We start from the raw sequence: 57,671 nt of genomic DNA, 5'->3' as shown, positions 1-57,671 counted from the left end.
GACGGCGGTGCCGATGCGGCATACCCGCCGAGCATCAACGTCGCATTCCAGGTCACGTTCGCCATGATCACCGTCGCGCTGATCACCGGTGCCCTCGCCGAGCGCATCAAGTTCAGCACGTGGATGATCTTCGTGGCCCTGTGGATCACGTTCGTATACGCTCCTATGGCCCACATGGTGTGGAACCACGGTCTGCTGTCTCCCGACGGCGCCATCTCCCAGGCCATCGGCGCCGCGGCGCATGATTTCGCAGGTGGTACGGTCGTTCACATCAACGCCGCAACCGCCGCTCTTGTCACCGTGCTGATCATCGGCAAGCGCAAGGGCTTCGCCAAGGAGCCGTTCCGTCCGCACAACGTTCCGTTCGTGATGCTCGGTGCCTTCCTGCTGTGGTTCGGCTGGTTCGGCTTCAACGCCGGTTCCGCCTTCGCCGCCAACGGCGTTGCCGGCTACACGTGGGTTTCCACCACCGCCGCCACCTCCGCCGCAACGCTCGGCTGGCTGTTCACCGAGAAGATCCGCTCCGGCCACTACACCGCCATGGGCGCCGCTTCGGGTATGGTCGCCGGTCTGGTCGCCATCACCCCGGCCGCCGATGTGGTCTCCCCGCTGTGGGCCATGGTCCTCGGCTTCATCGCCGGTATCCTCTGCTGTTTCGCTGTCGGTCTGAAGTTCAAGCTCGGCTACGATGACTCGCTCGACGTGGTCGGCGTGCACGGCGTCGGTGGTCTCACCGGTACCATCCTCATCGGCTTCTTCGGCGAAGGCACCGGCCTGTTCGCCGGTGGCGACTACAAGCAGCTGCTCGTGCAGATCGTCATCGCACTGGTCGCCATCCTCTACTCCGGCGTGCTCACCGCGATCATCTCCTTCGCCCTTGAGAAGACCGTCGGCTGGCGCGTCACCGAGGCCCAGGAAGTCGGCGGTGTCGACTTGGCCGATCAGGGTGAGCGTGCTTACGATTTCGCTGGTACCGCCAGCTCCATCCTGAAGGGAGTGAAGTGAAATGAAGCTCATTACCGCAATCATCCAGCCTCATAAGCTCGACGAGGTCAAGGAAGCGCTCGCCGCCGCAGGCGTGCACGGTCTGACCGTCTCCGAGGCCAACGGCTACGGCCGTCAGCGCGGCCACACCGAGATCTACCGTGGTGCCGAATACACCGTCGACCTGATCCCGAAGATCCGCGTCGAGGTGCTGTCCGACGACGCCGACGCCGAGACCCTGGTCGACGTGATCTCCAAGGCCGCAGGCACCGGCACCATCGGCGACGGCAAGATCTGGGTCGCCCCGCTCGACTCGGTCACCCGAGTCCGTACCGGCGAAACGGGTTCCGCCGCGATCTGATCCAGGATTTCAGGACGGTTCCCACACCGCTCTGATTGATGAAAACAGTCCCCGTGACGGCTCGTCCGCCACGGGGATTTTCCATATCCATTCCATATTTTCCATATCCATTCCATCCGTTTTCGTTTGTTGTGATTGTCATCGTGATTTCCCTCACGATTTTCTCAGTTCTTACGTTCTAAGGAGAGCAATTGGCTTCTGCGGTTGATGGGCTCAAAACACGACTGGTGGCCGCCAGCCAGCCCGACGACGACGGCGTCTACCGCAACGGCGCGGCAAAACGTGCCGCCCGCGTGGAGATCGTCCTCGAATCATTACGGCAACTCTGGTCGGACGCCATCGCATCCATGGGTGCCGACGCCCCGGATCACGGCGTGGGACTCGCCGCGGTCGGCTCGCTCGCCCGACGACAGATCGGCCCCTGCTCCGACCTCGATCTGGTCATCATCTACGATCCGCATGCGATCAACGACCACAATGTGACCACGCTCGCCGACAAACTCTGGTATCCGCTGTGGGATTCCGGACTCGACCTCGACCATTCCGTACGCACACGTCAGCAATGCGAAGCCGTCACCGACAGCGATCTGCCCGCCGCCATGGGCTGGCTCGACGTGATGCCCGTGGCCGGCGACACCGAACTGATCCGCAAAACCTCCGACTCGATCCTCGAACGCTGGCGCAAGGCCGCACGCAAACGCCTGCCCGAACTCACCGACTCCGCCAAGCAGCGATTCGACCGGTTCGGCCAGCTGCCGTACCTCAATCAGCCAGACATCAAGGAGGCACGCGGCGGTCTGCGCGACACTGTCCTCGTTTCCGCGCTTGCCACGTCATGGCTGGCCGACCGCCCGCACGGCAGCTACGACGACGCCGTGGAACACCTGCTCGACGTGCGCGACTGCATCCACCTGGCCGCAAACAAGGATACGAATATGCTGCTGCCCGCCTATCAGGTGGACGTGGCACGCATGATGGGCCTGAGCGATCCGACCATTCCCGACGAGGACCAGCGGGCCGCCGAATCCATCGAAAACATGCAGACCATGCTGGCGCGATACGGTCGTCGCATCGCGTTCGCTCTGGACTCCACGGCGTCGCGTGCCGCGCATTCGCTCACGCACGAACAGCCGCGATTCTCGTTCTTCCAGATCTTCCAGCCGCGCGGTGGCGGACGTCGTGAAGCGCCGACGTTCGACATCATCGCGCCCGGCGTGGCCCGGCATGAGGGCGAGGCCGTACTCGCGCCCGGCGTCGACCCCAGCGCGGATAGCACGCTCGCGTTGCGCGTGGCCGTGGCCGCCGCCGAAAACGATCTGCCCATCGCGCCGGGTACGCTGACCAATCTCAAACGCTGCCCGATCCACGACCGCGACTGGAACGACGACAGCCGGTCGGCATTCGTACGGCTGCTCGCCACCGGACCGGCGCTGCTGCGCACGTGGGAGGAGCTTGATTTCGTTGATATTCCGGGCCGCTGGATCCCCGAATGGCTGGGCATCCGCAACCGTCCGTCCGTGTCCGCCGTGCACCGGTACACGATCGACCGGCACATGCTCGAGGTGACGTCACGACTCGACCGCACGTCGCCCACCGGCGAGCGCTACGACGACGAGCATTACACGGTGCTGCTCATGGCCGGCGTTCTGCACGACATCGGCAAGCGCCCGCGTATCGTCGATCATGCGGCGGAGGGCGCGCGTCACGTGCCGGTGATTATGAAACGTATGGGGTTCCCGCAGGATCAGATCGACATGACGACCACGCTGGTGCGTGAGCATTTGACGCTGTCCGACTTCGCGTCCGGCAGGAGTCCGGATGACGATGCGGCTGTGGATGAGCTGGCCGCGCGGCTGGGGAACGATCCGCTCATGCTTGACATGCTGTTCGACCTGACGCGTGCCGACGGGTCGTCGCTGGGTGCCACGGCGGGGGAGACCATCACCAAGAAGTACGGCTGGTCCAAGTGGCGTGCCGCGCTGGTGGGTGCCATGTATTCCGCCGCGCGCGCCCGTGCCGCCGCCGCGGCGCGTGCCGCTGCTGGTGCGTGAGTGGCAGGGGCGTGAGTGCATGTGGTGCGCAGAGCATGCAAGCGCCACATGGGGTCTCCGGTGCTTGTTTGTTGCATGCGTACGGCAAAACAAGCACCGGCGCTGTTCCCCGATGCTTGTTCTACGTACATGTGCGTCGTTCGAGTACTGTGCCGCTTCCCCGATGCCTGTATGACGTATACGTACGTCCGATGAGCATCGAGGATGATCTCCGGTGTTTGATTGCCGCGTGTGTACGTCAAACAAGCACTGGAGCTGGCGTTGGGTGCTTGTTTTACGCATCGATGCGTCGTGCGAGCCAGTTAGTGCGAGCCAATTCCTTAGTGTGATCACACTAAAAATGGGGGGTGTTGGAATTTCAACGTTTTGAAGCCATGTGCCGTTAGTGTGAGCTCACACTAACGGGTTGGAGGCTCACACTACCGTGGGTGTGTGGGTGTGGGCATGAGTGGGTATGGGTGTGGGTGTTAGCCCGCGGCGGCTACCGCATCCAGATGTCCGATCGGGCGCGCAGGCCGTTGGCCACGCCACGACCGCCCATGAGCACCACGTTGAAGGCGAGCCACAGCACGGCAGTGCGTGCCACATCGCCGGGAATCAGCGGAATGCCGAACGCGACCAGCAGTCCGAGCGCCACGATGTAGGCCACGGCGGTGATGGTGCACGTGGCGGCCAGATACCGGAAGTCGCGCGCGCCGATCAGGATGCCATCGAGCGCCATCATCCATCCCTGCAGCGGGAAGAACACGCCCATGGTGACCATGCCCACGGCGGTGAGGAGCTGGATCTGCGGATTCGGCGAGAAGAAGTGTCCCGCCGCCAGCCCCACCACGGCGAACGCGATTCCCACGCCAAGCCCCACCACGGCTCCGGCATGCCCGGTGCTGCGAGTCAGGGCCCGGGCACGCTTCCAGTCGCGGGCGCCAAGTGCCGCGCCCACCAGCGTCTGCCCGGCGATGCCCACGGAATCCAGCATGTTCATGGCGAAGTTCCACGACGAGTTCACGGCCTGGAATCCTGCCAGTACGTGCGTTCCCATGCGTGCGGCGCTCGCCACGGTCATCACCATGGCCGCGCGGATGGCGAGCGTGCGGATGAACAACGGCAGTCCGTCCCCGCCGGCCGCCATGATTCCGGCGAGTTGTGGCCGCAGTGTGACGCCGTCGGCCTTGGCCCACAGCACCGCCGGTACGACCAGGAACAGTCCCATGAACCATTGCGCGATCAGCGTGGCCGATCCGGATCCGGCGATGCCCCAGCCGAATACGAGCACGAACAGGACTTCGAGCAGTGTGTTCACCACGGCTCCGCTGACCGCCGCGATCAGAGTGATCCGTACTTTTTGCAGGCCGCGGAAGATGCCGTTGGCCGCGTAGACGAGCAGCATGCCGGGGGCGCCGAGCACCACGGCCCGGGTGTAGGTGACTGCTTGGTCGAGCACGTCGCCGCGCCCTCCGAGCGCATGGCAAAGAGGTTCGGCGAACGCGAACAGCGCTACTCCGAGCGCTACTCCGATCAACAGGGCGAGCCAGAGACCGTCGATTCCGGCCTGCAGTCCCTCGCGCCTTCGGCCTGCGCCGAGCAGATGCGCCACCTGCGCCGTAGTGGAGTAGGCGAGGAATATGCACAGGCCCACGGCGGTGAGAATGATGGTCGACCCGATGGACAGTCCTGCCAGCGACGCGTCGCCAATATGTCCCACGATGGCCGTGTCGATGAGGATGAACGTGGGTTCGGCGATCAACTGTCCGAACGTGGGGATGGCCAGCGCCGCCAGTTTTCGTGCGGTTCCCGTTTCCGGTTCGACTTTCGATGTCGGGTCCTGGTCCGTCGTTCGCCCGGCGTTGTTTCCGGTTTCTGCCCGTGCTTCCGTTTCCGGTTCGTCAGGTTTCCCTTCCCGCATCATGTCTCCCCTCCCGCTAGGCCGTATTTCTTCGTGATCGTCGCTCCGCCCATGGTATTACCGGACTGCGTACCGGACTGGATCGTGTCCCGGACTGGACCGGTCCTCGCATCAGACTGGACCGTGTAACAATGAGTGAACAATTGCCGCTGGAACCGACCGTGAGGATCATGTCATAGCGGAGAGCATGCCGCAGAGGAGATCATGTCACGCTGATCCGTTCATCGCACTGACCCAATGCATCGGCATATTGCCATATGGTCGCGCGCCCTGCCGTCCTGCTACCTGCTGTCCCCCTGCCGGACGCCTTGCTGAGCGCTCCTGCAGAGCGACCCGCCGTCACGCTGCGCCATTCTCGCATACCGCGATCGTCGTCCGCATATATTCCGTCTTATATCCCGCACGCATCCACAGCGAGTCCCATATAGGCATCGGTTCAGCCGTCATCGACAACCGCAACAGCGTACAAATCAAACAGGAAAAACCGAACATAAGAAATGTTAGATTTTATCCCGAAGCGCCCAATACCATATATTTGGATGTTGGCAACTTCGATAGGTGACGTCGGTGAATTATCCCCAGGTTTTCCACACAGTTATCCCCATGATGTGGAAAAGTGGGTGAATTATCCACGGGGACACGCCCAAAATGTGGATAACTTACGATTTTTATCCACAACCGGTGGATAAGTCGGTGTACGACTGGGGATATCCTCCGCTCAAGGTTACGCACCGGTAAACGCAACATGCCATCCCCGTTCAGTCCCATACCAATACCTGCTGCGATACCTCGGTGCCCGCTGCCTTACTCCACACTGGATCCGTGCACGCTTACCATGTTCACAACCAAGCTCCGGTCCGGTCGTTGTCAGATCTGCGGATACGAAAACGCCCGCACGGCCTCTATTCGCCAAGAATCGAGGCCTCACGGGTGTCTAATACGTTGCGGATTTATGACTGTAAGTGCTGGAACGTTGTGAATATTGCTAACGCTGTGAGTGCTGTGATTGCCGCGAGTGCTGGTGACGGAGACCGTCGCAATAAACTGATGCGCAGTTTCCCCTGCAATGTGCGGGCGCGCGAAATCGCGGTCGCACATAACCGCGGTTCGCACGCGTCTGGCTTGCGGCAACCTCACACTTGCAGCGGCCTCACGGTCTCGCAAGACCTCACATGACCGCAGACCTTACAGGATCTCCGGGTCGATGGTGGTGGGGGAGGGCTCCTGCGGGGCGGCCGGCTGGGGGTTCTCCGCCTCATTGACTGCGGTCTCCGGGTCCACGCCGGCCAGGCCCACCTTGAGGTAGCCGTCGCCGTAGCGCTCCCACATCATGATTCCCACGAACACCACGCGACCGATCGTGTGGATCGACGGCAGGTTGTTGTCATCGGTGAGCATGGCGCTCCAGTAACGGAGCTCTCCATCACGGAAGTCGATCTGGAAGTTGCCCTGCACCAGACCGTAGTTGGCGCGGGCGGTGTACTCGGCCAGAGCGTGCATGTTCTCCGGATCCTGCGGATCGCCGCCGAACTGCGGGAATGAGACCACGCTGAAGTTGTCCTCATCCACGAAGATACGTACAGTCACGTTACGCACCTTGGAATGAATGTTGATGCCGAACTGGAAACGACCCTCGTCCGGGAACTCGTCGTAGTGCAGTCCGTCAGAATCGAGGTATTCCTTGACTCGTGCGTACAGTGCGGATGAAAATGCCATGTTGGCTCCTTCCCCCTGCAGTCGCGCCGGCCGTGTGCCGGCAACGGAACGACGGGCATCTTCGCCGTCGTCCGCATGACCGCTGTTGTTAATTCCCATAGTAATGGCCCGCACAAACCGCGGTACTTTTCTGCCACCGATGGGTATCGGATCCGCATCTCAAGGGGACAGGCACAAAAAAGAGATATCTCGGCGTGCAGATCATGTCCCATAGTGGTCATCATGTTCCATGAAAACGAACGGGGGCATCTTTGATGCCTATCTGTGATATCGTCGAAATCATCATATCGACCTATTCCCTATTGCTCCGAAGTCAAATGATGGTGTAACGACTTTTCTGCATGAGGCTGGTATGAAACGGATGTCCGGACGCACGGGAGGGCGTGATCATGGCATGGTTCGGTATGTTACGGGGAGTCAAAGAGGACAAGGCCGCCCCGGAAGGAAGCATGCGGATCTATGAGGATGCCCGAAAGGTCTACGCCAACCAGCCATTGGACAGGTCCGCCAATGGCGATCGGATCGCTCGCCTCCGATCTGTGATCGAGGCAATGGATCGCGAGACGCATGCATGGCATGAGGGCCGGAATGTGAATGAGTTCAGCTTCAGCATTCTCAAGAGCGCGTATCTGCTTATGCGGAATGAATCGGTGCCGACGCAATGGCAGCCGACCGCGTTTGACCTGTACTATCTGCTCAACGGCCTGTACCAGAAGTGGAACGGGGCGGACCCCTCCGCGATTCTCAACACCGGCAGCCACGCTAACGATATCGTGTATCTGTTCACCGGGGCGGTCACCTCCGATGAATGGACGCGCTGCTTCGTCGACATGTTCCAACAGCTATCTCGGCACAACCGAGCTCAGACCCGAGACGGTATGTCGTTGATGGCCGCATTGCGGAAACTGTGTGAAAGCCAAGGACTGACGAGCCGTGACCACCATGCCGACGGTGTGACGACTCGTGTGTCCCGCGCCGGTCATGATGACGAGTCCACTGTGCGACTGATGGACGATCGGATGGGTACATGTACGCCCGGCGATGCCCCGACGGTGAGGGTGGCTGAGGAACCGGAGTCGGTGCCTCTTCGCAAGCCGCGCCGTCGCGATGCTTCGGCGCAGCCTACCGTCGAACCGCAGAATGCGCGGACTCTCGTCGAACAGTGGAATGTCACGCAAACCGAATGGCAGACCACCATGCGGCAGATGCAGGGCAGCGCCCGCGACCTTGTCAAGAGCATGCGTGATTTTCAGGACCATTACATCGTTGAGGAGTCCATTGCGCACGCACGGCAACTTATCGAAATCTACACCCTTCTCGACGGACAGTACGAATACCAACGCAAAGCGCTCGCAGGCAAAAACGAGAATGGGGTCCCATCTCCAGACGGAGACTATCTCAAGGCCGTGGAAGCCCTTCGTGTGATTCGGAACACAGTGCAGCGCCAGCTGAATGTGTGTGGCGTCACTGTGGTTCGTTCTCAGCCGGGAACGTCGTATGATCCAGAGCTACACGAGATCAACGGTGTCGTCGGCGGGACCGTTGAGACTATGAATCCCGATACCGCGACGGTCTCCATGAGCGTGGCACCGGGATTTCATTCCGATCAGTTCGCACAATTGAATCGCAAGGAATTCGTCGTGCTTGCCGTAGGACGCTGAACGACGACCGAGGACCGTAAGTCCGGACGAGGCAGCGACGTTGCTATGCCGCCAGAGACACGATGCGAAGTAAGAGAAGGACAGGGAACAAGACATGAAGATCGGCATTGATTTCGGTACGAGTTTCTCCGAAGCCGCAGCCGTTGACGAGGAACTGGGCACCGGCACGACGGTATTCAAGCGGCAAAACGACTATGCCGTGCCTTCAGTGTTCTACTACGGGCGAGAGCGCGGCGTGCTCACCGGCAAGGAGGCCGAGAAACGAGCCTACGGCAAAGAGTCAGAACAGGTGGTGCGTGCGATTAAACTCCAGCTCCTCGACGAGCAAGGCGGCATTGCCGCGCGCATGATCGATGGACGACAGTTCAGTTCGGTGCAGATCACAGCCGCGATCCTCAAGGAGGTGGCCAAGCTTGCCATCAGCGTAGGGGCGCAAAACGGTTTCGACGATAGGATCGAGGGCGTAGTGCTGTCGGTGCCGGCCAAGTTCACGGATATGGAGAAGGAGATCATCCGTCAGGCGGCGCGTCTGCCACTGGAGGAAGGCGGCCCGGGACTGAACGTGATCGGACTGATCAAGGAGCCGGTGGCGGCGGCGCTCGACCATTTCCGCCAAAGCCTGAACGACGATACTCGTGTGCTGGTCTACGATCTCGGAGGTGGTACGTGTGACGTTGCCATGGTCGCAGCCGACGGTAGTAAGGACACCAGATTCGATGTGCTGGCTTCCGAGATGGAACGTTGCGGAGGCCTGGACTGGGACAATCGTTTGGAACGATATCTCATCAAGGAATGCGAACGCGAATATGGGCCGTTGGAACTATCTCCGATGGACCGGAACCGCATTCGGAACGCCGCCGAACAGGTGAAATGGGAGTTGTCGGATAAAGATACGGCGACATCCGTGCTGTGCCTGTCGAACGGGGAAACGTATGAGATCGATGTGACCCGCGCCAAATTCGAGGGAATCACCCGCGATCTTCTGGAGAGGACGATGGCCAAAGTGGACGAGGTGATTGCCAAGGTGGACGGCGGTCAGGTGCAGCGCATCGTCTGCGTTGGCGGATCGTCGAACATGCCACAGGTGAAGGAAGCCATGCAACGACGGTTTCCGAATCTGCCGGTCATTGTGGAGCATCCCGAATATGCGGTGGTGTCCGGTGCCGCGTATTATGCGCAACATTGCAACCCGAACGCGCGTGACAATTCGTTCCTGCGTGACCGGGCTCCTCTGTCGTACGGCGTTCGCGCCCATGAACACATGGGTTCCGACAGATGGATCATCTCCAATCAGATTCGCAAGGGCATGGTACTGCCGGCGACCGGCGTCGACACATACGTCACGCACGCCGACGGTACGAAGATGAGGATTCTCGTATTCGAAACCGATGAGGATGCCGAGACCAGCGAGGTATATAACTCGCTCAGCGATAAGGCCATACTCGAGGTGAAGTTTGACTTCGGCGTGAAAATGCCCAGAGGAACAAGGGTCAACGTGACGATGACATTGAACACCGATGGGCTGCTGGAGCTTGAGGCCAGGGACGAACATGGTCATGTCACGCAGGGGAAGACCCGGATCTCCGGCGATGGATTCGAATTTCAGGTATAGGAACGGACGGACAGCCATGATGCTGCACAGGATCCTGCGGCGTCACGACAATATGAGGAAGTGGGGAACATGATGAAGAGTGTGAGTGCGGAGACACGTGTGCGCAGGAATCCGGATCGGTATCTTCAGGCCGTGTCGTACGTGCGGCACGGGCTGAATCGCGATACGGCGGAGGTCGAATGGAGCTTGGGCGATTGCCTGTACGTGCAATCGAATCCGAGTCGCGCCATTTTCGAGGTCAGCGCCGGATACGGTAATAGTCTGAAGGGTGCCATCAAAATCATCGAAATGTTCTCTGAGGACCTGTCTCATCCGCTGACGGACGAACAGAAGACCAAGTGTGTGCGCAAGGCTAGCTTGGAATGGCGGCTCATGCAGAACCTGCGAGGGCAATCGCACATCGTGCAGATCTGGGCCCACGCCACCGTGCCATGGCGGAATGGCGATTGTTCCGGACAGGATCTGGTGATCCTGATGGAATACCTGCCGCAGACGTTGGCGGATACCATCGAAGATGGTCATGGTCCGTACGATGAAAACAGGATCATCGCAGTGGGACTTGATCTGTGTGAGGGACTGCTGCAGTGCGCCACCGCGTCGATGAGGACTGACGACGAGATGAAACATATTCTGCATCGTGACGTGAAGCCGGCCAATATCTTCTACGATAAGAACGGTAAGTGCTACAAACTTGGTGATTTCGGTATCTCGCGTCTGCTTGCCGATGGCGAGAATGCTCCTACAGCCGTGGCCACCATGCCGTATGCGGCACCGGAACGGCTACGGCATCAGCCGTATGATTCACGCGCCGATATCTACAGCGTGGGCATCATCCTGTTCCGCATGTGCAATGATGGGGCCTTGCCGTATGCCGGTCTGTCTCAGGAAAAGGCGATGATTCGTCGGTGTACCGGCCCATTGCCCGAACCTGCCCATGGGAGCGCGGCATTATGTGAGGTGATCGCCCGAGCCACTGCGGTGCGGCCGGAGGACCGGTATCAGAACGTCGCCGATCTGCGGCAGGCGTTGCAATACGCGCAGCACAATCCGCAGGGTCATGTGGAGAAGCATCCTGTGCAGGAGCGTCCGGAGTCCAGCGAGGACGTGTTCGGCGAGAAGCGTGTTCGACTGCGTCAGGATGGCGGCGCGACTGTTCCGCGGAATGACGCGGCGGGCGAGACCGAAAAGATCGTCACGGAAGAGAACTCGAATGCGGTCCTCGACGGATCCACGCGAACCCGTTTGATGGATACGGTGCCAATGCCTGAGGAAAAGCCTACAAGGAAGATGCCGAATCCGCGATACCCTCAGGCGAAAAGCGAGCAGGACGACATCGCCACGTTGGATGTCGAGGAGTTCCTTCATCGCCAGCGGGAAGACGGCGGGCCTCGTGGCGTGCGCAGTACGAATCGTGCAGCCGATGACGGTCCCAGTCCGGTGGAGCGGTCGAAACGAGAGCGTCGCAGGCAACGCAGGAACAGGATCCTCGCCATCATTCTGGCGGTGCTGGTGATCGGAGCCGTGTGGAAGATAGGCGGCGGGTATCCGTTCTCTGCGGCTTCTGTGCTGAACGCAGACGCGGGCGTCGACACGATGGATGCCATTATGGCTTCCCTGTGATCGTGATCTCCCTACAATCGTGAGTATGGCAGAACAGACGTTTGAGAGGAACGAGCGCGGGGATAACGCCGCGCGCTCCGAGCGCACGGATCGTGACCCGATCTTCGACCGCGTCCCCCCGCACGACGACAACGCGGAAATGGCCGTGCTCGGAGGCATGCTCATGAGCAAGGATGCGATCGGCGAGGTCAGCCAGATGATCGACGTCACCGACTTCTATCAGCCGAAGCATCAGACCGTATACGAGGCGATCATCACGCTGTTCTCCGCGTCGCAACCGGTGGACGCGGTGATCGTGGCGAACGAACTCCTCAAGGAGGGCAACCTCGAGAAGGTGGGCGGCGCCGACTATCTGCACAGTCTGGTCGCCTCCGTGCCCACCGCCGCGAACGCCACGTATTACGCGGACATCGTGCACCAGCGCGCGATCCTGCGCAATGTGATCGCCGCAGGCACCAAAATCGCCCAGATGGGCTATTCGGCCGAAGGATCGCAGGCCGAAGACATCGTGAACCTCGCCCAGGCCGAGGTGTACGAGATGAGCGTGGGCAAGGTCCGCCAGGACTACGAGGCCATCGGTCCCGTGGTGGAGGAGACGCTCAACCAGCTCGACGCCCTGCAGAACGGCCTGATCCAGAAGGGCGTGCCCACGGGCTTCCGCGACATCGACGACGTGACGCAGGGCCTGCAGCCCGGCCAGATGATCGTGGTCGCCGGCCGCCCGGCCATGGGCAAGTCCACGCTCGGCATCGACTTCGCCCGTCACGCGGCCCTGCACGCGAACATGACCACCGTGGTGTTCTCCCTCGAGATGAGCAAGAACGAGCTCGCGCAGCGTATCATCGCCGCCGAAACGAACATCCCGCTGGGTGCGCTGCGCCGCGCCGACGAAATCACGCCGGAACGCTGGAACACGCTCAACAACTTCTGGGGCAAGCTCTCCAACGCGCCGCTGTTCATCGACGATTCGCCGAACATGAGCCTGATGGAGATCCGCGCGAAATGCCGCCGACTCAAGCAGACCAACGATCTCAAACTCGTGGTGATCGACTACCTGCAGCTCATGAGCTCCGGCAAGGCAGTGGAATCCCGCCAGCAGGAGGTGTCCGAGTTCTCGCGAGCGCTCAAGCTGCTCGCCAAGGAGCTCGAGGTGCCTGTGGTGGCGCTGTCGCAGCTGAACCGTGGTCCGGAAATGCGTAACGACAAGAAGCCGCAGCTGTCCGATCTGCGTGAGTCCGGTTCGATCGAGCAGGACGCCGACGTGGTGTTCCTGGTGCATCGTCCCGACTTCTACGACAAGGAGGATCGTCCCGGCGAGGCGGACATCATCATGGCGAAGCATCGTAATGGTCCGACGGAGACGTTCGGGCTGGCGTTCCTTGGCGCCAACTCCCGATTCCAGGACATGCCGCAGGACTTCCAGCAGGGCGTGTGATCGGTCGGTCGTGATACGACGATCGGCGTCGCAACGTGACGTGGAATTGGTATGGTTGTGGGCGATCGGGCACGTCGTCGGCGCAGTCGGACGGATAGTACGACTCGACGGACGGCGTAATCGAACCCGGATCAATACAGTCGAACAGCCAGCACAGTCGAACAGAACAGAAGGCAGTGAACAGTGAAGAGTAATGGTCAGGCCGGTCTTTCGGCGAACGACAATGCGACCGTAACGGGCACTCCGCGCACGCCGTGGAACGCCTTCGCCACCCCGCTGATCGGCAAGTGCGTGCGTCTGGCCGCCCGCCTGACGCATCACGGCGGCAGCGCGTTCCCCGGCAAGGTGATCGAGGGCATCGACCCCGGTTTTCTCGCCCGCACGCTCAGCCGACTGCCGTACGGCGTGGTGCTCGTGTCCGGCACGAACGGCAAGACCACCACCACGCGCATGGTCGCGTCCATGTTCGCGCAGCTCGGACTCAAGGTGTTCACCAACCCCACCGGATCGAACTTCACACGCGGCGTGGTGTCCGCGCTGCTGCAGCAGGTGTCGATCGCCGGTCATCTCAACGCCGACATCGCCGTGCTTGAGCTCGACGAGGCGTACGCCGTGCACTTCGTGAAGCAGGTCCGCCCGCGGTATGCGCTGCTGCTCAACGTGATGCGTGACCAGCTCGACCGGTTCGGCGAGATCGACAACACCGCCCGACTGCTCGGCCATGTGGCTGCGGCCACCGACGGCACGGTGGTGCTCAATCGTGAGGATCCGCGCATCGCCAAGCTCGCCGAACTCGTGCCCGCTGGCACCAAGGTGCAGTATTTCGGACTGTCTGACGATCTGCGATCGTTCTTCCCGACCGACGACGACATGCATGCCGCCGATATGCGTGATACGAACGATGCGGATACGACTGCGGCTGAGTCCGTTGCGTCGGCCGATTCTGCGACGGTGTCTGCTGTGTCTGCCGCCCCCTCCGCGACCGCGACTGACGGTTCCGCCGCGGCCGCCACGCCCACTCCGATCTCCACCAATCCGCTTCCCGCCGACGTCACGCTCACCGCGGTCGGCGATCACACCGCCGAATTCCTCATCGACGGCACCGTCCGGTCTACCGGCGTGAAACTCGAAGGCGTCTACAACCTCTACAATGCCGCCGCCGCACTCGCCGTGGTGCGCGCGGCCATGATCGACGCCACCGCCATGGAATCGTCGAAGCTCGCCAAACCGGCCGCCCGTCGTCGTATCGAACGGTTCGCGAACGCGGGCACCGACGATCTGATCAACGCCGTGGCGCAGGTCACCCCTGCGTTCGGCCGCGGCGAATCCATCGACGTGAACGGCACTCGCGTGGAACTGCTGCTCGTCAAGAATCCGATGGGCTTCCGTATGTCACTCAAGTCGTTTGATCCGGCCGGTCACGACACGATGATCGTGATCAATGACCAGTACGCCGACGGCCGCGATATGAGCTGGCTGTGGGACGTGGATTTCACCGGTCTGCGCGGTACGGGCGTGCGCATGGTTTCGGGCGTGCGCGCGTGGGATATGGCGTTGCGTCTTGAATACGATCAGGTGCCGGTCGGCAAGGTCGAGCAGGATATCGACACGGCCGTGGACGCGTTCGTCAAGGCGAATCCGGGTACGCCGAAGCGCATCTACTGCACGTACACGTCGATGCTCAAGGTGCGCGCGCATCTGGGCCATCTGACCAAGGTATCGGACGCCGGCGTGGGCCGCTGATCCGGCGAGCACGCGACAGAACGAACGAATCGAGGACTGACGATGACCAACGAAAACGCGGCGAACGAAAACGCGAACGACGAACCCCGAGAGGATCGCCGTCTCGACATCATGAGCCTGTATCCGAAGGACATGAACATCTACGGCGACTCGGGCAACGTGCTCACCATACAGCGTCGCATGGCGCTGTACGGCTACGAGCCGGTCACGCACTACTACAATCAGGGCGATCAGTGGCCGATCGGCGTGGATCTGATTCTTGGCGGCGGTGGTCAGGACACCGGTCAGAAGAAGATCATCAAGGATTTCTTCGCCCGTGCCGACCTGATTCGCGAGCTTGCCGCCGACGGTGTGCCCATGCTCATGATCTGCGGCATGTACCAGCTGTTCGGCGAGTATTTCGAGACCAGCGAGGGGGAGAAGCTGCCCGGCATCGGCATTCTCGACGCGCACACGGTGGGCGAGTCCGTGCGACTGATCGGCAATCTGGTGGAGGAGTCAGACGATTTCGGCACGGTGATCGGCTACGAAAACCATTCCGGGCAGACGTTCCTCGGCGAGGGCGCGAAGCCGCTTGGGCGCGTGCGCGGCGAGGGCGCTGGCAACAACGGCAAGGACGGATTTGAAGGTGCGCGCATGAACAACGTGATCGGCACGTACATGCACGGTTCGCTGCTGCCGAAGAACCCGCGCATCGCTGACTTTCTGATCGCCAAGGCCGCCGAGCACCGGTACGGCGTATTCGATCCGCAGGTGACGGCGTCCGCGCGCGAGGAGCTGGACCGTCTCGACCAGTTCGCGTCCGAGGCCCGACGCGTGGCCGAATCCCGCCCGAGGTAACTACGCCGTCCGTCTTCCGTGCCGACACTGCGCACATTGCGTTACGTGGGCCGTCTCCATAACGTGGGCCGTGACATGGGCCGCGCGCGGCCCACGTAACGCGCGTTGAAAACCGTTGATTTTTCAACGTTTTCGCGGTTTCTCCCGAAATGCTGCAACGGCCCACGTAACGGCCCACGTAACACAGCGCGGCCCACGTAACGGACGACAGGACACCCGGTTGTGTTCAGGGGCGAACGGGGGTGGCTGCGGTAAAGTTGGAGTCGATACGAGATGGGTTGCGATCATGACAACGCGTGTGTGCCAGGCGGTTTCGTCGCGTGACACGCGACATGCGATGCACAACGCACGACGTACGACGCATGGCATACGACGCACGTTGTGATCGCCCCGACGGACTCGTACGCTACAGCCGATACAGCCGGATCCGCCGGCGGATATGAAGGAGTGTCATCATGGCTGATTTCAACTTCAACGGTCTGGGTGAAGGCCTGCGCACCATTTTCCTCGCGGGCGTGGGCGCGGTGGCGACCAGTGCCGAAAAAAGCCAGCAGATCATCGACGAGCTTGTGAAGAAGGGCGAGCTGACCGTCGATCAGGGCAAGGTGCTGAATTCCGAGCTGACGCGCAAGGCACAGGGTGCCGCCAAGGGTGCGTTCGCCGGTGCCACCGACGCCGCTGCCAAGGCCCGCGATGCCGTGGACGACGTGAAGGACGCCGCGCTCAAGGCCCGCCTGTCCGTGATGAGCGATGAGGAGCGTGCCGAATACGTTGCGCGTGTGGCCAAGATTGCCGAGACCGTGAACGCCGAGAAGGCGGCCGCCGCCGAGGCTGAGGCCAAGGAAGCCGAGACCGACGCGCCCGACACTGCTGATGCCGCCGACGTTCCTGCCGCAGCACAGTCTCCGGCCGATCAGCCCGCCGCTGATTCCGCCGCCGACCCCAAGGCCGAGTAACGACAAGTCCGCAGGTCACCAGTACCCGGCAATACGTCCGACTGCATGACCGCCACGACTGCGGCTGGGCCTCGCTAACATCAGCAACGTTCGAGGCCCAGCCGATAGTCATAACTTTGCGAGCCGTAGCAGTCGGGACACTTACGATCGAGACCGTACGACTGCGACCGAGGCAGTGGGACATCGTGATCGGATATGGTTGATCGTGACGTCTGCGATACGATCCCGCGATACGTTCCCCACAATCGAATCCCCTCGTCACGAATACCGAATGTCGAACCGGCGCGAATGCCATCACGAATCGTGCCACGACTACGACACGAATACGATCGCAAACATGCGTGAATATAACCGCAAACATAACCGCGCACTATCATTGGTGAACTATGGCACAGGCACACAAGGCGCAGTCCCAGCATCGGAAGAAGCACAATCAGTACCGTCGACGTCGGTCGCGTATCTCTTCCGTCGACCAGCCTGATACGTCGGCATCCGCTGTCGGCACGACCGCCGGCACGACCGAGGATGCGGCTGACTCCACCGTCGGTGAAGCCACCACCACTCCGGCAGCTACGGCAACCGCCGCCAAGCCCAGCTTCGCCACTTCGACAGCCGATACCTCGTCCGCTGCACCCGCTGCGTCCGCCGTATCCGACACGCCCGTCACCCCTGTCACCCCTGTCACCGATGCCCCCAACGATCCGCTGCTCACCGACGAGCAGGTGCTCGATGCGATCTCCGGCACCCCGGTCACCGAGGAGGAGGACGGTCTCACCGATCACGCCGGCGCCCGCGCTCGTGCCAACGCCGCCGAACGCACGATCGGCCTGTTCGGTAGCAACGAGCCCACGTTCGCCCAGCAGTACCATCTCACGCGCAAGGGGCGCATCCGTCGAATCCGCGAGATCTTCGGCATCGCCCGTCAATTCGATATCTTCCACGGGCTCACACCGGTCAAGATGCGTCTCATGTTCGAGGCGCTCGGCCCCACATTCGTCAAGGTCGGTCAGAACCTGTCGATGCGAAGCGAGATCCTGCCGCAGGAATTCTGCGACGAACTCGCCAAACTGCGCGCCGACGCCGACCCCATGCCCTACGAGATCGTGCTCGACACGCTGTCGCACGAATACGGCCAGCCGGTCGACCAGATCTTCGAATCCATCGACCGTACGCCGCTCGGATCGGCGTCCCTCGCCCAGGTGCATCGCGCCAGACTCGTCACCGGCGAGGATGTGGCCGTCAAAGTGCAGCGTCCGGGTGTGCGCGAAACCATGGCGCAGGACATCGACATCATGCGTTCGGTGTCGAAATACATGACGAAATTCGTCAAATCCGCGCAGATCGTCGATCTCAACGGCGTGATCGAGGAGCTGTGGGACAGCTTCCAGTCCGAGACAAACTTCCTTATCGAGGCGCGCAACCTCGTTGATTTCCGCGAGTTCGCCAAGGACTACAAGTACATGGACTGCCCCAAGCCGTACATTCACCTGTGCACCGAGCACGTGGTGGTGATGGACTACGTGGAGGGCATTTCCGTCTCGCATCCGGACCGTCTGATCGAGGCCGGCTACTCGCTGGAGGAGATCGGCAACAAACTCGTCGACAACTACGCGGCTCAGGTGCTCGACGAGGGCTTCTTCCATGCCGACCCGCATCCGGGCAACATCATCATCCACGACGGGCAGATCGTAATGATCGACCTTGGCATGACCGGCCGTCTGTCCGCACGCACGCGGTCGATCCTGCAGGACATCATCTTCGCCGTGGGCAAGCAGGATTCGCCGGCGCTGGCCGAGGCGTTCCTGCGATTCGCCGGCCCCACCGACACCGCGGAGGTGAACTATCCCGGACTGCTGTCCGACCTCGACGCGATCGTGCAGGACTTCGGCACGGTCAGTCTGCAGGATCTTGACATCGGCGCGTTCGTGAATGCGCTGATCCAGCTGTCCCGCAAGCATCACGTCGAACTGCCGGGCATCGTGACCACGGTGGCGCGCGGACTCGTCACACTGGAGGGCGTGCTCGACGAATTCCTGCCCGACACCGATATGATCGCGATCATCACCGCGCATATCGCGAATACGAGGGGCCTGCGTTCCGCCGCCAAGGAGGAGGCGAAGACGATCGGCATCGAGGGGCAGAAGGCGCTGCATGGCGCGTTGGGTGCGCTGTCCGAGTCACGTACGGCGATGCGCATGCTCACGCGCGGGCAGATCAAGGCGAACGTGGAGATGGTCGGTTCGGAGGAGCCGATTCGCCAGATGAGCTATATGGTGGACCGCCTGACCATGGCGTTGATCGTGGTCGGCCTGTTCATCGGCTCGTCGATCGTGTACTACGCGGGTATGAAACCGGTGGTGTTCGGCATCCCCGTCATCGGGTTCATGGGATACGTGGTGGCGTTCATGCTGTCGTTGTGGATCGTGATCGACATTTTCCGCAAGAACCGGCCGAAACGACGGATGTAAGTGGATGTAGGCGGATGCGGCCGGATTGTGGTCCACGCTACTCCGGCTCCACACGGCTACTCCAGCTTCAGATCCCAGCTCATCGTGTCCTCATCCGAAGCGGGGCCCTCTATCGTTGCGGTCAGCGCACTGGTATCGTCGCGCAAAACATACGCCATGGTGGTGGTCATCGGTCGGTACCCTAGGCATCACGGGCGCGTCACGCGTGGTCACCGAGTAGCTGTCGGTCGGTTCGGCGAACACCGTCCGCTCAAGTTCCACGCCATTCTGATACACGGTTTCCCGTACGGCGTCGTTGAACGTGTACGGCACTTTGGTGTGATTGATCCAGTGGTAGGTCACGATCACCGTGTGCTTGCCGTTGTAGGTGTTCGGACCGCGCCGTGCGCTTATGGCTTCGGCTTCGATCCTCTCGTGGACTGACAGACTGTCGTCGTACGTGTACGAGTATCCGGTGAACAGACGGAGTCCGTCCTTGAAATCGACGGTTGCGGATGGTGCATCGAACGTGCGTGGTTTGGCCACGTCGGTGGGATTAAGATCGTTGACGTCCTGCGGTAGCGTGACCGTCGCGCCGATCGACGTGGGCAGGTTACGCGCATGGTTGCTGATTCTCACATCGTAGGTGAGATCCTGTTCGATCGCTGTGACATCCTGACCGGTATTGGCCGCTTGGAACGAACGGACCGCCTGATCAGGCAGCTGATAGGCGACCTTGAACTCGTGTGACGCCTTGGGCTTTACGTCACTGGATACGTCGAACATGCTGTATCCGTCCGGGTCGCCGTCGGCGAAGCAGCCGATCTGCCGTAGTCCCACGCCCTGGTGATACACGCTGTAGGAGAGGTAATTCTGCGCGTTGGCGCTGGTCTTGGACAGGTTCGTGAATCGATACGTCACAAGCATGGTCGGCTGACCGTTGCAGTCCTCGGGGCCGCGTCGCGCTTCGAGAATCGCGAATTTGCCGGACAGCGTCTTGCCGTTGCTGCCCGCGCTTTCGTGATACGTGATTTCGCCGGTGCGATCCAGCGTGGTGTATTTGGTGGTGTCGATTTCCTCGTTGCCGGTTGACGATGAGGAGGTGTTTGATGAATTCGAATTGCCCTTGAACAGGTTGCGTGCGAACAGCACCAGCACGATCGCCACTGTCATGATGATGACCCTTGTGAAGAATTTTCCACCGTGGCGCATGGTACGGTCATTGGCCATTTTCGCGATGCGTATGGGAGCGTGGTCACTGCGATCGGTGTTGGCGTGGCTTGTGTTGTCCGGTTTGTGATCGTTGTCTCGATCGTTGGGGGTGCCGGGATCGTACGGTGCGTACGGATTGTTGAGAGTGCTGTCGTCGGATTCGGACGCGTCGATGCCGTGACTCACATAGTTGTCGTCGGCGAACGGCGACACGTAGCCGTCACCGGACCCGAAACCGCTGAAATCAGCATTGTCGGACTGGCCGTTATACCGGTCGTTGTCATATGGACCACCGTCGTTGTGATCGTCGTTGTGGGCACCCTGTCCGCTCATCACGAACCCCTTTGCTCGCGGTATTCCCCGATATGTATGTCCAGTGTATCGTCGAATCGTTGAATTCCATGGGTTTGCAGGCCTGTTCGACGTTGCCGTATGTCATATCGTCGCTGTCATAACGATCGCAATACTGTCGTGAAAACCGGCGTAACGGTATCCTGATGCGCAAACGCAAGACGTTGTGCGGACCACAGGCCTACGTAAAGTTGGAGGCATGGCGAATACGACTGCACCGAAGACGACCGCGAACGCAACCGACGCGGATATGAAGCTGCCGCGCGCCGCGTTCTGGGATATGGACGGCACGCTCATCAATTCCGAACCGATCTGGCATGAGGCCGAACTCTGGTTCGCCCGGCAGTACGGCGGCGACTGGAGTGAGGAGATGGGCTGGAAGGTCACCGGCACGCCCGTGCCCCAGGTGGCGCAGATGATGATCGATCGCGGTACGAAGCTCGGCGTGGAGGAGCTCACCGCCGGTATCATCGACTTCGTTGCCAAGCGCGAGATGGAGCAGATGCCGTGGATGCCGGGCGTGCTCGACGTGCTTGTGGCGACGCGCGACGCCGGCATTCCCAACGTATTGGTCACCGCCTCGCCGCGTGCGATGGCCGAATCTGCCGTGGCGCAGGCTCCGGAAGGCGTGTTCGCGGCGTACGTGTGCCACGACGATGTGACGGAGAAGAAGCCTCACCCCGCTCCGTTCCTTGCGGCGGCGGCCAAGCTTGGCATCAAGGGCGATGAGATCCGCGAGTGCATCGCGTTGGAAGATTCCGCAGTGGGCCTGGAGTCGGCGGCTCGTTCCGGTGCCACCACGATCGCGTTGACCGGGTACATTCGTTCCGACAATCCGCCGTCGAAGAACGGACCGCAGTTCGCGTGCATCGAAACGTGGGACGGCGTGACCCCGCAGATGTTCCACGATCTGGTCGAGTTGCGCCTCAAGTCCGGCAGGTAACGTCAACGCTTCCCGTGTCCCCGTTACGTGGGCCGTGTCTTGTTACGTGGGCCGCTGACGGCCCGCGTAACGTAGCGCCGCGGCCCGCGTAACGGCCCACGTAATGCATACGGTCACGTCTGTGTAACGTGGGGCGAATGCGGGGCGGCTGCACAAGAAGGGGACAAGGGCGTCAGTCGCGCGTGAGCACCTCGGTCAGCGCCTGGATTACGCTCTGCGGCATGTGCGATTCGCCGAATCGACGATCGTCGGCGCCGCGCATGTCCTCGAGCGTGGCGAGACCGGGCAGTGCCGCCACACCGAGATCGTCGATCAGCGCCTTGGCCTTCTCCTTGGTCAGGTAACGCATCTGGGCATCCCGCAGCACGGCGAACACGTCGTCAGCCGTCGGATTGTCGGCGATCGTCAGACCGTCGGTCAGGGTGATCGTGATCGATTCCGCCGTCGACGTGGACGGGACGGACACGGTCAGGCTCAACGTCTGCGGATCGTATTCGGTACGGGCCTCAACGGCTGCCGATCCGTCGACCGACACCGCCACCGCGGAATCCTTCACGCCGCGGAACACCACGGTCCATGCGCGCTCGCCGGGCACCGCGTCCGCAGCGCCGTCGACCGCGTCGATCGTGAACGTGGACGTCTGCCCGGCACCGCTGCCGTTGTGCAGCGTGAACCGTGTGGTCGCCTTGCGCACCGCGCTCGCCGCAGCACCGTCGTCCTCGATCATCGTGAACCCGCCGTTCGCGCCGGGGAAGACGAGCACACGCAGCGCCGCGGGATTGGCGACATCGTTCAGTGGGGTCACGTCGGCGTTATCGCCGTTCTCCGGCACCTCCTGCAACGGTACGATCGCGCCGGCCTTGGCGAACACAGGCATGCCGTCGAGACCGCGCCACGCTTCGAGACGACGTCCGTTCGCCGGACGGGACACGTAATGGCGACCGGTGAAGAAGTCGAACCACGTGCCCTGCGGCAGCCATACGTCGGCCTTGGCCATCTGCACATCGCGGTCGGCGGGGGAGACGATCGGCGCAACCAGCAGTTCGGTGCCGAACGTGAACTCTTCGACCAGCTTGTAGGCGTCGTTGATCTCCGGGTAATCCCAGTACAGCGGCTGTACGATCGGTTCGCCCTCCTCGGCCGCGCGCCAGTTCATCGTGTACAGGTACGGGATCAATGCGTGACGCAGCCGCAGCGTGGCGGTCATGGCGTTGCGCACTTCGGTGTGGAAGTTCCACGGTTCCTTGCCGTTGAACGGCGAGTCGGTGGAGTGCAGGCGGTTGATCGGGCTGAACGTGCCGAGCTGGTACCAGCGTGCCTCAAGCTCCTCGTCACGGTAGCCGAACATGTGGCCGCCGATGTCGTGGCTCCACCAGCCGTAGCCGATGTTGCTGGCCGTGGCGGTGAACTCGGGCTGGAACTGCAGCGATTCCCAGGTCACGATCGTGTCGCCGGAGAAGCCGATCGGGTAGCGGTGCGAGCCGGGGCCGGCGTAGCGCGAGAACGTGAGCGGACGCGGGTCGGCCTTCTGTGCCGGATCGGCATCCTCGTCCTCGCGTACGGCGTCGGTGCGCGCGGAGTCAAGATAGTGCAGGTGATTGAGCATCCACAGTGGGTCGAGTCCGCGCTGGCGGGTCACGCCGCCCTGCTGCCAGTCGATCCACCAGAAGTCGACGCCCTCGTCCTCCATCGGGTGGTGCAGCCTGTCGAAGTACGCGTTCATGAACGTCGGGTCGGTCAGATCGAACTGCACGGCCTCGCCGGTCTTCGGATCGATGCCCACCGCTTCGGCAACCTCGGGGTACAGCTCCTCGAACGCGCGTACGCCGTCACGCGGATGCACGTTCAGCGTGGTCTTCATGCCGTGATCGTGCAGCCAGTGCAGGAAGCGCTGCGGGTCGGGGAAGAAATCCTTGTTCCACGTGTAGCCGGTCCATCCGGAACCGTACTTCGGGTCGACGGCGTCCACGAGATGCCAGTCCATGTCGATCACGGCGGTGGTGAACGGAATGCCTTCCTTCTCGAACCGCGTGACGAGCTCCTGATATTCGGTCTCGGTGTAGCGGTGGTAGCGGCTCCACCAGTTGCCCAGCACGTAGCGCGGCAGCAGCGGCGTGGGGCCGGTGAGCTTGTAGAAGTCGTGCACGGCCTCGCGGTAGCGGTGGCCGTAGCCGAACAGGTAGAAGTCCTCGGTGGGTTCCGGCTTGGGCGTGACCCAGGTGCCGAACGGGTTGTTGTGACCGTTGACCGTGTCGGTTTCGATGATGATGTTGGACTGCGAATCGTCGATCACCGCCCAGCCGTCGGTGTTGATCACGCCGGGACCCACTGGCGTGCGGCCGTCGACCGTGTCGAGCGTGCGGGCTGTGCCGCCGAGATTGCGCGTTTGCTCGTCGCCGTAATGCCAGGTGTTGTCGGTGGACTTCACGCCCTTGACCGTGACGTACAGGCCTTCCTTGGTGAATGGCTGCTGGTTGTAGGAGATGTGCAGGTGCGGGGTGTCGATCTCCAGCCATCCGTCGCGCTCGATCGCCGTGAACTGCGGCAGGGTGTCGCCATATGCGGACTGGAAGTCGCGCACGAACGCGGTCTGGGTGGGGACGTCGATGAACTTGCCGGAGTCGGACCATTCAAAACGGATCAGTGATTCGGTGATGATGCCGATGCGCCAGCGCTTGCCGTCGGCCTCGCCGCCGAGCGTGACGGACGGGTTCATGCCGGGCACTGTGCCGAGTGTGTCGAACGAAAAGAGGGATTTGTCGACCATATGAAACTCCTTTGTCGCATGTGTGATGCATGTCAGCAACTGATTGACGAATGCATTGCGTTATTATGTTAGCGCTTGCGCATATGATATGCAAGATATTTGACGTGTTGTCATGATTACGTGTGCAAACGTTAATATTTGTGACATCGTATATGACGTCAGACGTTGTGCGGGAACGCGGACGGTGGCTTGCGTGTCAGGTTGATATGCTGCCGTGCTTTGTCGTCAACTTGCGCAAATCGCTTGCGCAAGCCTATGCTTGGTGACGGTCCGCTCACATATTTCGAGCGGTACAAGCGTTTGAATTTCGGATAAGCGGTCATGTGGCACGCGATTGCAGTGGAAGCAAAGGAGTGGGGGCGTGGCAAGTCTCAAGGAAGTGGCGGAACAGGCCGGAGTCTCCGAATCCACGGTTTCGCGTGCGCTGCGTGGCACCGGTCGTGTGAGCGCCAAGACGCGTGCCCACGTGCAGGAGGTCGCCAACCGCTTGCATTTCACGCTGTCGCGCAGTGCGTCGTCGCTCGCCAGCGGCAAGACCATGCGCGTGACCATGGTGTTCACCGATACGCTCAACACATGGTTCAACGCCGCTGCGCTCGAAGGTGCCTACGAGGTGCTCAGCGAAGCCGGCTACGATCTGGTGCCGATGATCGTGCGTACGCAGGCCAACATGCAGCGCTTCTTCGAACGACTGCCCGGCAATCGTAATCTTGACGGCATGATCGTCGTGTCTATCATGCTCGACAACACGCAGGTGGGCATCCTCGAGGATCTCACCATTCCGTCCGTCGGTCTCGACGCACGTGCGATCGGCGGATACAGCGCCACCGTGCGTGTGGACGACGCCGACTCCATGCATCAGGCCGTGCAACTGTTGCATTCACTTGGCCACGAACGCATCGGATTCGTGGAGATGCCCGACAATCCCGACTTCCTGTTCAGTGCCAAACTGCGTTCCGGTGCCTTTATGGACGCGGCGCGGCAGATGGGATATGACGAGAACGATCTTGCATTGTTCGAAGGCCGTGATTCCAGTAAGTTCCGGAGTTTCCAGGACGCCGTTTCGGAGACCGCGAACCGTATCATTTCACGACCGAACCGGCCGACGGCCATCTGTGTGGAGACCGATGACTTCGCGATCGCGCTGATCTACGCCATGCGTCGTGTGGGCATTCGCGTGCCCGAGGATCTGGCGATCATCGGCTTCGACGACAACGATCGTTCCTCCATGGCCGAACTGACCACGCTGCATCAGGATCCGGTGATGATGGGCCGTATGGCGGCGGAAAAGGTCGTCGCGCTCATGCACGGCGAGACCTTGCACGAGCCCCACAGCATGCTGCGTACCTCCCTGATCATGCGCGCCACCACTCGCCGTCTCGGCCAGTGAGTGTCCGCGCGCCCGCTCCGGGTTCTGGTCTGGCATCCATTGACTTATAGGCCGAACACGATCGTTGGAATTCCAACGCGCATACTTTGCATATCCGCTTCGGGGACTTCAGAACATGGAGATTGATGTCCGCAAGGGGTCCGAATCACTGCAGAACTTGGAGATAGGTGTTCGACATAACGTAAATGCGACGGAACGGGCGCACGGAAAATGAAAAAGGCCGTCCGAGGTGGAATTCGGACGGCCTTCGTGGAGCTAGGGGGAGTCGAACCCCCGACCTCTTCGATGCGAACGAAGCGCTCTACCAACTGAGCTATAGCCCCAAAGGTTGCGTCGCCATATCTAGCAACTCGCCCTAATATAGTACGACGCGCGGAAATGCGCAATTCATTATCGTGTCACGTTCACAAACCGTTCGCATAGTGGATGCGCGCTGACGGGGCCGGCAACGCAATGCCGTAACGCAATGCCGTAACGCAAAGGACCGGTCCGGGGAAACTCGATTTCCCGGACCGGTCCCAATGATTCGATCCGCGCGCGCTACGCGAAAACTCAACGCAATCGTACGGATCAGCCGTATATCACGCCGCGTGATGCGGAGTGGAATCGCTGAACTCGGCGGTTTCGATCGTTTTGGCAGCGTTGCCGGTCGTGGCGGTGCCGGCCGGTTCGGCCTTCTTCTTGCCGAACTTGGCCTTGAGCAGACCGATCACGGTCGGCAGCAGCGACACCAGCAGGATCAGCACGATCACCAGTTCGAAGTGCTTCTGCACGGCCGGAATATTGCCGAAGAAGTAGCCGAGGAAGGTGAACAGCGACGACCAGGTCAGGCCGCCCAGCACCGAGAACGGGGTGAAACGGCTCCAGCGCATGCCGGAGATGCCGGAGATGAACGGCATGAACGTACGGATGAAGGGGAAGAAACGACCGAGGAACACGGCGAGCGGGCCCCACTTGTCGATCATGGCCTCGGTCTTGGCGATGCGCTCGGGCGTCATGGCCTTCACCTTGCCGGACTTGATGATGCGACGGCCGAAGAAATGACCGATGAAGTAGTTGCACTGATCGCCGATGATCGGGGCGCACCACACCACAGGCAGCAACATGCCAAGCGGCAGGGCGGACTGGCCGGTGACGGCGTCGGGGGCGGCGAACACGCCTGCGGCGAACAGCAGGGAATCACCGGGCAGGAACGGGAAGAACACCACACCGGTCTCGATGAAGACGATGAGGAAGATGAATCCGCAGGCCACTCCCGGGCCCATGGCGATCCACGCGGCGATCGCCGCACGGGGATCCTTCAGAAGTTCAAGAATGAAATTGACGAAAGCCATACTGTTGCTGTTTCCTGCCGCTCTACTCGCTATGACGCCATGACTGCCGTCACGGCTCGTGTCTCTATTGGTGGTGTATCGGTGGTTGTGGGGTATCCCCACGATTCCCCGGGCGGAATGCCGACGGCGTATTTCCGCGGCTCCGCAAAACCACTACCACACCCTAGCAGCAGCGGTACGACGGGGGTTTGCGGCGTTTCCTATGCGCACAAGTCCCGCAAAACTGTTGTTGTGTTACGTGGGCCGGGCTGTTGCGTCACACAGGCCGTGACATGCGTTACGTGGGCCGGGTTCCGTTACGTGGGCCGGGTTGCTCTTGTGACGCAGTTTAAAAAACGTTGCAATTTCAAGGTTTTGGCGTGTGCGTTACATAGGCCGGGCGGCCCACGTAACGACAGACGGCCCACGTTACGTACAATCCGGCCCGCGTAACGCACGGCGGTTGTCTCATTTCGTTGCGACATGTGGGTGACCGCGACAATACGAAGCGATTCTCTGAGTTATCGCCGCGATGGGATAAGCGCGGCAAGCGGGTCCTCCGCGGCGGGCCGTTGGCTCACCGGTTGTGTGTCCGTTCCCGGATCAGTGCCGTCGGAGTGCGTGGCTCTGTTATCGGTCTCGTTGCCCATGCCGGTGCCGTCGGGCCCATTGCCATGAACGCCTTCGCTCCCATTCCGGATGGGATCATGACTATTGGGATCATTCCCGCGGTCCCGTTGCCCATGCCGGTCGCCGCCATCCTCCTCCGGCACATACCGGTACGTAGCCGCCGGCCGGTGACGTCCTTCACGCCGCTTCCGACCAGTGCCCTCAAGCTGTCCGGATGCGAGCATCTTCCGCCGGAAATTCGCCAGATCGATCGTTTCCCCGGTAATCGCCTCGTACACGCCATGCAATTGCGCAAGCGTGAACTCCTCGCCCACAAGCCTCGTGGCCACCAACGGGTATTCGATCTTGGTACGTAGCCTCTGCAGCGCGTAGTCGATGATCTCCCGATGATCGAATGCCAACCCGGGCAGCCCGTCTTCCGGGAACCATTGCACATTGACATCCCCGGTTTTGAACGCGCGCGCCTCGGCCTGCCCCACCAGCGCCCAGTACACGATCGAAACCATCGGCAATCCGCCACGTGATCGTGCCGGTCCCCCGAAGGTGTACAGCTGCTCAAGATACCGCGGATGCAGATCGGTGGTGGACTCCAATGCCGCGTACGCCGCCTGCTCAAGTGTGCGGTCGGCGCGCAGATTGCCGCCGGGCAGCGCCCACATGCCCTGAAACGGCTGACGGACACGCCTGACCAGCGGCAACCAGAGACGGTTGCGGTTCGCATCCTCATTCGTGCCATCCGTGCCAAGCGCCAAGATCACGACGGATACGCCCACCTGCGGCGGCTGACTGCGCCGCTCCGAAACATTGCCGAGTCCCATGCTGCGTTACTTCCTTTGTGGGGATAGGCACCGATCATATGGCACCGATCATATCCAACTGTCGAACCACATATGCGACAGCCAGAACGAATATGGAACGGGAATGGCCGTCCAGATCGGGTAGAAGAACAGTGATACGACGGCGATGATCACCAGAACGCCGCCCATCACCCACCAGAATGTGAACGCGTCGAACAGTTCGTGCAGCCAGTCGGCCACGTAGATGAATCCAAGAATGATCCACGGCAGGATCACGATGGCGTAGAACGTGAACGTGGTGCGATTCAGATACTGCGCCCACGGCAGCCATCCGCCAAGGAATCCGGCGAGCACGGCCCAGATCCGCCAGTCGCCGCCCTTGGCCACCACCGCCACGATCACGCCGAGCACCACGCACACCGTGCCGAGCCACCAGATGAGCGGATTGCCGAGCGAGGTGACCGCCGCCACGCAGGTTTCCTGCGGTCGCAGCGCGCAGAGTCCGGGATGGTCGGCGAGCTCCCGCCAGTAGAAGCTGGTGGGACGCTGCTGGATGGGCCAGGTGAGCGGGTTCGCCTTGTAGTCGTGCGGCGCGTCAAGCGTGGTGTGGAACTGCCACATCTGAACGTGGTACTGGACGAACGATCGCAGATCCTCCGGCAGCCATGTGATGCCCTTGCCGGGGTTCGTGCGAGCCCAGTCATGCATGTACGAATCAGGGTGGATGAACCAGCCGATCCATGTGGACAGATACGCGGCGATGTACACGGGAATCATGTAGAGCGCGGCGAGGATGCCGTCCTTCCACAATCCGGTGACGAACCATGCGCGGAAACCGTGCTGATGCCGCAGCCACGCATCCCAGAACACGCTGATCAGGCAGAAGACAGCGAAGAAGTAGGCGCCGGACCATTTGACTCCGGTGGCGAGACCGAGCAGAATCGCGGCGGCGAGACGCCACCAGGAGAATGCGATGACCGGTCCGGTGGAGTCGAGGACGAATCGGATGGGTGCCATGGCCTGCGTGGCGTCGGGATCGAAATCGGATTCGGCTGATGTGCCGGTGTTGGTGCTGGCATTTCCGTTGCCGCCGCGTCCTGATCCGTTGTCGTTCTGCATCCGCGTCCGCCAGGGGACGACGGGTATCCACTTGGCATGACGTTGGCGTGATTGCCGCCGGTAGGCTGCCGCGAGACGCTGATCCGCCCAGTCGCGGTGGGCGAGCAGACAGCAGAATGCGCCGAGCGCCAGCACCATGATGAAGTTGTCGAGCAGTCCGGTGCGGCTGAGCGTGATGCCCATGCCATCGATGGCCATGAGGAATCCGGCGATGAGCGCCATGGGCAGGGAACGAAAGATCCGCAGGACCACGCGGCAGAGGATCAGGATGGCGAGCGTGCCGACCGCCGCAGTGGATACGCGCCATGCGAACGGATTGCCCGCGCCGCCGAACAGCTGCAGTCCCAGAGCGATGCACCACTTGCCGAACGGCGGATGCACTACGTACTCGGCGACGGGCAGCCAGTCGGTGAGATTCCGACCGCTGGCGAAGAGCTCGTCGATCTTGATGCCGCCGATGGTGACGGGCCAGTCGCGTGGCTCACCCGTCTTGAGCATGGCCCACGCGTCCTTGACGTAGTAGGTTTCGTCGAAGACCACGGCCTGCGGTTGCCCGAGTCGGATGAATCGCAGCAGTCCACCGAACAATGCCATGAGGATGGGCCAGACCCAGCCGGCGATCCGCTCGGACGTGGTACGCGGGTCGATTACGCCGGCAAGCGTTCGCACACGCTCGGACATGCGCGGCGGTACCGCGTCACGTCGTATGTGTGCGCCATGACTTCCCCTGATGCGTCGTGTGCGAAGCTTCGAACCCATGATTCCAAGGGTAGCCCAGTGCCGTACTGGGCGTCGAACGGCGAACGGTGTTCGATGAAGGTTGCCGATGATCGGCGAATGACGGAATCGACAATGATATTCAAGGATATTCAGGCAAACAAAAACCGGCCCCCATGCGGGGACCGGTTCTATGTACAAGCTCCACAGTTGCGGAATCTCTACACAACATCATCGTCGTAGCGGTAAGTCTTAATAATCCGCCCAACTTCATTGACCATACGCGGCCTTTCAATTTGTGGGCTCCGCTGTTCTGTTTTGCTTGTACATCTATTATGCCCCATGGTTCCGCGTACACAAGCCAAAATCAGGAAAAAAGTCCGATTTTTTTGTGGTGGTCTGCGGGGGCTCCATTCGACCACAATGCCTGATGATCCTTGCGGCGGACCACGATCGGCTGGTTGGGTCGAATCATGACTATGACCAATGACATGACCAGCGTAAGACCTCCCGCAAATTTCAGTCCACCCGCACGCGAACCGTCGTCCGCGGTCGTGTATCCGGCCCCTCGCGTGGCCTATGAGGAATCGGGATCGGTGCCGCTGCCCGACGACGCACGGTATATTCCCATGCCGCAGCCCGAACGGTTCTACACCATGCCACACACTACGCCGCATACTGTGTCACAACGTGGTTCCGTTGCTTCGCCATCGTCGGCGAATCAACTCGTCGCACCCGACCAAGCCATGCAGGTACAGCAGTCGGCACCTCGTCCATATCAACAGGCTGCGCCGGCGTATCACATGCCGCAGCTGATGCAGCCGCAGTTGCAGTCCCAGTCTTACCAGCCGCAGTCCCAGCAACAATCACTGGCACAGGTACAACTCCAGCCCCAGCCTTACGCGCAGTCCCAGCCACAATCTCAGCCACAATCCCAATCCCCGCCCGCATCCACGTCGCAGGAACTCGTCCGGTCCGGTTCGCGCGCCCGTTCCCGTCATCGCGATCCCACCGTCAGACCCGGGCGCGGTGCACTGTCGTCGTTCGCCGCCGCCGGTGGTGGTGCGGGCAACGGCGTCATCATGTTTCTTTCCTCCAGCGGCGGTGTGGGATCAACCGTACTCACCGCACTCTGCGCATGGCACCTCACCATGCGCAATCGCACCTGCGCACTGGTCGACGCCGACTTCACCGCCGGCGGCATGGACGTCACGCTCGGCATCGAAACGGAACCGGGCATGCGGTGGAGCTCCGTCAGCGCCCCGCTGGGGAGGATCGAACCGCGCTCGCTGATGCATGAACTGCCCGAATGGGAGGAGACCGTCGTGCTCGCCGCAGACCCCTGGAACGACGGCGCGCCGGACTGGTGGGAGGTGGATGCCGCCATGCGGGCGCTGTCGGAGGCGTGCGAACTCGTGCTGGTTGATGGCGGCCACGCGGATTCGGAGCATACGCTACGCATGCAAGCCCGCGTGCGCGTGGTGGTGGTCGAACTTAGCGTGCTGGGGTTGGCCCGCGCTCGCGGACTGCTGATGCGGTTGAAGGAAAGCCAGGGTGGCGGCGGGCGACATGGTGGTGGCCGCCACGGCGGGGGTGGGGGCGGAGGCGCGCGCGGCGGCTCAGCAGGCGCCCGGGCCCGGTCCGGTGGCCGTCATGGCGGTCCCGGCGGAATCGTCAGCCTTGCCAGCACCACCACGCTGCTCGTCGGGATCAAACCAGCCGCTGCACCACGGTCCGGAGTGGTGACCCTCGATGAGGCCGAAGGATATCTCGGCTCACCACTGGTCGCCATCTTCACGCATGACCGGTCGATCAGCCGATCGGTGCTGTCCGGCACCGGCATTCCCGCGGTTCCCCGACGGTATCGGCGGTCGTTGAATACGCTCTGCGATCGGTTGGAGATGGAGTGCCGCAATGAATGACGAATACGGGAACAGCGAATACGGGAACGACATGTCCTCCATGTCCGCCTACGCGGTCACGTCCTCCGGCGAGCGCCTGATGTTCGGCCCGTTGGGTGAGCTCGCCGAGGAGGAGGGTGTCACTGATGTGGCGGTGACCTGCGACGGTCGTGTGTGGGCGGATTGCGGTGCGGGTATGGAGGAGCGTGTGCTGTCGGTGGGGTTTCGTTCCCCTCGCATCGTACGGGAGTATGCGGTTCAGCTGTGCGCGCAGTTGGGGCATCGGCTTGATGATTCGCATCCGATCGCGGACGCGGCCACGGTGGATGGCGTCCGTATTCATGCGGTGATCGAGCCGTTGGTGGCGCAGGGGGCCGCGTTGTCGATCCGTTTCCCCGATCGTACGTTGGCGTGTCTGGATTCGTTGGCCCAGTCCGGTTTGTTTCCTATGCAGTGGCTGCCGTTGCTGCAGGCGTTGGTGGCCGGTCGGGCCACGGTGTTGATCTCCGGTGGCACGGGTACGGGCAAGACCACGCTGCTCAAGGCGTTGCTGGCCGAGTGCGATGAGCGTGAACGCATCGTGAGCGTGGAGGAGATTCGTGAGCTTGGCGGGCTGCGTCACGGCAACCATGTGTCGCTGGTGGCGCGTGAGGCGAATGTGGAGGGGCAGGGGGCGATCGGGCTGCCTGATCTGGTGAAGGCGACGTTGCGTATGCGTCCGGATCGTGTGGTGCTGGGGGAGTGCCGTGGCGAGGAGATCGCCGATCTGCTGCGGGCGTTGAATTCCGGACATCATGGCGGCATGGCCACGGTGCATGCGGATGGGGTGAGTCGTGTGCCGGCTCGACTGTCCACGTTGGGATTGCTGGCGGGGCTGAGTCCTGTGGCGTTGGCGATGCTTGCCGAAGGGGCGTTCGACGTGGTGATTCATCTGGAACGTGAGCATGGCGTGCGCAGAATCGCGCAGATCGGCTGTCTGCGGGCGGCGGATGACGGCAGCCTAGTCGGACGCCCGATCTGCGAGTGGGACGGCAGGGATCCGCCGATCTGTCATCGGCCGCTGTGGGACGAGTTCGTTGCACGATGGCAGGTGCCCGGTGCACGGTCGGAACCCATCCTGTCGCGTTCCGGGCGATCGAACCGTGGGCGTTCGGAACCCGTACGGTCGGGGCGTGCACGACTGGCCCCCGCATTGCCTCCCCGCAGGGAGGGGTGATCATCATGATGCCCGTGATCGCCGGCGTGATGATCGGCGTTGTGACATGGATGGCATGCGCTGCGGGAGCGGATCGGGCGGAACGGCTCTCCGGGCTGAGTCCGTCGCCGGCGCGTCCGTCGTCCCGCATCGGCATCGTGGCCGTACTGTCGTCGATCACGGCGTTTGTGCGCAACGGCGGAACGGTGGTGGAGTCGTTCGAGGAACTGGCCGGACGATCGTATCCGTCGCCGACGATCACCGTGGATCGTGCGATGGAGGTGTTCGACGCCAAACGCGGCGATGATGAGACATCGGATCGTGCGTGGCAGGTGGCGGTGGATGTGACCATGGCGTGCCGCGTAAGCGAACTGTTGGGATGCGAGACCGCGCGATGCCTGTCCGCGGTGTCGGCCGCATACCGTCGCGAATGCCTGATGGAGGCGGCGCGATCACAGGCGTTGGCCATGCCGGAATCCACGATGAAACTGCTTGCCGTGCTGCCGGTCGTTACGGTGGTGCTGGGTGAAATCATGGGTGCGAGTCCGCTCACGTTCCTGTTCGGATCGCCCTACGGGTGGGCGTGCCTGCTCGGCGGGCTGACGTGTTACGGAATCGGATTGCTGTGGATCGACGCGTTGGCCGAACCGTTGCGCGGACATGGCGCCGCTTCCCGGAAGGACGTGCGAGGAACCGTGCGAAAACCCGCGCGGGAACGGGACCTGTCATGACGGCGGAACTCTGGGCGTTCGCCGCGTCCGTCGTCGTGACGGTGACCGCATACGTGTGCGTGGCAAGCGTACGATGGTCGCCGCTTGTCGGCGAGGGCGGGAATGAACGACGTTCACGGCCGGCGACCGCGTTGGTGCTGGAGATGATCGCCGTGGCCGTACGCCAGGGTGCGTCGATTCCGCGGGCGTTGGATGTGATCGGCGGTGTGTGCGCGGGCGGCGGAGGCGGTGGTCGTGAGCGTGACGATGACGGGTCGGACGCGCATGATCTGGGCAGTGAGATGATTCTGGTGGCGCGGGCGCTGAATCGTGGTGCGGACTGGGATAACGCGTGGGGCGTGGCCGATCCGGATGGTCCTGATGCTGCCGCGCTCGCGGTGATCCGTTCGGCGTTGGAGCCGTCGTGGAAGCATGGCATCTCGCCGCTGCTGCGCATCGAGACGACGATCGAGCAGATCGATCGTGATGAGCGGCGTCGGATCGAGGAGGCGGCGGCGAAGATGTCGGTCAGGGTGCTGGTGCCCATGGGATTGTGCTTTCTGCCGGCCTTCATCCTGATCGGCGTGGTGCCGTCCATCGTCTCCTTCGCCACGGGCTAGGCGGTCATGGGTTGGATGTTGTGGGTCCGGATGCCGTTACGGGCTAGGCTGCCGATCCGGCAGGGGGGTGCATTCGACCACATCGGACGAAAACCGTGGACTGACCGTAACCGATCACGCAGACTGGGAACAGCTCCGGAGCTACCTGAATCAATCAGCCAATCAATCATGTCCACCTATCAACGGAAAGGAATCATTATGGACACGATGTCGGATGTCTCGCCGCCGGTCGCGACGGGCATCGCCAACTGCATGAAAACCATGGCCCAACGCGTGAATGAGCAGATCTGTCTGCTTGACGCGCGTGGCCGACTTCGTACCGTCACCGAACAGCCCGAATCCGGTCTGGCCACCGCCGAATACGCGGTGGTGATGATCGCCGCCACCGGTTTCGCCGGACTGCTCGTCGTGATTCTCAAATCAGGCACCGTGGAAGGCCTGCTGAACGGCCTGGTCGAACGGGCGCTGAGCGTCGGCGGCTGATCGGAGCATCATGGCGAACACGAGGAGACGTCGCTGCACGTCACGCAGACATGGACGAATACGAGACCTGATGGACGGTTTACGGCATGCGCTGATACGTGACGATCGGGGAACGGTCACCGCGGAGTTCGCCGTGGTTCTCCCAACGGTGATGGCGGTGGCATTGCTGCTGCTGTCATCGGCCCGGGCGGTGATGGTATCGATGAACTGTCAGGAGGCCGCCCGGGTGGTCGCCAGAGAGATGGTGATCGCTTCAGACGGGGATGCGAACCCGTCCGATGTGGTCGCCCGCATAGCAGGACCCCGCGCAACGGTGCGTATTACCGAGCAGCGGGATCAGATCACCGTGATCGCACGATGTCCGGTGGGCCCCGGTCCGCTCGGTGTGCTGCCGGTGGCGGTGGAGGGCGAGGCGGTGGGGCTGCGATATGGGTGAACGCGCGATGGGAATGGGAACGGAACGGGATAATCGTGAATGGGCGTCGCGGGGAACGTGGACTTCCGGTGGAACGCGAACGATACGGGGAACGCGGACGACGTGGGAACCCGAGTGGATGTCCCGTGACGATGAAGGATCGGGAACGATGATGGGTGTCGGACTGGTACTGATGGTCGGTGTGCTACTGACGGCGGTGTTGGCGCTCGGCAACGTACTGCATTGCAAGGCCGTGGCCGGTACGGCCGCCGATTCCGCCGCGTTGGCCGGTGCGACGTCGTTGTATGAATCCGTTGGAACCCCGTGCGCGGTGGCGAAACAGCTGGCGAAGGCGAATGCGGCGGTTCTGGACCGGTGCGAGATCGCCGGCGAGGATGTGACCGTGACGGTTCGGGTGAAGTCCCGTGTTCCGTTCGTCGGTGACATTCGCGCCGCGTCCCGCGCCGGTCCCAGGGATTGCGTCGCTGCGGATCCCTAGTCGAGGAGCCGGGAGCCGGTTCGTTGCCGGTTGCGCAAAGCTGGCTGCCGTTTACCCGGAGTCAGTTGTTGGAACCGCTGGCGTCGGCTCAGGCGTTCTTCTTGGCGTTGACGAACCAGTAGGCCAACGCCGCAAAGATCGCGCCACCCACGATGTTGCCCAGCGTGGCCGCGGACAGGTTGTACAGAATGCCCTGCACGCTCACCGCGTCCGCACCGGCCGCCTGTGCGCCGAATCCGAACATCTTGGATACCAGACCGATCGGAAGGAAGAACATGTTGGCCACACAGTGCTCAAAGCCCATGGCGACGAAGCCGGCGATCGGCAGCAGGATGCCGAGCACCTTGTCACCCACGGAGCGTGCGGAGAAGCCGATGCGCACGGCCAGGCACACGAGGATGTTGCACAGGATGCCGCGGAAGAACAGCGTGAACCAGTCGGGGGTGATCTTTGATGCGGCGGTCGCCACGGCGGTGTCACCCACCGCGCCATCGTTGAGCCCCATCGTTCCGGCGAGCGCGATCAGCGTGACGAGCACCAGCGCGCCGGCGAGATTGCCGAACCAGACGATCACCCAGTTCTTCAGCATGGCCGGCCAGGAGATCTTGTGTGCGGCCAGGTCGGATGCCATCAGCGAGTTGCCGGTGAACAGTTCGGCGCCGCAGCAGAGCACGAGCACCAGGCCCATGCAGAAGGCGAGACCGCCGACGAAGCGTTTCGGTCCCCAGGTCATGGCGGGGTCGCTGGTGACGATGAGGAAGAACAGCGCGCCGAAGCCGATGAACGCGCCGGCGAACATGGCGGAGACGAACGCCTTGCCGCCGGTGAGCTGGGTTTTGGCCACGCCTGCCTTTTCCACGGCCTCTTCGGTTTCGGCGGGGGTGAGGGCGTTCACGTTGACGATCGGTGTGAGGATGGAAGGTTGGGTGTTGCCGGCGTTCGTTGCCGGATTGCCGTTGTTCGGCATGAGGGTTCCCTTCTCTAGGAATCATGTGAATGCGTCTGCCGTGTCGTCGCCGACTCCGGCCGGGCGTCGTTTGCCGCTCACCATATTCGCCCAAAGCGTTGACGGGCCGCGACGTTGTTCCCATTATTTGCAACGAGTCGGAGAGCCGTATCGGCGGACGTGCCAACGATCGCGGGCCTGGATTCATCTTCGAGCCGCGCGCGACGATGGCGAATCCGCCGCCATCGTGCAGTTCGCATAGTATGGTGACGGCGTTTTCGGTTGTTGGTTTTGGCGATTTGGGATTGGATGTGGATTATGGCTTTGGCATTGTATCGGCGGTATAGGCCCGACACCTTCGACGGCATTGTGGGTCAGGACCAGGTCACCATCCCCCTCTCCCGTGCCCTTGACGAAGGCAAGCTCACCCATGCGTACCTGTTCTCCGGCCCGCGCGGTTGCGGCAAGACCAGCTCCGCGCGCATCCTCGCCCGTTGCGTGAACTGCGAGCAGGGCCCGACGTCGCATCCGTGTGGTGAATGCGAGTCGTGCCGTGATCTGGCGACCGGCGGCCCCGGTTCGATCGACGTGGTGGAGATCGACGCCGCCTCCCACAATGGTGTGGAGGACGCCCGAGAGCTGCGTGAACGCGCCGGCTTCGCTCCGGCCCGCGATCGGTACAAGATCTTCATCCTCGACGAGGCGCATATGGTCACGCCGCAGGGTTTCAACGCGTTGCTCAAGATTGTGGAGGAGCCCCCGGAGCACGTCCTGTTCATCTTCGCGACCACCGAGCCGGAGAAGGTGATCGGCACCATCCGCTCCCGCACCCATCATTACCCGTTCCGTCTGGTGCCGCCCGAGATCATGGGCCCGTACCTGGATGACATCTGCGGCAAGGAGCATATCAAGCCGGAGCCGGGCGTGCTCAAGCTCGCCATGCGTGCCGGCGGTGGTTCGATGCGTGACACGCTGTCCGTGCTTGATCAGCTTATGGTTGGCGCGGCCGACGGCGTGATCGCCTACGATTCCGCGGTCGCATTGCTTGGTTTCACCCCGGACACGTTGATTGCCGAGGCGATCGACGCGGTGATCGACCGCAATGGCGAGCAGTTGTATTCCGTGATCCAGAAGGTGATCGTGGGCGGGTTCGATCCCCGTCGATTCGTGGAGGATCTGCTTGCCCGTGTCCGTGATCTGCTGGTGCTGACGATCGCCGGCGACCGTGCCGAATCGGTGCTGAGTGATGATGCCGAGGCTGAGGACCATGATGATATGCGTCGTCAGGCGTCCGCGTTGGGTCTTGCGCGGCTGACGCAGATCGCCGACGTGATCAACGACACGTTGGGAACGATGAGTGGTTCCACATCGCCGCGTATGCGTTTGGAACTCTTGGCCGCCAAACTGCTGGTGCCGCCGACCACGATCGTGCCGAACGCCGTTGCAGGCGGTGCGGCTCCCGCTTCCGCGGCCGCTGGAACCGCACAGTCCACCGCAGCACCCGCCGGCAGCAATGCCGGAACCGGCGTTCGGGGCGGCGGCTTCGCGGGAGCCAAGCGCAATCAGCGTGCGGCAGCTCCCGCCGGTTCGACGTCTGCGACCCCCACTGCGGCGCCATCCGCTGCCATGCCTTCCGCATCGGCATCCGGCGAACCGCTTCCCACCGCTTCCGCACATGTTCCGTCCACGACGGCATCCGCTCCCGCATCCTCGCCTGTCGCCGATGCGGAAACGCACGCGGCCGATGCCCATACGCCCGACACGCGTACGCCCGATGAGAAGTGGGACGCTCTGCTGGCCGAACTGCCCGACGACGTCCGCAGGTACGTAACCCGCGATCGCGTGCCACGCATCACCCTCAGGCCGAATAAGACCGGCAGGATGTGCCTGTGGATCAAATTCGACAAGGCCATCAACAAGTACGCCTTCGCGCTCGCCGTCACATCGGAGAGTGTGAACGGGCGCAACAAGGTGGTCGATATTCTGCGTGAGGCGACGCATCGCATGTTCGGCGACGACGTTCAGCTTGCGCCCACCAAGAAGATGGCGGACGGCCAAATGGCGCCGCCGTTCAGCCAGCTGCCGCCGAGCGAGCAGCAGCAGGTGAAAGCCAAGCTGCTGCAGGCCAGTCTTGGAGGCACGATGGCGGGAGTCGGTGCTCAGCCGTCGTCCCGCGCGCATAACGATGCCGCTGACGGCCAGTCGGCCGTGCACGACGCCGATACCGACGTTCACCGAAGCGGCGCGCATGTCGCCGGTCCGGGTGCTGACGCCGAGCCGGATGGTTGGGGTGTGCCGTCGACGTCTGCGGACGTCGGCCATACATCGGTCGATACGGTTGGTGGAGTAACGGACAGTGCCGTGAACGGTGCTGTCGTGGACGAATCAGTGTCGAACGGTGTTGCGTCGAACGGTGCGGCACCGAATAGTGCCGCGGCAAACGACGGCGCATGGGGTGATGATCCGTGGGCGTCCCCGGCTCCCGCCGCATCCGATTCGTCGGTGGACGATGATCCGTGGGCCGCGCCGGCCGGTGGACAGGCGAATGGCGGATATCAGGATCTGTCGCAGCAGCCGCATAAACCGCTGACCGAACACCACACCAAGCATGTGGCGGTGCCGGACCTGTCCGACGGTGAGGATCCGTGGGGGCCCGCGGCTCAGCCGGCCCAGACCGTACCGTCGGGCACTGCACAGTCGGTCACCGCGCAATCGTCTCCGTCGGCCCAGTCGGTTGTATCGGCCCAGCCAACACAGTCAACGCAACCGATGCAGTCAGCACAGCCGTCGCAGCCAACGCAGTCAAGCCCTGCGTCGCAGCCGTCGTCGCAGACCGAACGCCACTTCAATCCGAATGCGCGTTTCGATCAACAGGCCGCGGGAGGATTCGGAGTCCAATCGCAGACCCAGTCCGTCGGCACGCCGTTCGGAGGCGCACCATCTGGCAGTATGCAGCCCAATGGCGTGTCCGGTCCGGTCCCGAATACGCAGCCGGTGCCGCAGGTCGATCCGGACGAGGACGAATACTCCATGTCCGACGAGTCGCTCACCGTGCACAATGCGATGAATCTCGATGATCTCAAACGGTTCTTCGACGTCAAGAGCGTGGAGACGCTTGCTCCCGACGATCCGAACAATCCGCGCAACATCGTGGCCAAGCGCAAGGCGGCATCCGACGAGGAGTGACGACGAGACGCAGGGACACCAGATACCGACACCAGACACCGTGGCGAACCAGACACAGTGACGACAACGACACAGCGACAACAAGGAGCGGATGATGGCATTGGCGTATGACGGGGCGATCCAGAATCTGATCGACGCGTTCTCGAGACTGCCCGGCATCGGACCGAAGGGCGCGCAGCGCATCGCCTTCTACATACTGGGCGCTGACGAGCAGGAGGCGCGCGAGCTCGCCGACGCCATCACCGAGGTGAAGGCCCGGGTGCGGTTCTGCGAGATCTGCGGCAACGTCTGCGAGACCAGTCCCTGTCCGATCTGCGAGGACCCGCGCCGCGACCGCAGCATCATCTGCGTGGTGCAGGAGCCCAAGGACGTGATGAGCATCGAGCGCACACGCGAATTCCGCGGCCTCTACCACGTGCTCGGCGGCGCGATCAACCCCATGGCCAACGTGGGACCCGCCGACCTGAGGATTCCCCAGCTGCTGCAGCGACTCGGCACCGGCGAGGTGCACGAGGTGATCATGGCGCTCAACCCGAACATCGAGGGCGAGGCCACCACCACGTACATCTCCCGTCTGCTCGGACCGCTCGAGGTCAAGGTGACGCGTCTGGCCAGCGGTCTGCCCGTCGGCAGCGATCTCGAATACGCCGACGAGATCACTCTGGGCCGTGCCCTCGCCGGCCGCCGTGAGGCCTGACTGCCCGCAACCCAACCGCGTCGGATACGGCTTGCAAAACGTCGCCGACACCGTCCGCGATCGTCCGTAGAACGATTGACGACTATCGGATGTCCAAATGTTGGCGACGGTATGATTTCGGAACATTCAAGTCCTTATAATCTTGCCGTTTGCGTACACTGTGTGACTACTTGTGCACCAAGCGACCGAAACATGATTCCCGCGACAGGCAGCACGTCGGCGGGAACACGACGGCAATAACGAGATTGGACTGAAGTGGCACTTATCGTTCAGAAATACGGTGGCTCGTCGGTGGCTGACACCGATTCGATTAAGCGCGTGGCCAAGCGCATCATCGACACCAAGAAGAAGGGCAATGACGTGGCGGTCGTCGTCTCCGCAATGGGCGACACCACCGACGATCTGATCGATCAGGCACTTGATATCGACTCCCAGCCGCCGGAACGCGAGATGGACATGCTCATGACCGCCGGCGAGCGCATCTCCATGAGCCTGCTCGCCATGGCGATCCACGCACAGGGTGCCCGTGCGCACTCGTTCACCGGTCAGCAGGCCGGTTTCCTCACCGATGCCCGCTATGGTGCCGCGCATATTCGTGCCGTAAAGCCGAAGCGCGTGGCCGAAGTGCTGTCGCAGGGCGATGTAGCCATCGTGGCTGGTTTCCAGGGCATCAACGCCAAGGGCGACGCCACCACGCTCGGCCGTGGCGGTTCCGACACCTCCGCCGTGGCGCTGGCCGTGGCGCTTGAGGCCGACGTGTGCGAGATCTACACCGACGTGGACGGCATCTTCACCGCCGATCCGCGCATCGTGCCCACCGCCCGTCGCATCCCCGCGATCTCCTACGAGGCGATCCTCGAGATGGCCGCCTGCGGTTCCAAGGTGCTGGCGCTGCGCTGCGTGGAATACGCCGAGCGCTTCAACATGCCTCTGCATGTGCGCAGCTCCTTCTCGCATCGTCCGGGCACGCTCGTGCTGCCCGACGGCGTGGACCCGCGCAGCATCCCGAACCTGCTGTAATCGCGCGGTAATCGCGCGCTACTTGCGACGGGAATTGCCGTAGGACGATCCCCGATCCAAGCCATACAACAACACGACAATCACGAACCACGACAATCACGTAAACGTAAAGGTGACAACAATGAGCAACGACAACCAGTCCATGGGCGATCTCTTCCCCGATCTCGGGCCGGAGGATCCGATCGTCTCCGGTATCGCGCACGACCGTTCCGAAGCGCAGATTACGCTGCGTCGCATCCCCGACCGTCCGGGCATGTGCGCGTCGATCTTCACGCAGCTGGCCGACGCCGGCGTGAACGTCGACATGATCGTGCAGGCCGCCGCATCCACCGGTACCGCCGACGTGTCGTTCACCGCCTCCGAATCGCAGATCCGCGACGTGGAGAACGTCCTTGAGTCCAAGCGTGACGAAATCGGCTACGAGTCCGTGGACTTCAACACCGCCGTCGGCAAAGTCGCGCTCGTGGGCGTGGGTATGAAGACCCACTCCGGCATCGCTGCCACCTTCTTCCGCGCGCTGAGCGAGAAGAACATCAACGTGCTGATGATCTCCACCTCCGAGATCCGCATTTCCGCCATGGTGCCGCTCGAGGACCTCGACGACGCCGTGCGCGCCATCCACACCAAGTTCAATCTCGACGCCGACCAGGTTGAGGCCGTGGTCTACGGCGGCACCGGCCGCTGATTCGCGTCGATTGAACCAGACGACGTTACAGCCGGAAGAAAAAGGAGCCACACAATGGTACAGATCAATGACAAAGGCGTGAACGTAGCGGTGCTGGGTGCCACCGGACAGGTGGGCATGGTCATGCGTCGCATCCTTGACGAGCGCAACTTCCCGGTGAAGGATCTGCGTTTCCTCGCGTCCGCGCATTCCGCCGGAACCGTGCTCAACTGGCGCGGTCACGACATCACCGTGGAGGACGTGGCCAAGGCCGATCTTTCCGGCATCGACATCGCCATCTTCTCCGCCGGCGGCGGCACCTCCAAGGTGTGGGCGCCCAAGTTCGCCGAGGCCGGCGCCTACGTGATCGACAACTCCTCCCAGTGGCGTATGCACGACAACGTGCCGCTGGTCGTGGCCGAGGTGAACCCCGAGGATCTGGACGACGTTCCGGACCGCATCATCGCCAACCCGAACTGCACGACCATGGCATGCATGCCGGCCATGAAGGCGCTGTCCGACGAGTTCGGTCTCAAGCGTCTGATCGTCAGCTCCTACCAGGCCGTGTCCGGTGCCGGCCGCGCCGGCGTGCTGCAGCTCATGAACGAGGCCAAGGCCGCCGTGGAGCAGGGTGCCGACAAGCTGGTGTTCGACGGTTCCGCCATTGACTTCCCCGAGCCGACCAAGGTGGTGCGCACCATCGCCTTCAACGCCGTGCCGTTCATCGGCGCGATCGTGGACGACGGCAGCGAGGAGACCGACGAGGAGCAGAAGCTGCGCAATGAGAGCCGCAAGATCCTGCACCTGCCGAACCTGAAGGCCAGCTGCACCTGCGTGCGCATCGGCGTGTTCACCTCGCACGGCATGAGCGTCAACGCCGAGTTCGAGAAGGACGTGACCCCGGATCAGGCCCGTGAGGTGCTGGCCAAGGCCCCGGGCGTGGAGCTCAACGACATCCCCACCCCGCAGCTCGCCGCCGGCAAGGACCCGAGCTTTGTGGGCCGCATCCGTCAGGATCAGGCCGTGGACGGCAAGAAGGGCCTGTCCATGTTCATCACGAACGACAACCTTCGTAAGGGCGCCGCACTCAACGCCATCGAACTTGCGGAGATCGTGGCGAAGAAGCACTTCGCCGATCAGCTCTGATCTCTGGCCAACGCCGGCAGCCACCGGATTGGCATATCGGCTCCCCGTTGCGCGATTGCACAGATTGCGTAACGGGGAGCCGATCGTTTGTGTTGTTTGTGTCCTTGTTGGTTCGTGTCTGTTCGGAATCGGTTTCCGTTCGTCTGGGATGACGTCGAGATCGGTCCGGACCGCCCGCAACGTCATCCCGCAACAGGCCGACCGACGTTGCGGATGTCTGCCCGGCTGAGATACTGGGGATATGTCTGAAGCATCCGTGGAAGCGCAAAAGCAGCTCGACCGAATCGTGGCGCTGGGATACCCCGACGTGGCCGATATGACGGCCGCCGCATTCCGTGCACTCGCCACGCCGATCATCAACGCCCTGGCCAAATCCGATCTGGGCGCCAACATTCTTCTCGTCCCCACGCGCGAACTCGTGTCCCCGGAATCGCTGATCGCGCGAACCAGCATCAACCGCATGGCCGGATTCACCACCATGCCGCCGCGCGACATCGCCAGTTTCCTACCGCAGGACGGCTTCGAGCCGCCGGAAGGCCCGTTCTACATCGTCGTGGACCCGCACACCGGCACCCGATACACGAATCGTGAGCCCGACATCGCGCGCAAGCTCGTCGAATCCGACGGTCGGCTGCCGTTGACGCTGGAGGAGGGTCTCGCCATCGCCACCCAGCATCCCGATTGGCTGGTGCACAAGAACGGATTCAACCTGCTCGGATCGCGCAGCGCCGACGGCCGTGTACCCAGTATCTGGATGAGCCAGAACGCGCCGCGACTGGGTGCCGTATGGCCCACCAGCAAGCACACGTGGCTGGGCAACGCCTACTGCATGGGTCGTCGAGGCGTGTCGCTGTTCCACTACCTGTGAGTGATGGGCTGCCTGCCGTTTTCGACAAATGAAACGCCGTGTCCCCATATGGAGTCATAAGAGTCGTGGACACGGCGTTCGATGTTGAGGGTGGGGAGCGGAATCGTTGGCGGGAGACTCCGCCCGTGACGTTCGAGGTTCAGGCCGTGATGTCTGACACCGCCGATCAGGCCTTCGGGGCTCCCGTCGCGCCCGGTGCGCGCGTCTTCGGTGTGCGTCCGTTGCCGTTGCCGTTCCTGCGTCGCATGGCGGCGGCGACGCCGCCGATCACGAGCGTGACGCCCATGACCACCAGTGCGACGATTGCGAAGATCGTCCACATGCTCAACGACATGGAGAATCCGAACAGCCAGCTGCCGCCGAGCCCGCCGAGCGCGAACAGTGCGATCAGCGCGCCCCAGATGATCGTGGGCGTGCTTGGGCCCTTACGATATTCGATGCGCGGTGGATACTGCTGGCCGATGTTCGGCGCGTACTGGTTCCAGCCCGGATAGTTCTGATACTGCGGGCCCGCCGTGGCCTGAGCGGCATTGCCGGAACCAGGGTAGTTGTTGCGCTGGGCCTCGTTCGCGTAGCCCTGCGCGGCGGCCTGCTGCTGGTTCCACGCGGCCTGCTGCGGATTCATCGGCTGCTCCGGCGACGCGGACCATGCCTGCTCCGGGATCGGTGCGGGTGCGGGCGTTGGGTTCGGCATGGGCGTTGGGTTCGGCATGGGTGCCGGTGTGGGGAACGGCGTTGGAGAAGCGGGGGCGGCGGGCGCGGTTGCAGGGCCTTCGGCAGCTGGCAGAGGTTCCTCGGACACCGACGACGGCGTGGCCTCCGGCGAGAACGGGCCCGGCTGCTCGTATTCCGTTCCGGCAAGCGTCACATCGGGCTTGCCGACGATCGGCTGCGTCGGCAGCGTGTCGGCGGTATCGCCATTGCCCACATTATCGGCGCTGGCGATAGGGACGGTTGCATCGACGACGTCGGTATTGCCGGCCGCGTCGGTCATGTTCGAGGTGCTGTCGTTGCCGTCAGTCGTGCTGGCGATCGGCGTTGCGCCCACCGGCGGCATGGTCTCCGTCGGTGCGTTCTGCGCCTTGATGCGATCGGGGTCGAGCGTCTGCGTGGGCGCCTCGCTGGCTGAATCGCCGACCGTGCCGTTGCCGTTGACCACGGCATTGCCATCAGCCGTGCCGTTGCCGCCGACCGGCAGCACTGTTGTCTTCTGATCATTCTGCGGATCGATGGTGGTCATGATGTCTCCTTAAAAAATCTCGTTGTCGAAATTACTGATGACTGCGTGTGTGATGATCGTGCGCAACGGCTCAGTCGTCGTATCCGTTGAAACGGCTATGGGACGTGTCGACGGAGATGTTGGAGAAGGCCGAGTCGCCGGTGAGCACAAGTGCGGTATCGGAATCGGCGTTTTCCCACGTCGTCAGTGCGCCGTAGTTGATGGTGGAACTGAGCGTGCTGTCGACGTTCGACACGACCTGGCACCCGGCGGGCAGTTCGATCTCAAGATCGGAGAACGCCATGTCAAGGCCCAGGTCGCCGGTGGGGCAGTTGGACCCGGGATGGGTGCTGCTCCAGTCGGTCAGGTCGAGCTCGACGGACGAGAACGCGATATCCAGTCCGGTGCTCTGCAACGTGTCGAGATCATCGGAACGGTAGGTGCGGTCGGAGAACGTCACTTCGGTGCCGTAGGTCGATCCGGCCACATAGTTCGCGCCGGGCAGGGCGACGTACGCGCACATCGAGGCGATCAGCGCCACGATCGTCAGTGGAATCAGGCCTCCGGACTTGCGGCCGGTGAAACCGACGACGATCGTAAGCAGGCCGAGCAGGAACGTGACCGCCAGAATCCAGAGGGACACCATCGTGATCACGTTCGGCAGTTCGAAGTGACGACCGAACGCCATCAGCGCGATGAGGCCGGCCAGCGACAGCAGGATCAGGCCGGAGACGACGCCCACCACCACCGGGCCGGCGGGCTTGCGGCGGTAGATCACGGTGGGCTGTGCGGGTTGCGGCGCGGTGTTGTAGTACGGAGCCGGGCCGGGTTGCGGCGTGAACGGCTGCTGCGGCGTCGGACCGTAGCTCGCGCCCGGCGTGTTGGGGGTCGGATTCGGCGTGGGCATTGCAGGACCTCCCATCGGAGTCGGGTTCGTTGAGTTGGTCGGGTTGACGGGGCCGGTTGCGCTGCCACCGAATCCTCCGAAATCGGGGCCGGGGCCGGCGTCGGGATTCGGCTGACTGCCTCCGGGGTTCTTGTTCTGGTCGCGGTTGTACAGCAGGATCGCGGCGACGATCAGCGCCACGAACAGCGGGATCGAAATGAACGGCACGGCGAACACACTGCCGGGGCAGCCGACGAGCATGAACAGGATCGACATCCAGAACGGCGCGGGGAACCGGCCGTTGATCAGCGCGTCCTCGGCGATGATCGTGCCGTCACGCTCGTCGGGGAGCAGAAACCATGCCAGACCGTAGAGCAGTGCGCCGAATCCGGCCGCGCAGAAGAACGCGAACCAGATGATGCGGATGATCAGCGGATCCCAGCCGAGACGGTTGGCGATCGCGCCGGACACACCACCCACCCAGCGGTTGGTGCTGCGACGGAGCCCGAGCGAACGGACCCAGTTGAAGAACCGGCTGCCCGCCGGAGGGTTCGGATTCGGATTGGCGTACTGGTTCGGATTGAATGGATTGCTTGACGTCATGATGCTCATCTCCCTGAGGATCCCAGAGGATCGTTCGCTCGTGATTCCTTGTTGATTCCATTCCACCGCAGAATCGTGTCGACCGCTATGGGGGAACACCCTGAAAGAACCCTGAACCATGGGGGACGCACCCCGAATCCCCCATATCACCCCGAACGGCATTGCTACGCTGGAGTGCAGGATAACCGCGACGACACCGATCGTCGTTCCTGAATCATGACGACTCGTGATGATCATGACGGTGATCCGCAACTGAAGATATGCAAGGGGGATGTGAATGAACGGTCAGCATGGCATACCGCCGACGCAGCCGCCGACGGATCGGCAGGATCCCAGGCCATCACAGACCCCGCCAACCCCTCCGGTATTCGATTCACCGTTGCGCCGCACCACGCTGAGTTCGCTCGTCGACGCCGCCAGCCGTGCGGCCAACGCCACCCGACCGGTCCGGCCGGCCACCATCGGTGTGGTCATCGCGTTGATCGGCGTACTCGCCGTCGGACTGGGCGTCTGGGGGATCCTCTCCGGGCTGCCCATACAGATCGTGCTCGGCCTCGCCCTGGTATTCGTCGGCGTGGCCGTCGGATGGGCACAGATGAGCTTCATCATGGACGACCGGCTCCACCCCGAAGTCCACACCGGCAGATTCGCCATCGTCGTGACCGCGGGCAGCATCGCCGTCACCATCGCCGGCGTCCTTGTCATGTTCAGCCTGACCATGCAATTGGGAACGTTGCTTAAAGGCGCGCTCGCCGGACTCGTCATGATCGCGGCGCTCGCCGTCATCATCGCCCCCTGGTGGATCAGCCTGATCGCCGATCTGGGCAAGCAGCGGGCACAGACCGCCCGCGAGGAACTCCGCGCCGACATCGCCGCACGACTGCATGACTCCGTGCTGCAGACGCTCGCCCTGATCCAACTGCAATCGTCGGATTCCGCCAAGGTGGCGGCGCTCGCCCGCGCACAGGAACGTGAACTGCGCGAATGGCTGTACGGCGATCCGGAATCCACCGCGGCATCCGCGGCAGCGGCGTCTTCGGGTGCGGGACCCGTTGGTATGAGCGCTGCGGCAATGGCATCCGGGGCGGGATTTCCTAGTACCTCGCCGATCCCTCAACGGCCGGCATTCCCGTCGGCATCGTCTACGAACGCGTCCGTGACCGCGTCTATCCCGGCCGCATCCATGCGCAATGCCGCCGCTCCGGAACCGTTCTCCCGCGTACTCAAACGCGTCGTCGCCAATGTGGAGGACTCGTGCGAGCGCCCGATCGATGTGGTGACTGTCGGCGAATGCGCGACGGTGCAGGAATTATCGTCGTTGCTCGATGCCGCCGCCGAGGCCATGACCAACGCGGCCCGGCATGGCGCTCCGCCGATCTCCGTCTATATGGAGGCGAACGATGTCAAAGTACAGGTGTTCGTGCGCGATCACGGGGACGGTTTCGACGTGAACGCATTGCCGGCCGGGCACCTTGGGGTCAAGGAGTCGATCATCGGCCGCATGCGGCGGTCTGGGGGCACGGCCGAGATCGTCTCGCGGCCCGGTTGGGGTACGGAGGTCCGTCTTTCCCAGCCGTTGCAGCGGTAAGGAAACGTGACGCGGTCCGGCGGCGCAGTAAGGTGAGGAATGATGTCGAGGAACGACAAGGAGGAACGGGGAATGACGCAGTCAATGGGGACGGATGCGGCACAGTCAAGTCGGTTGGCACAGTCGGATCAGTCGGCGCCCAAGACGACCGCAATCCAGTCGGATACGGCAGTCAAACGATCCGTGCGCATCGGCGTGGTTGATGATCATGATCTGTTTCGTGCGGGGGTGATCGCGGCCATCACCGCCGGCTCCGACGACATTGAGATCGTCGGACAGGCGGGGGACGTGCAGTCGTCGGTCCGTATGATCGCCGAAACCCGTCCTGACGTGGTGCTGCTCGACGTGCATGTGCCCGGCGGCGAGGGCGGCGGCGGGTCCGAGATCATTCTGCGTAGCATGCCGTATGCGCCGCACACCCTGTATCTGGCGCTGTCAGTATCCGATTCGCCGACCGACGTGGGCGCGGTGATCCGTGCCGGCGCCCGCGGCTATGTGACCAAGACGATCACCGCGCCGGACCTCATCGCGTCGATTCATCAGGTGGCGGAGGGCTATGCGGTGTTCAGTCCGAAGCTGGCCGGATTCGTGCTCAATGCGCTCGGCCCGGGCAGTCCGCAGGGCGGTGTTCAGGGTGCCACGCCCGACCCGAGCGCCGACTACAACCCTTACGCACAGCCGACGCCGACTGCGACGCCGGTACCCGATGACGACATCGATATCGACGTGCTCAGCCCGCGCGAACAGGAGGTCATGCGGCTCATCGCCCGTGGCTACTCCTACAAGGAGGTTGCCGCCGAACTGTTCATCTCGGTCAAGACCGTGGAAACGCACGTCTCCAAGGTCTTGCGGAAGCTGCAGCTCTCCAACCGCGGCGAGCTCGCCCGCTGGGCCGCCTATCGTCGCATCGTCTGAGGAACGGCACCGGTGGTCAGCGGCCAGTGGGCAATGGCCGCCGGGCACCGGTGCCGGGCACTGGCCAATGAGCAACTGAAACGTTTCATAAGCAACTGAACAGCCGAAAAGTGAGATACACCACCAAAAATGAGACCGCTCCCTCTGTAGTGTGATCACACTAAAAAATGCGGGTGTTGGAATTTCAACGTTTGGGGGGCATTGGCCACGATAGTGTGATCACACTAAGGAATGGGGAGGAGTGTAAACCCCCAGCGTTTCTGTTGTTGCCGGCTTGTAGACTGGAATTTTGGTTACACCACAACAATCAGAAAAGGAGGAAGATATGGGCCAGGATCACAACCCCGACGTGGAATCGGTATTCGATCTTGCAGCTGCTGCGGCGGCATCCAACGGAGGGAACAACGACCCGCTGCTGCCTCCGGCTCGTTTCATCGGCTCCCCGCAGAAGCCGAGTCGCATGCCGTACAACAAGTACGCATCCTACGAACTTCAGGTGCCGTTCAGCTTCCCTGAGCGCACATGGCCGAACAAGACGTTCAAGCGTGCGCCGCGCTGGTGCTCCGTCGATCTTCGCGACGGCAACCAGGCACTGGTCAATCCGATGGATTCCGAACGCAAGCTGCGCTTCTGGAACCTGCTCGTCTCCATGGGGTACAAGGAGATCGAGGTGGGCTTCCCGTCCGCGTCCGAGACGGACTTCGACTTCATCCGCATGCTCATCGAGCGTGAACTGATCCCCGACGACGTCACCATCGTGGTGCTCACCCAGTGCCGTGAGCACCTGATCCGCCGCACCTACGAGGCGCTTCGCGGCGCCAAGCGCGCCATCGTGCACTTCTACAACTCCGTCTCCGTGCTGCAGCGCGAGGTCGTGTTCCGCAAGAACCGCGAGGAGATCAAGAAGCTCGCCACCGACGCCGCCGAACTGTGCAAGGATCTCGAGGGTGAGGCCGAGGGCATCGACCTGTACTACGAATACTCTCCTGAGTCGTTCACCGGTACCGAGCCGGAATACGCCGTCGAGGTGTGCAACGCCGTGATCGACGTGATCAAGCCGACGCCGGAGCACCCGATGATCATCAATCTGCCGGCCACGGTGGAGATGACCACGCCGAACGTGTTCGCCGACGAGGTGGAATACGTGTCCACGCATCTGAAGAACCGCGACGCCATCGTGCTGTCCCTGCACCCGCACAACGACGAGGGCATGGGCGTGGCCGCCACCGAGCTGGGTGTGCTGGCCGGCGCCGACCGCGTCGAGGGCTGCCTGCTGGGCAATGGCGAGCGTACCGGCAACGTCGATCTCGTCACGCTGGGTCTGAACCTGCTCACGCAGGGCGTGGACCCGCAGATCGACTTCTCCAACGTGCCGGAGATCCGCAAGACGGTCGAATACTGCAACCAGATCAAGATCTCCGAGCGTCATCCGTACGCGGGTAACTTCGTGTTCACCGCGTTCTCCGGCTCGCATCAGGACGCCATCAAGAAGGGTCTGGAGGCCCGTCAGATGGCTGCCGACCGCGCCGACGCCGATCTCGACAAGTTCGTGTGGCTCGTGCCGTACCTGCCGATCGATCCGAAGGACATCGGCCGTACCTACGAGGCCATCATCCGCGTGAACTCGCAGTCCGGCAAGGGCGGCATGGCCTACCTGCTCAAGACGAACCACAACCTCGACCTGCCGAAGCGTCTGCAGGTGGAGTTCGACAAGATCGTGCAGAAGTATGCCGACGACACCAAGAAGGAAGTCAAGGACGAGGACATCTGGCGCCTGTTCAAGGACGAGTACCTTCCGGTGGAGTCCGGCGGCACCACTGCGGCCGGTCATGTGGTGGGCGACACGTCCGATGAGTCGCTGAAGCAGTGGGGTCGTCTCAAGCTGCTCAAGGTGTCCGTCTCGTCCGGTGAGGACGGCTCCGACACCGTGCTCAAGGCCCGTCTGCTCGATCGCGGCACCACTCCGGATGCCGAACCCGTTGAGCGTGACCTGTCCGGTGTGGGCAACGGCCCGATCGCCGCGTTCATCAACGCGATTTCCTCGCTGGGTATCGACGTGTCCGTGATGGATTACGTGGAGCACACGATGACCGCCAGCACCGACGCCATGGCCGCTTCCTACGTGGAGGCCGAGATCGGTGAGAAGCCCGAATCCCAGGTGATCTGGGGTGTGGGCATCGATTCGTCGATTATCACCAGCTCGCTGAAGGCCATCATCTCCGCGGTCAACCGCTCCGAGCGCTGATGTTCCGTTAGGTTCCGCCGATGCCGCGCTCCGTCGTGCTTGACGGGGCGGCGGCTGAGGAGCCTACAATACGATATGAAAACGCCGGAGGGGCCGATCCTGCAATGGGATCGGCCCCTCCGGCGTTAGTCGTTAGTCGTTAGGTCTGTGTGCGTAGACGTTGTGGGCATGTCTCGGGCACTTGGCACTTGACGGCTGGCACTTGACGGCTGGCACCAGTTGACTGGTTGTGAATGTTCGTTGACGTGCACAACCAGTCAACCAATCAACGTGCACTCACAACCAGCCTCCGGATCAGTTGCCGATGTTGATATCGGGAACGCTGATATTCCCGTCTCCGATTCCGGTGTTGCCGGTTCCCGTGCCACCGCTGGTGCTGCCGCCCGTGTTGCCGCCGGTTCCGGTACCGTTCTCAGTGCTGCCGGTTCCGGAACCGGTTCCGGTGTTGCCGGTTCCCGTGCCGCCGCCCGTGCCGGTGCCCGTGCCGGTGCCACCGGTGCCGCCGGTTCCGGTGCTCGGCGTGCCGCCGGTTTCCGTGCCGTTTTCAGTGCCGGTCCCGCTACCGGTTCCCGTGCCGCCACTGTTCTCGGTTCCGGTGGAGGTGCCCTCATCGGTGGTGTCGGTGCTGTTGGACCTGTTCTTGCTGGTGTTGCCGGACGACGATCCGGACGACGAGGAGCTCTTCCTGCCGCCGGTTCCCCAGGTACCGTCGGGGCCGCCGATGGTACCGGTGTCCTTGGCGGCGGGGAAGTCCTCATCCTTGGCATCCGCCAGCGCCTGCTTCATGTACTGGGTGAACATATGCGCCGGGTATCCCGAACCGTGGCTGTAGCCGGCGAAGGTCGGGACCTCCTGTGCGGAGCCGTCGCTGCCCGGATACCAGATGGCCATGTAGGTGAGCACGGAGGGCGTGAAGCCCACGAAGCTCGCCGCCTTGCTGTCGTTTGCCGTACCGGACTTGCCGGCCATGGTGATGCCGATCGACCTGGCTTCCTTACCCGTACCGGACTGGATGGTGCCGGTCATGGCCTTGGTCACCAGCGCCACGTCGTTCGCGTCGAACACGCGCTCGGACGACGTGGATGACGTGTACAGGGCCTTGTTGTTGCCGTCGTTCACTTTGTTCACGATGTGTAGCGACACCTTCTGTCCCTGATTGGCGATGGTGGAGTAGCCGCGCACCATGTCGTATACGGTCAGGCCGGAATTGCCCAGTACCGTATAGGAGTCATCGGTGATCGTGCCCTTGATGCCCGCGGTCTTGGCCGTGTCGATGATCGTCTGCGAGCCGAGATGCTGCGCAAGATCCATGTACACGGTGTTCACGGAGTTCGCGGTGGCCTTGTACAGATCGATGTAGCCGTAGCTCACGCCGCCGGCGTTGTTCATCGGCGTGGTGAGTCCGGGGAACGATCGCGGCGAGTTGCCGTTGAACGTGGTGCTCAGGTTCACGTCCTTCTGCACGGTGGCGAGCAGCGCGAACGGCTTCATGGTGGAGCCGACCTCGAACGTGGACTGGGTCACGTTGTTGAGGCTGTGCGTGAGGTAGTCCTCGCCCGCGTACAGCGAGATGATCGAGCCGTCCTTCGGGTTCACGCTCATGCCGCCAGCCTCAAGTCCCTCCGGCACGGTGTCGGAATTGGCCGTGGGGCTGACCACCTTGTACATCTCATCCTGCCGCGTTTTGTCGATCGTGGTGATGATCTTGTAGCCGCCGGTGTCGATGTCGGTTTCGGTGAACGCCTTGGACGCCACGAGTTCGTTGCGCACCATCTTGAGCAGGTAGCCCTTGGTGCCCTGATAGATGTTGTCGGTGGACTGCTGCACCGTGTCGGGCATCTTCGCCTCGCTCTTCTCCTGAGCGGTGATGTAGCCGTCCTCCTGCATGATGTTGAGCACGCGATCGAAGCGCTGCTGGGCCATCGTCTGGTTCACGGCCGGATCCCAGTTGTTCGGCGAGGGGATGATGCCGGCGATCGTCGCGGCCTCGGACAGCGTGAGATCCTTCGCGTCCTTGCCGAAGTACGCATGCGCCGCGGCCTGGATGCCGTATGCGTTGCGTCCCAGATAGATGGTGTTCATGTAGTTGCACAGCACCGTGTCCTTATCCTGGGTCTGTGCGATCTTCAGGGCCAGGAACGCCTCCTTGACCTTGCCCTTGTACGTGGTGGTTTCGCCCAGATAGTAGCGTTCCGCGTACTGCTGGGTGATGGTGGAGCCGCCCTGGCGCGTGCCCTTGGTCACGTTGTTGATGAGTGCGCGGCTGATGCCCTTGATGTCGATGCCGCGGTCCGTCCAGAACGTACGGTTCTCGGATGCGACGATCGCGTTGCCCACATAGTCGGGCAGTACGGAGCAGTCGATGATGTCTCGGTTCTGCTCGGCGAACGTACCGATCTCGGTAGTGCCGTCGGAATAGTAGACGCGCGTCTTCTCCGCCAGAGCCACATCCTCCGGATTGGGGACCTTGGTGGTGATGTACATGAACGCGAACAGTCCGATTCCCGCCACGAGGCATGCGGCGATGAAGATGAGGAAGCCCTTGAGGATACGATGCTTCTTCTGCTTCTTCGGCGGCCTGTGCGAGCTATGTCGCCTGGAGGGGCGAACGGTCGATGCCGCTTCGCCGGTCGCGGCCGAAGAGCCGGATCGTATGGATCGAGGAGTCTGAGAAGCCATAAGGGTCAGGCTACCCCCGAAAACTTGCGATTTCATGGCGCATTTTGAGAATGTTCATAGGATTCGTACGTTTTTCGGGCGTTTGCACGGCGTGTTTTGCCAATCGGTGTTGCGCCGGGCTGTGGAAGTTCATGGGGTATTCAATCCGCCGCGTAGCGACTGACCACTCGGTGGGCTAACGTTGGTGTGTTTAATTGCCTGTTGATCAGAATGTCAGCCGGCGTTAACCTGACGACGATGATAAGGAGTGCCGCGAGTGACTGAGGTACGCGAAGAAACCGAGATGGAGGCCACCACCGGGGATACCTCCGCCGATGGCGTGATCGACTCGTCCGACGTGGACATCGCCGACTTCGACCTGCGACGACCCCGTACCAGGCCGTTCGGATGGCGGTTCTATCTCGTCTCCTTCCTTATGGTCGACATCGTCGCGGTGGGCCTGCTGCAGTGGAGCGTGTGGACGGTCGAACCGTTGCGTGGGTTCGGTGGATTCATCTCCAAGATGTGGACGAGCAACGAGTATCAGTTCCTGCTTAATCTGCTGATTCTGGCGGTGGTGTATCTGATTCTGATCGTGCTGGTCAATCGGTTCTGGATCGCATCGGTGGTGTTTCTGTCGATCGTCGGGTTCTGCGCCGTCGCGGATCGGTTCAAGGTGATGGTCCGATACGAGACGATCAAGCCATCCGATCTGGGCTTTCTGAAAAGCGACGCCGGCAGCATGCTCGGGTTCATCCCCACGGGATCGTCCCGCGTATTCATGGATGCGGCCATCTTCTTCCTTGCCATGATCGTGATCGGCTATTCGCTGCATCAGCGTGACGGACGACGTGGATTCATCGATCTGCACGGTCGGGCGAAAACCGCCGTCGCGCGAGTGGTGCTCATCGTATGTCCGGGACTGTTCCTCGGTCTGTTCACCGCCGGTCTGGCCAACACCGGATCGTGGTCGTACAACTTCGCGCAGACGCTGGGCGATTCGCCGAAGCTGTGGGATTCGGTGATCGATGCGCAGGCCAACGGCACGCTGATCGGCTTCCAGCGATTCGTCAATCCGAAGGTCATGGACGAGCCGGCGAACTATTCGGAGAAGACGATGGCTCAGGTCGCCAAGCGATACACGCAGGCGGCCAACGAGATCAATCAGACCCGGGAAAGCAATCTTGAGGACAGCACGGTGATCATGGTGCTGTCGGAATCGTTCTCCGATCCGACGCGAGTGCCGGGACTGGCGCTCAACAAGGATCCGATGCCGAACGTGCGCGCCATCAAGTCGCAGACCACGTCCGGTCTCATGCTGTCCGCAGGCTACGGTGGCGGTACGGCGAACATGGAGTTCATGGCGCTGACCGGTCTGTCGATGGCGAACTTCGACGCATCGCTCAGCTCCCCGTACCAGCAGCTGATCCCCAAACTCGGCTGGACGCCCACGTTCAATCAGCTGTGGAACGACGGCAAGGATTCCGAGGCGTTCCATCCGTACGAATCGTCGATGTACTCACGGTCGTCGAACTACAAGAAGTTCAAGTTCAGGCATTTCTGGACGTTGAACGAACCGGACGTGATCGCCCACCAGTCGAAGATCGACTCGTCGCCGTATGTGAAGGATTCCGACGCCTACCAGAGCCTGCTGGAGAAGATCGACACGAGCAAAAGCCAGTTCCTGTCCGTGCTCACCATGCAGAACCATATGAGCTACGACAACTGGTATTCGAATAACGAATTCCAGGCCACGAGCACCACCGGTGATCCGCTGGGCCTCGATGAGACCACACAGATCCAGACGTATGCGAAGGGCGTGGAATACACGGACGAAGCCACCAAGGCGTTCCTCGACCAGCTCGACAACATCGACAAGCCGATCACCGTGATCTTCTACGGGGACCATCTGCCCGGCGCATACGCGTCCGCCTCGGAAAACACCGACAATTCGGTGGCGCTGCACGAGACCGACTACTTCATCTGGTCGAACAAGGCGTCCGGATCGCACGGCACCAAACTGCCCGATTCGACCACCGCATACACGTCGCCGAACTATTTCATGGCGCAGGCTGCCGAACACATGAACGCGAAGGTGAGCCCGTACCTGGCGTTCCTCACCCAGCTGCACGACAAGGTGCCCGCGATGGAACCGCCGGTGGTCAACAAGATCCAGAGCTGGTCGCGCATCCCCGACGGTCAGGCGCTGTACCTCGACAAGGACGGCAACCGCGTGGACATCACGCAGGCCGACAAGGCGACGCGGCAGCTGCTCGAGGACTACAGGCTCATCCAGTACGACATCACCGCCGGCAAGGGGTACCTCAAGGATCTCGACTTCATGTCGCTGCCCAAGACCGAAGCGCTGGAAGACGCCGAGGAGGCTGCCAAGCTGCCGGTGGGCACCAAGAACGCGGGCGAGGTGCCGATGGTCAACGGCAAGCTCGCCGCCGCGGCCGCCAGCCAGCAGGAGGGGCAGAACACGCAGAACTCCGCGCAGTGAGCGCGGGGTGTCGGCGTAATGGCGTCGGCATGCAACTGATATAACAGCAGACGGCCTTGCCGGGAGTTCGATATATCCCGGCAAGGCCGTCTCGTTTTAGGTGTTTTAGGGGGTCTGCGTTCTGCGTCACCAGCGG

Annotated in this window: 40 protein-coding genes, 1 tRNA gene and 1 pseudogene (1 of these 42 running past the window's edge); 30 read left to right on the top strand and 12 right to left on the bottom strand. The window is 62.3% G+C overall.

All coding sequences use genetic code 11. The features are described from left to right. The 3 genes from EP30_RS07580 to EP30_RS07570 form a co-directional block, all read left to right on the top strand. Positions 1–1,005: the 3' portion of an ammonium transporter gene (locus tag EP30_RS07580; RefSeq protein WP_094663135.1), read on the top strand. The gene continues 288 nt to the left of window position 1, outside the view; the window shows 1,005 of its 1,293 coding nt (coding positions 289–1,293); its start codon lies beyond the left edge, outside the window; it ends in the stop codon at positions 1,003–1,005. A 1-nt stretch (position 1,006) separates the two neighbouring features. Beyond that, positions 1,007–1,345, top strand: a complete 339-nt coding sequence (locus tag EP30_RS07575) for a P-II family nitrogen regulator (RefSeq protein WP_094663137.1) — start codon at positions 1,007–1,009, stop codon at positions 1,343–1,345. Positions 1,346–1,536: 191 nt separating this feature from the next. After that, entirely contained in the window at positions 1,537–3,396 is a 1,860-nt protein-coding gene (locus tag EP30_RS07570; protein WP_140557489.1) for a protein-PII uridylyltransferase, read from the top strand. Positions 3,397–3,877: 481 nt separating this feature from the next. Here the strand turns inward: EP30_RS07570 and EP30_RS07565 are convergent, their stop codons facing one another. Further along, complete coding sequence (locus EP30_RS07565; protein ID WP_181160842.1) at positions 3,878–5,302, bottom strand: MATE family efflux transporter; 1,425 nt, start codon at positions 5,300–5,302, stop codon at positions 3,878–3,880. A gap of 1,182 nt (positions 5,303–6,484) precedes the next feature. Then, a complete protein-coding gene (locus tag EP30_RS07560) occupies positions 6,485–7,015 on the bottom strand; it encodes a hypothetical protein (protein ID WP_094663141.1) in 531 nt (176 codons plus the stop codon). A gap of 449 nt (positions 7,016–7,464) precedes the next feature. Between EP30_RS07560 and EP30_RS07555 the strand changes: the two genes are divergently transcribed. The 8 genes from EP30_RS07555 to EP30_RS07520 all read left to right on the top strand — a co-directional run bounded on the left by EP30_RS07555 (position 7,465) and on the right by EP30_RS07520 (position 19,350). Next, positions 7,465–8,676 (top strand): hypothetical protein, encoded by a 1,212-nt coding sequence (locus EP30_RS07555; protein WP_140557488.1) that lies wholly within the window; start codon positions 7,465–7,467, stop codon positions 8,674–8,676. Positions 8,677–8,770: 94 nt separating this feature from the next. After that, on the top strand, positions 8,771–10,288 hold the full coding sequence (locus EP30_RS07550) for an Hsp70 family protein (protein ID WP_140557487.1): 1,518 nt from the start codon (positions 8,771–8,773) through the stop codon (positions 10,286–10,288). Between the two features lie 69 nt (positions 10,289–10,357). After that, positions 10,358–11,908, top strand: coding sequence for a serine/threonine-protein kinase (locus tag EP30_RS07545; protein ID WP_140557486.1), 1,551 nt, complete (start codon positions 10,358–10,360; stop codon positions 11,906–11,908). Between the two features lie 25 nt (positions 11,909–11,933). Beyond that, complete coding sequence (dnaB, locus tag EP30_RS07540; RefSeq protein WP_223848208.1) at positions 11,934–13,343, top strand: replicative DNA helicase; 1,410 nt, start codon at positions 11,934–11,936, stop codon at positions 13,341–13,343. A gap of 276 nt (positions 13,344–13,619) precedes the next feature. Beyond that, positions 13,620–15,086 carry a MurT ligase domain-containing protein gene (locus EP30_RS07535; RefSeq protein ID WP_375137746.1) on the top strand — a complete coding sequence of 489 codons (1,467 nt, stop codon included), beginning with the start codon at positions 13,620–13,622 and terminating at the stop codon, positions 15,084–15,086. A 42-nt stretch (positions 15,087–15,128) separates the two neighbouring features. Further along, complete coding sequence (locus EP30_RS07530) at positions 15,129–15,926, top strand: type 1 glutamine amidotransferase (RefSeq protein WP_140557484.1); 798 nt, start codon at positions 15,129–15,131, stop codon at positions 15,924–15,926. A gap of 455 nt (positions 15,927–16,381) precedes the next feature. Beyond that, on the top strand, positions 16,382–16,882 hold the full coding sequence (locus EP30_RS07525; RefSeq protein ID WP_140557482.1) for a phasin family protein: 501 nt from the start codon (positions 16,382–16,384) through the stop codon (positions 16,880–16,882). A 386-nt stretch (positions 16,883–17,268) separates the two neighbouring features. Continuing rightward, entirely contained in the window at positions 17,269–19,350 is a 2,082-nt protein-coding gene (locus EP30_RS07520) for an AarF/ABC1/UbiB kinase family protein (protein WP_140557480.1), read from the top strand. Positions 19,351–19,440: 90 nt separating this feature from the next. Here the strand turns inward: EP30_RS07520 and EP30_RS07515 are convergent, their stop codons facing one another. Beyond that, positions 19,441–20,874, bottom strand: coding sequence for a DUF5067 domain-containing protein (locus EP30_RS07515; protein WP_140557477.1), 1,434 nt, complete (start codon positions 20,872–20,874; stop codon positions 19,441–19,443). Between the two features lie 217 nt (positions 20,875–21,091). On the opposite strand from EP30_RS07515, the gene EP30_RS07510 reads away from it, so the two are divergent. After that, positions 21,092–21,835 (top strand): HAD family phosphatase, encoded by a 744-nt coding sequence (locus EP30_RS07510; RefSeq protein WP_258185423.1) that lies wholly within the window; start codon positions 21,092–21,094, stop codon positions 21,833–21,835. Positions 21,836–22,007: 172 nt separating this feature from the next. On the opposite strand, the gene EP30_RS07505 is transcribed toward EP30_RS07510, so the two are convergent. Further along, entirely contained in the window at positions 22,008–24,602 is a 2,595-nt protein-coding gene (locus tag EP30_RS07505; RefSeq protein ID WP_140557475.1) for a TIM-barrel domain-containing protein, read from the bottom strand. Positions 24,603–24,963: 361 nt separating this feature from the next. Here EP30_RS07505 and EP30_RS07500 point away from each other — a divergent pair, with 361 nt between their 5' ends. Further along, positions 24,964–25,992, top strand: coding sequence for a LacI family DNA-binding transcriptional regulator (locus EP30_RS07500; protein ID WP_140557472.1), 1,029 nt, complete (start codon positions 24,964–24,966; stop codon positions 25,990–25,992). A gap of 250 nt (positions 25,993–26,242) precedes the next feature. Here EP30_RS07500 and EP30_RS07495 read toward each other — a convergent pair. From EP30_RS07495 to EP30_RS07480, 4 genes and pseudogenes are all read right to left on the bottom strand, one after another. Continuing rightward, positions 26,243–26,315: transfer RNA gene (locus EP30_RS07495), tRNA-Ala, on the bottom strand. A gap of 258 nt (positions 26,316–26,573) precedes the next feature. Then, on the bottom strand, positions 26,574–27,326 hold the full coding sequence (locus EP30_RS07490) for a DedA family protein (protein ID WP_094663163.1): 753 nt from the start codon (positions 27,324–27,326) through the stop codon (positions 26,574–26,576). A 698-nt stretch (positions 27,327–28,024) separates the two neighbouring features. Continuing rightward, a pseudogene (locus tag EP30_RS07485) lies at positions 28,025–28,753 on the bottom strand (NUDIX domain-containing protein); the annotation flags it as partial. 48 nt (positions 28,754–28,801) lie between these two features. Then, positions 28,802–30,445: a dolichyl-phosphate-mannose--protein mannosyltransferase gene (locus EP30_RS07480; protein ID WP_258185424.1), complete on the bottom strand. Its 1,644-nt coding sequence runs from the start codon at positions 30,443–30,445 to the stop codon at positions 28,802–28,804. Between the two features lie 926 nt (positions 30,446–31,371). Between EP30_RS07480 and EP30_RS07475 the strand changes: the two genes are divergently transcribed. The 7 genes from EP30_RS07475 (at position 31,372) to EP30_RS07445 (ending at position 36,391) form a co-directional block, all read left to right on the top strand. Further along, positions 31,372–32,490, top strand: coding sequence for a hypothetical protein (locus tag EP30_RS07475; protein WP_181160841.1), 1,119 nt, complete (start codon positions 31,372–31,374; stop codon positions 32,488–32,490). A 40-nt stretch (positions 32,491–32,530) separates the two neighbouring features. Further along, positions 32,531–33,685: a CpaF family protein gene (locus tag EP30_RS07470; protein WP_375137745.1), complete on the top strand. Its 1,155-nt coding sequence runs from the start codon at positions 32,531–32,533 to the stop codon at positions 33,683–33,685. 5 nt (positions 33,686–33,690) lie between these two features. After that, positions 33,691–34,395, top strand: coding sequence for a type II secretion system F family protein (locus tag EP30_RS07465; RefSeq protein WP_140557466.1), 705 nt, complete (start codon positions 33,691–33,693; stop codon positions 34,393–34,395). Then, a complete protein-coding gene (locus EP30_RS07460; RefSeq protein WP_140557464.1) occupies positions 34,392–34,994 on the top strand; it encodes a pilus assembly protein in 603 nt (200 codons plus the stop codon). Before EP30_RS07465 ends, EP30_RS07460 begins: the two co-directional genes overlap by 4 nt. Before the next feature lie 198 nt (positions 34,995–35,192). After that, positions 35,193–35,477, top strand: coding sequence for a DUF4244 domain-containing protein (locus EP30_RS07455; protein WP_140557447.1), 285 nt, complete (start codon positions 35,193–35,195; stop codon positions 35,475–35,477). A 70-nt stretch (positions 35,478–35,547) separates the two neighbouring features. Further along, a complete protein-coding gene (locus EP30_RS07450) occupies positions 35,548–35,913 on the top strand; it encodes a TadE family type IV pilus minor pilin (RefSeq protein ID WP_140557445.1) in 366 nt (121 codons plus the stop codon). Next, a complete protein-coding gene (locus EP30_RS07445) occupies positions 35,906–36,391 on the top strand; it encodes an Rv3654c family TadE-like protein (RefSeq protein WP_140557443.1) in 486 nt (161 codons plus the stop codon). Before EP30_RS07450 ends, EP30_RS07445 begins: the two co-directional genes overlap by 8 nt. Positions 36,392–36,479: 88 nt before the next feature. On the opposite strand, the gene EP30_RS07440 is transcribed toward EP30_RS07445, so the two are convergent. Next, a complete protein-coding gene (locus EP30_RS07440; RefSeq protein WP_140557440.1) occupies positions 36,480–37,358 on the bottom strand; it encodes a formate/nitrite transporter family protein in 879 nt (292 codons plus the stop codon). Between the two features lie 297 nt (positions 37,359–37,655). Between EP30_RS07440 and EP30_RS07435 the strand changes: the two genes are divergently transcribed. The 6 genes from EP30_RS07435 to EP30_RS07410 all read left to right on the top strand — a co-directional run bounded on the left by EP30_RS07435 (position 37,656) and on the right by EP30_RS07410 (position 44,918). Further along, positions 37,656–40,523 (top strand): DNA polymerase III subunit gamma and tau, encoded by a 2,868-nt coding sequence (locus EP30_RS07435; protein WP_140557438.1) that lies wholly within the window; start codon positions 37,656–37,658, stop codon positions 40,521–40,523. A 94-nt stretch (positions 40,524–40,617) separates the two neighbouring features. Continuing rightward, the gene (recR, locus tag EP30_RS07430; protein ID WP_140557498.1) at positions 40,618–41,220 is read left to right on the top strand and encodes a recombination mediator RecR; all 603 of its coding nucleotides are present in this window, start codon (positions 40,618–40,620) and stop codon (positions 41,218–41,220) included. A 255-nt stretch (positions 41,221–41,475) separates the two neighbouring features. Then, positions 41,476–42,240 (top strand): aspartate kinase, encoded by a 765-nt coding sequence (locus EP30_RS07425; RefSeq protein WP_094663183.1) that lies wholly within the window; start codon positions 41,476–41,478, stop codon positions 42,238–42,240. A 121-nt stretch (positions 42,241–42,361) separates the two neighbouring features. After that, complete coding sequence (locus EP30_RS07420; RefSeq protein ID WP_169713058.1) at positions 42,362–42,925, top strand: ACT domain-containing protein; 564 nt, start codon at positions 42,362–42,364, stop codon at positions 42,923–42,925. A 54-nt stretch (positions 42,926–42,979) separates the two neighbouring features. Beyond that, positions 42,980–44,050, top strand: coding sequence for an aspartate-semialdehyde dehydrogenase (locus EP30_RS07415; RefSeq protein WP_140557436.1), 1,071 nt, complete (start codon positions 42,980–42,982; stop codon positions 44,048–44,050). A 241-nt stretch (positions 44,051–44,291) separates the two neighbouring features. After that, positions 44,292–44,918 (top strand): DUF5701 family protein, encoded by a 627-nt coding sequence (locus EP30_RS07410; RefSeq protein WP_094663187.1) that lies wholly within the window; start codon positions 44,292–44,294, stop codon positions 44,916–44,918. A gap of 166 nt (positions 44,919–45,084) precedes the next feature. Here EP30_RS07410 and EP30_RS11285 read toward each other — a convergent pair whose 3' ends face one another. Next, positions 45,085–46,158: a sugar porter family MFS transporter gene (locus EP30_RS11285; RefSeq protein ID WP_140557433.1), complete on the bottom strand. Its 1,074-nt coding sequence runs from the start codon at positions 46,156–46,158 to the stop codon at positions 45,085–45,087. 70 nt (positions 46,159–46,228) lie between these two features. After that, entirely contained in the window at positions 46,229–47,626 is a 1,398-nt protein-coding gene (locus tag EP30_RS07400; RefSeq protein WP_181160839.1) for a PspC domain-containing protein, read from the bottom strand. A 277-nt stretch (positions 47,627–47,903) separates the two neighbouring features. Between EP30_RS07400 and EP30_RS07395 the strand changes: the two genes are divergently transcribed. The 3 genes from EP30_RS07395 (at position 47,904) to leuA (ending at position 52,374) form a co-directional block, all read left to right on the top strand. Then, a complete protein-coding gene (locus EP30_RS07395; RefSeq protein WP_140557428.1) occupies positions 47,904–49,214 on the top strand; it encodes a sensor histidine kinase in 1,311 nt (436 codons plus the stop codon). A gap of 72 nt (positions 49,215–49,286) precedes the next feature. Then, positions 49,287–50,129, top strand: a complete 843-nt coding sequence (locus tag EP30_RS07390) for a response regulator transcription factor (RefSeq protein WP_258185421.1) — start codon at positions 49,287–49,289, stop codon at positions 50,127–50,129. Between the two features lie 325 nt (positions 50,130–50,454). Beyond that, positions 50,455–52,374, top strand: a complete 1,920-nt coding sequence (gene leuA, locus EP30_RS07385) for a 2-isopropylmalate synthase (protein ID WP_140557426.1) — start codon at positions 50,455–50,457, stop codon at positions 52,372–52,374. A gap of 294 nt (positions 52,375–52,668) precedes the next feature. Here leuA and EP30_RS07380 read toward each other — a convergent pair whose 3' ends face one another. After that, entirely contained in the window at positions 52,669–55,053 is a 2,385-nt protein-coding gene (locus tag EP30_RS07380) for a transglycosylase domain-containing protein (RefSeq protein ID WP_140557425.1), read from the bottom strand. 256 nt (positions 55,054–55,309) lie between these two features. On the opposite strand from EP30_RS07380, the gene EP30_RS07375 reads away from it, so the two are divergent. Then, a complete protein-coding gene (locus EP30_RS07375; RefSeq protein ID WP_258185420.1) occupies positions 55,310–57,535 on the top strand; it encodes an alkaline phosphatase family protein in 2,226 nt (741 codons plus the stop codon). The last annotated feature ends 136 nt before the right edge of the window (positions 57,536–57,671 follow it).

Source organism: Bifidobacterium sp. UTCIF-39 (assembly GCF_006408715.1).
GTDB classification, from domain to species: Bacteria; Actinomycetota; Actinomycetes; order Actinomycetales; family Bifidobacteriaceae; genus Galliscardovia; species Galliscardovia tissieri.
The sequence above is the reverse complement of the archived record's forward strand: the minus strand, read 5'-3'. Positions and strand labels throughout refer to the sequence as shown.

Excerpts from the sequence above, each read along its gene's own strand:
- EP30_RS07575 (WP_094663137.1), top strand. The coding sequence starts at position 1,007 with ATGAAGCTCATTACCGCAATCATCCAGCCTCATAAGCTCGACGAGGTC.
- EP30_RS07565 (WP_181160842.1), bottom strand. The coding sequence starts at position 5,302 with ATGATGCGGGAAGGGAAACCTGACGAACCGGAAACGGAAGCACGGGCA.
- EP30_RS07560 (WP_094663141.1), bottom strand. The coding sequence starts at position 7,015 with ATGGCATTTTCATCCGCACTGTACGCACGAGTCAAGGAATACCTCGAT.
- EP30_RS07555 (WP_140557488.1), top strand. The coding sequence starts at position 7,465 with ATGCGGATCTATGAGGATGCCCGAAAGGTCTACGCCAACCAGCCATTG.
- EP30_RS07550 (WP_140557487.1), top strand. The coding sequence starts at position 8,771 with ATGAAGATCGGCATTGATTTCGGTACGAGTTTCTCCGAAGCCGCAGCC.
- EP30_RS07545 (WP_140557486.1), top strand. The coding sequence starts at position 10,358 with ATGATGAAGAGTGTGAGTGCGGAGACACGTGTGCGCAGGAATCCGGAT.
- dnaB (WP_223848208.1), top strand. The coding sequence starts at position 11,934 with ATGGCAGAACAGACGTTTGAGAGGAACGAGCGCGGGGATAACGCCGCG.
- EP30_RS07530 (WP_140557484.1), top strand. The coding sequence starts at position 15,129 with ATGACCAACGAAAACGCGGCGAACGAAAACGCGAACGACGAACCCCGA.
- EP30_RS07525 (WP_140557482.1), top strand. The coding sequence starts at position 16,382 with ATGGCTGATTTCAACTTCAACGGTCTGGGTGAAGGCCTGCGCACCATT.
- EP30_RS07520 (WP_140557480.1), top strand. The coding sequence starts at position 17,269 with ATGGCACAGGCACACAAGGCGCAGTCCCAGCATCGGAAGAAGCACAAT.
- EP30_RS07515 (WP_140557477.1), bottom strand. The coding sequence starts at position 20,874 with ATGAGCGGACAGGGTGCCCACAACGACGATCACAACGACGGTGGTCCA.
- EP30_RS07510 (WP_258185423.1), top strand. The coding sequence starts at position 21,092 with ATGGCGAATACGACTGCACCGAAGACGACCGCGAACGCAACCGACGCG.
- EP30_RS07505 (WP_140557475.1), bottom strand. The coding sequence starts at position 24,602 with ATGGTCGACAAATCCCTCTTTTCGTTCGACACACTCGGCACAGTGCCC.
- EP30_RS07490 (WP_094663163.1), bottom strand. The coding sequence starts at position 27,326 with ATGGCTTTCGTCAATTTCATTCTTGAACTTCTGAAGGATCCCCGTGCG.
- EP30_RS07480 (WP_258185424.1), bottom strand. The coding sequence starts at position 30,445 with ATGGCATTGTTCGGTGGACTGCTGCGATTCATCCGACTCGGGCAACCG.
- EP30_RS07475 (WP_181160841.1), top strand. The coding sequence starts at position 31,372 with ATGCCGCAGCTGATGCAGCCGCAGTTGCAGTCCCAGTCTTACCAGCCG.
- EP30_RS07470 (WP_375137745.1), top strand. The coding sequence starts at position 32,531 with ATGTCCGCCTACGCGGTCACGTCCTCCGGCGAGCGCCTGATGTTCGGC.
- EP30_RS07465 (WP_140557466.1), top strand. The coding sequence starts at position 33,691 with ATGATGCCCGTGATCGCCGGCGTGATGATCGGCGTTGTGACATGGATG.
- EP30_RS07460 (WP_140557464.1), top strand. The coding sequence starts at position 34,392 with ATGACGGCGGAACTCTGGGCGTTCGCCGCGTCCGTCGTCGTGACGGTG.
- EP30_RS07455 (WP_140557447.1), top strand. The coding sequence starts at position 35,193 with ATGGACACGATGTCGGATGTCTCGCCGCCGGTCGCGACGGGCATCGCC.
- EP30_RS07450 (WP_140557445.1), top strand. The coding sequence starts at position 35,548 with ATGGACGGTTTACGGCATGCGCTGATACGTGACGATCGGGGAACGGTC.
- EP30_RS07445 (WP_140557443.1), top strand. The coding sequence starts at position 35,906 with ATGGGTGAACGCGCGATGGGAATGGGAACGGAACGGGATAATCGTGAA.
- EP30_RS07440 (WP_140557440.1), bottom strand. The coding sequence starts at position 37,358 with ATGCCGAACAACGGCAATCCGGCAACGAACGCCGGCAACACCCAACCT.
- EP30_RS07435 (WP_140557438.1), top strand. The coding sequence starts at position 37,656 with ATGGCTTTGGCATTGTATCGGCGGTATAGGCCCGACACCTTCGACGGC.
- recR (WP_140557498.1), top strand. The coding sequence starts at position 40,618 with ATGGCATTGGCGTATGACGGGGCGATCCAGAATCTGATCGACGCGTTC.
- EP30_RS07420 (WP_169713058.1), top strand. The coding sequence starts at position 42,362 with ATGAGCAACGACAACCAGTCCATGGGCGATCTCTTCCCCGATCTCGGG.
- EP30_RS07415 (WP_140557436.1), top strand. The coding sequence starts at position 42,980 with ATGGTACAGATCAATGACAAAGGCGTGAACGTAGCGGTGCTGGGTGCC.
- EP30_RS07410 (WP_094663187.1), top strand. The coding sequence starts at position 44,292 with ATGTCTGAAGCATCCGTGGAAGCGCAAAAGCAGCTCGACCGAATCGTG.
- EP30_RS11285 (WP_140557433.1), bottom strand. The coding sequence starts at position 46,158 with ATGACCACCATCGATCCGCAGAATGATCAGAAGACAACAGTGCTGCCG.
- EP30_RS07400 (WP_181160839.1), bottom strand. The coding sequence starts at position 47,626 with ATGACGTCAAGCAATCCATTCAATCCGAACCAGTACGCCAATCCGAAT.
- EP30_RS07395 (WP_140557428.1), top strand. The coding sequence starts at position 47,904 with ATGAACGGTCAGCATGGCATACCGCCGACGCAGCCGCCGACGGATCGG.
- EP30_RS07390 (WP_258185421.1), top strand. The coding sequence starts at position 49,287 with ATGACGCAGTCAATGGGGACGGATGCGGCACAGTCAAGTCGGTTGGCA.
- leuA (WP_140557426.1), top strand. The coding sequence starts at position 50,455 with ATGGGCCAGGATCACAACCCCGACGTGGAATCGGTATTCGATCTTGCA.
- EP30_RS07380 (WP_140557425.1), bottom strand. The coding sequence starts at position 55,053 with ATGGCTTCTCAGACTCCTCGATCCATACGATCCGGCTCTTCGGCCGCG.